General features: G+C 73.1%; 58 protein-coding genes (1 of these 58 only partly in view). 33 read left to right on the forward strand and 25 right to left on the reverse strand.

What is annotated here, in order from left to right:
• Nucleotides 1-311: 311 nt before the first annotated feature.
• From ASF38_RS09950 to ASF38_RS09975, 6 genes are all read left to right on the forward strand, one after another.
• Nucleotides 312-1,670, forward strand: a complete 1,359-nt coding sequence (locus tag ASF38_RS09950) for a PhoH family protein (RefSeq protein ID WP_056575611.1) — start codon at nt 312-314, stop codon at nt 1,668-1,670.
• 96 nt (nt 1,671-1,766) lie between these two features.
• Complete coding sequence (locus tag ASF38_RS09955) at nt 1,767-2,996, forward strand: extracellular solute-binding protein (protein ID WP_156366895.1); 1,230 nt, start codon at nt 1,767-1,769, stop codon at nt 2,994-2,996.
• On the forward strand, nt 2,993-4,030 hold the full coding sequence (locus tag ASF38_RS09960; protein ID WP_056575616.1) for a carbohydrate ABC transporter permease: 1,038 nt from the start codon (nt 2,993-2,995) through the stop codon (nt 4,028-4,030). Before ASF38_RS09955 ends, ASF38_RS09960 begins: the two co-directional genes overlap by 4 nt.
• On the forward strand, nt 4,027-4,995 hold the full coding sequence (locus tag ASF38_RS09965; protein ID WP_056575619.1) for a hypothetical protein: 969 nt from the start codon (nt 4,027-4,029) through the stop codon (nt 4,993-4,995). The genes ASF38_RS09960 and ASF38_RS09965 overlap by 4 nt, the downstream gene beginning before the upstream one ends.
• On the forward strand, nt 4,992-6,209 hold the full coding sequence (locus ASF38_RS09970; protein WP_082480679.1) for an ABC transporter ATP-binding protein: 1,218 nt from the start codon (nt 4,992-4,994) through the stop codon (nt 6,207-6,209). The genes ASF38_RS09965 and ASF38_RS09970 overlap by 4 nt, the downstream gene beginning before the upstream one ends.
• The gene (locus ASF38_RS09975; RefSeq protein WP_056575624.1) at nt 6,206-7,633 is read left to right on the forward strand and encodes a DUF2079 domain-containing protein; all 1,428 of its coding nucleotides are present in this window, start codon (nt 6,206-6,208) and stop codon (nt 7,631-7,633) included. Before ASF38_RS09970 ends, ASF38_RS09975 begins: the two co-directional genes overlap by 4 nt.
• A 60-nt stretch (nt 7,634-7,693) precedes the next feature.
• On the opposite strand, the gene ASF38_RS09980 is transcribed toward ASF38_RS09975, so the two are convergent.
• From ASF38_RS09980 to ASF38_RS09990, 3 genes are read right to left on the reverse strand one after another with little or no spacing between them, the layout of a single operon-like run.
• Entirely contained in the window at nt 7,694-9,091 is a 1,398-nt protein-coding gene (locus tag ASF38_RS09980) for an aspartate ammonia-lyase (protein ID WP_056575627.1), read from the reverse strand.
• A 31-nt stretch (nt 9,092-9,122) separates the two neighbouring features.
• On the reverse strand, nt 9,123-10,823 hold the full coding sequence (locus tag ASF38_RS09985) for a fumarate hydratase (protein WP_056575629.1): 1,701 nt from the start codon (nt 10,821-10,823) through the stop codon (nt 9,123-9,125).
• 22 nt (nt 10,824-10,845) lie between these two features.
• A complete protein-coding gene (locus ASF38_RS09990) occupies nt 10,846-11,475 on the reverse strand; it encodes a hypothetical protein (RefSeq protein WP_056575632.1) in 630 nt (209 codons plus the stop codon).
• A gap of 62 nt (nt 11,476-11,537) precedes the next feature.
• Between ASF38_RS09990 and ASF38_RS09995 the strand changes: the two genes are divergently transcribed.
• Complete coding sequence (locus ASF38_RS09995) at nt 11,538-11,906, forward strand: VOC family protein (protein WP_056575634.1); 369 nt, start codon at nt 11,538-11,540, stop codon at nt 11,904-11,906.
• 18 nt (nt 11,907-11,924) lie between these two features.
• Here ASF38_RS09995 and ASF38_RS10000 read toward each other — a convergent pair whose 3' ends face one another.
• Complete coding sequence (locus ASF38_RS10000) at nt 11,925-12,827, reverse strand: alpha/beta fold hydrolase (RefSeq protein ID WP_056575637.1); 903 nt, start codon at nt 12,825-12,827, stop codon at nt 11,925-11,927.
• 86 nt (nt 12,828-12,913) lie between these two features.
• On the opposite strand from ASF38_RS10000, the gene ASF38_RS10005 reads away from it, so the two are divergent.
• On the forward strand, nt 12,914-13,528 hold the full coding sequence (locus ASF38_RS10005; protein ID WP_056553237.1) for a GrpB family protein: 615 nt from the start codon (nt 12,914-12,916) through the stop codon (nt 13,526-13,528).
• Between the two features lie 7 nt (nt 13,529-13,535).
• Here the strand turns inward: ASF38_RS10005 and ASF38_RS10010 are convergent, their stop codons facing one another.
• From ASF38_RS10010 to ASF38_RS10035, 6 genes are all read right to left on the reverse strand, one after another.
• Nucleotides 13,536-14,300, reverse strand: coding sequence for a methyltransferase domain-containing protein (locus tag ASF38_RS10010; protein WP_056575640.1), 765 nt, complete (start codon nt 14,298-14,300; stop codon nt 13,536-13,538).
• A 41-nt stretch (nt 14,301-14,341) separates the two neighbouring features.
• Nucleotides 14,342-15,349 carry a class II fructose-bisphosphatase gene (gene glpX / locus ASF38_RS10015; protein WP_055964729.1) on the reverse strand — a complete coding sequence of 336 codons (1,008 nt, stop codon included), beginning with the start codon at nt 15,347-15,349 and terminating at the stop codon, nt 14,342-14,344.
• Between the two features lie 29 nt (nt 15,350-15,378).
• Nucleotides 15,379-16,434, reverse strand: coding sequence for a sulfate/molybdate ABC transporter ATP-binding protein (locus ASF38_RS10020; RefSeq protein WP_235497640.1), 1,056 nt, complete (start codon nt 16,432-16,434; stop codon nt 15,379-15,381).
• Nucleotides 16,431-17,195 (reverse strand): ABC transporter permease, encoded by a 765-nt coding sequence (locus tag ASF38_RS10025; protein WP_056553530.1) that lies wholly within the window; start codon nt 17,193-17,195, stop codon nt 16,431-16,433. Before ASF38_RS10025 ends, ASF38_RS10020 begins: the two co-directional genes overlap by 4 nt.
• Nucleotides 17,196-17,293: 98 nt before the next feature.
• A complete protein-coding gene (modA, locus tag ASF38_RS10030) occupies nt 17,294-18,058 on the reverse strand; it encodes a molybdate ABC transporter substrate-binding protein (protein WP_055964732.1) in 765 nt (254 codons plus the stop codon).
• Nucleotides 18,055-18,444, reverse strand: a complete 390-nt coding sequence (locus ASF38_RS10035; protein WP_055964735.1) for a molybdopterin-binding protein — start codon at nt 18,442-18,444, stop codon at nt 18,055-18,057. The genes modA and ASF38_RS10035 overlap by 4 nt, the downstream gene beginning before the upstream one ends.
• A 79-nt stretch (nt 18,445-18,523) precedes the next feature.
• On the opposite strand from ASF38_RS10035, the gene ASF38_RS10040 reads away from it, so the two are divergent.
• Nucleotides 18,524-19,054 (forward strand): DUF4245 domain-containing protein, encoded by a 531-nt coding sequence (locus ASF38_RS10040; protein ID WP_056553232.1) that lies wholly within the window; start codon nt 18,524-18,526, stop codon nt 19,052-19,054.
• A gap of 19 nt (nt 19,055-19,073) precedes the next feature.
• Here the strand turns inward: ASF38_RS10040 and ASF38_RS10045 are convergent, their stop codons facing one another.
• Nucleotides 19,074-19,319 (reverse strand): exodeoxyribonuclease VII small subunit, encoded by a 246-nt coding sequence (locus ASF38_RS10045; protein WP_056553229.1) that lies wholly within the window; start codon nt 19,317-19,319, stop codon nt 19,074-19,076.
• Nucleotides 19,309-20,523: an exodeoxyribonuclease VII large subunit gene (gene xseA, locus ASF38_RS10050; protein ID WP_056575642.1), complete on the reverse strand. Its 1,215-nt coding sequence runs from the start codon at nt 20,521-20,523 to the stop codon at nt 19,309-19,311. The genes ASF38_RS10045 and xseA overlap by 11 nt, the downstream gene beginning before the upstream one ends.
• 240 nt (nt 20,524-20,763) lie before the next feature.
• Between xseA and ASF38_RS10055 the strand changes: the two genes are divergently transcribed.
• Nucleotides 20,764-21,753 carry a 4-hydroxy-3-methylbut-2-enyl diphosphate reductase gene (locus ASF38_RS10055; RefSeq protein ID WP_055964747.1) on the forward strand — a complete coding sequence of 330 codons (990 nt, stop codon included), beginning with the start codon at nt 20,764-20,766 and terminating at the stop codon, nt 21,751-21,753.
• 136 nt (nt 21,754-21,889) lie between these two features.
• On the opposite strand, the gene ggt is transcribed toward ASF38_RS10055, so the two are convergent.
• Nucleotides 21,890-23,722 carry a gamma-glutamyltransferase gene (gene ggt / locus ASF38_RS10060; RefSeq protein WP_056575645.1) on the reverse strand — a complete coding sequence of 611 codons (1,833 nt, stop codon included), beginning with the start codon at nt 23,720-23,722 and terminating at the stop codon, nt 21,890-21,892.
• 128 nt (nt 23,723-23,850) lie between these two features.
• On the opposite strand from ggt, the gene ASF38_RS10065 reads away from it, so the two are divergent.
• Nucleotides 23,851-24,291, forward strand: a complete 441-nt coding sequence (locus ASF38_RS10065) for a YdeI/OmpD-associated family protein (protein ID WP_056575649.1) — start codon at nt 23,851-23,853, stop codon at nt 24,289-24,291.
• Here ASF38_RS10065 and ASF38_RS10070 read toward each other — a convergent pair.
• From ASF38_RS10070 to ASF38_RS10080, 3 genes are read right to left on the reverse strand one after another with little or no spacing between them, the layout of a single operon-like run.
• On the reverse strand, nt 24,281-25,111 hold the full coding sequence (locus ASF38_RS10070) for a bifunctional 2-polyprenyl-6-hydroxyphenol methylase/3-demethylubiquinol 3-O-methyltransferase UbiG (protein WP_056575652.1): 831 nt from the start codon (nt 25,109-25,111) through the stop codon (nt 24,281-24,283). The genes ASF38_RS10065 and ASF38_RS10070 overlap by 11 nt on opposite strands.
• 3 nt (nt 25,112-25,114) lie before the next feature.
• Nucleotides 25,115-25,582 (reverse strand): DUF6542 domain-containing protein, encoded by a 468-nt coding sequence (locus tag ASF38_RS10075; RefSeq protein WP_056575654.1) that lies wholly within the window; start codon nt 25,580-25,582, stop codon nt 25,115-25,117.
• A 60-nt stretch (nt 25,583-25,642) separates the two neighbouring features.
• Nucleotides 25,643-26,002: an antibiotic biosynthesis monooxygenase gene (locus ASF38_RS10080; RefSeq protein ID WP_056553214.1), complete on the reverse strand. Its 360-nt coding sequence runs from the start codon at nt 26,000-26,002 to the stop codon at nt 25,643-25,645.
• A 38-nt stretch (nt 26,003-26,040) separates the two neighbouring features.
• Here ASF38_RS10080 and ASF38_RS10085 point away from each other — a divergent pair, with 38 nt between their 5' ends.
• From ASF38_RS10085 to ASF38_RS10105, 5 genes are all read left to right on the forward strand, one after another.
• Nucleotides 26,041-26,625, forward strand: coding sequence for a GNAT family N-acetyltransferase (locus tag ASF38_RS10085; RefSeq protein ID WP_056575657.1), 585 nt, complete (start codon nt 26,041-26,043; stop codon nt 26,623-26,625).
• Nucleotides 26,626-26,634: 9 nt separating this feature from the next.
• On the forward strand, nt 26,635-26,916 hold the full coding sequence (locus ASF38_RS10090) for a hypothetical protein (protein ID WP_056575659.1): 282 nt from the start codon (nt 26,635-26,637) through the stop codon (nt 26,914-26,916).
• A 46-nt stretch (nt 26,917-26,962) separates the two neighbouring features.
• The gene (ychF, locus tag ASF38_RS10095) at nt 26,963-28,051 is read left to right on the forward strand and encodes a redox-regulated ATPase YchF (RefSeq protein ID WP_055964773.1); all 1,089 of its coding nucleotides are present in this window, start codon (nt 26,963-26,965) and stop codon (nt 28,049-28,051) included.
• Between the two features lie 220 nt (nt 28,052-28,271).
• Complete coding sequence (locus ASF38_RS10100; RefSeq protein ID WP_056575663.1) at nt 28,272-28,610, forward strand: glyoxalase superfamily protein; 339 nt, start codon at nt 28,272-28,274, stop codon at nt 28,608-28,610.
• Complete coding sequence (locus ASF38_RS10105; RefSeq protein ID WP_056575666.1) at nt 28,607-29,314, forward strand: MOSC domain-containing protein; 708 nt, start codon at nt 28,607-28,609, stop codon at nt 29,312-29,314. Before ASF38_RS10100 ends, ASF38_RS10105 begins: the two co-directional genes overlap by 4 nt.
• Before the next feature lie 99 nt (nt 29,315-29,413).
• On the opposite strand, the gene ASF38_RS10110 is transcribed toward ASF38_RS10105, so the two are convergent.
• Nucleotides 29,414-29,827, reverse strand: a complete 414-nt coding sequence (locus tag ASF38_RS10110) for a hypothetical protein (protein WP_056575669.1) — start codon at nt 29,825-29,827, stop codon at nt 29,414-29,416.
• A gap of 2 nt (nt 29,828-29,829) precedes the next feature.
• Complete coding sequence (locus tag ASF38_RS10115) at nt 29,830-30,315, reverse strand: DinB family protein (protein WP_056575672.1); 486 nt, start codon at nt 30,313-30,315, stop codon at nt 29,830-29,832.
• 71 nt (nt 30,316-30,386) lie between these two features.
• Here ASF38_RS10115 and rnhA point away from each other — a divergent pair, with 71 nt between their 5' ends.
• Nucleotides 30,387-30,860, forward strand: a complete 474-nt coding sequence (gene rnhA, locus ASF38_RS10120; protein WP_056575675.1) for a ribonuclease HI — start codon at nt 30,387-30,389, stop codon at nt 30,858-30,860.
• 212 nt (nt 30,861-31,072) lie between these two features.
• On the opposite strand, the gene ASF38_RS10125 is transcribed toward rnhA, so the two are convergent.
• Together ASF38_RS10125 and ASF38_RS10130 are read right to left on the reverse strand one after the other, a co-directional pair.
• The gene (locus ASF38_RS10125; RefSeq protein ID WP_056575676.1) at nt 31,073-31,393 is read right to left on the reverse strand and encodes a hypothetical protein; all 321 of its coding nucleotides are present in this window, start codon (nt 31,391-31,393) and stop codon (nt 31,073-31,075) included.
• Between the two features lie 111 nt (nt 31,394-31,504).
• The gene (locus ASF38_RS10130; protein WP_056553190.1) at nt 31,505-32,734 is read right to left on the reverse strand and encodes a YibE/F family protein; all 1,230 of its coding nucleotides are present in this window, start codon (nt 32,732-32,734) and stop codon (nt 31,505-31,507) included.
• Between the two features lie 27 nt (nt 32,735-32,761).
• On the opposite strand from ASF38_RS10130, the gene ASF38_RS10135 reads away from it, so the two are divergent.
• Both ASF38_RS10135 and ASF38_RS10140 read left to right on the forward strand, forming a co-directional pair.
• Nucleotides 32,762-33,559, forward strand: a complete 798-nt coding sequence (locus ASF38_RS10135; RefSeq protein ID WP_235497642.1) for a phosphotransferase — start codon at nt 32,762-32,764, stop codon at nt 33,557-33,559.
• A 69-nt stretch (nt 33,560-33,628) separates the two neighbouring features.
• Nucleotides 33,629-34,519 carry a bile acid:sodium symporter family protein gene (locus ASF38_RS10140; RefSeq protein ID WP_055964802.1) on the forward strand — a complete coding sequence of 297 codons (891 nt, stop codon included), beginning with the start codon at nt 33,629-33,631 and terminating at the stop codon, nt 34,517-34,519.
• On the opposite strand, the gene ASF38_RS10145 is transcribed toward ASF38_RS10140, so the two are convergent.
• Nucleotides 34,461-35,207 carry a YqjF family protein gene (locus tag ASF38_RS10145; RefSeq protein WP_235492902.1) on the reverse strand — a complete coding sequence of 249 codons (747 nt, stop codon included), beginning with the start codon at nt 35,205-35,207 and terminating at the stop codon, nt 34,461-34,463. The two genes, ASF38_RS10140 and ASF38_RS10145, sit on opposite strands and share 59 nt — an antisense overlap.
• 4 nt (nt 35,208-35,211) lie before the next feature.
• Nucleotides 35,212-36,822, reverse strand: a complete 1,611-nt coding sequence (locus ASF38_RS10150) for an ATP-binding cassette domain-containing protein (protein WP_056575682.1) — start codon at nt 36,820-36,822, stop codon at nt 35,212-35,214.
• Between the two features lie 243 nt (nt 36,823-37,065).
• Here ASF38_RS10150 and ASF38_RS10155 point away from each other — a divergent pair, with 243 nt between their 5' ends.
• Nucleotides 37,066-37,500, forward strand: coding sequence for a cupin domain-containing protein (locus ASF38_RS10155; RefSeq protein WP_055966307.1), 435 nt, complete (start codon nt 37,066-37,068; stop codon nt 37,498-37,500).
• Between the two features lie 37 nt (nt 37,501-37,537).
• A complete protein-coding gene (locus ASF38_RS10160; protein ID WP_056575686.1) occupies nt 37,538-37,816 on the forward strand; it encodes a hypothetical protein in 279 nt (92 codons plus the stop codon).
• A gap of 505 nt (nt 37,817-38,321) precedes the next feature.
• On the opposite strand, the gene ASF38_RS10165 is transcribed toward ASF38_RS10160, so the two are convergent.
• Entirely contained in the window at nt 38,322-40,424 is a 2,103-nt protein-coding gene (locus tag ASF38_RS10165) for a prolyl oligopeptidase family serine peptidase (RefSeq protein ID WP_055966312.1), read from the reverse strand.
• Nucleotides 40,425-40,506: 82 nt separating this feature from the next.
• Between ASF38_RS10165 and mshB the strand changes: the two genes are divergently transcribed.
• The 4 genes from mshB to ASF38_RS10185 are packed head-to-tail and all read left to right on the forward strand — an operon-like array spanning nt 40,507 to nt 44,694.
• Nucleotides 40,507-41,421 (forward strand): N-acetyl-1-D-myo-inositol-2-amino-2-deoxy-alpha-D-glucopyranoside deacetylase, encoded by a 915-nt coding sequence (mshB, locus tag ASF38_RS10170; protein ID WP_056575689.1) that lies wholly within the window; start codon nt 40,507-40,509, stop codon nt 41,419-41,421.
• Nucleotides 41,418-41,771, forward strand: coding sequence for a hypothetical protein (locus ASF38_RS10175; RefSeq protein WP_055964814.1), 354 nt, complete (start codon nt 41,418-41,420; stop codon nt 41,769-41,771). Before mshB ends, ASF38_RS10175 begins: the two co-directional genes overlap by 4 nt.
• On the forward strand, nt 41,768-42,298 hold the full coding sequence (locus ASF38_RS10180) for a flavin reductase family protein (protein WP_056575692.1): 531 nt from the start codon (nt 41,768-41,770) through the stop codon (nt 42,296-42,298). The genes ASF38_RS10175 and ASF38_RS10180 overlap by 4 nt, the downstream gene beginning before the upstream one ends.
• Nucleotides 42,295-44,694 carry a VanW family protein gene (locus ASF38_RS10185; RefSeq protein WP_056575695.1) on the forward strand — a complete coding sequence of 800 codons (2,400 nt, stop codon included), beginning with the start codon at nt 42,295-42,297 and terminating at the stop codon, nt 44,692-44,694. Before ASF38_RS10180 ends, ASF38_RS10185 begins: the two co-directional genes overlap by 4 nt.
• A 37-nt stretch (nt 44,695-44,731) precedes the next feature.
• Here the strand turns inward: ASF38_RS10185 and ASF38_RS10190 are convergent, their stop codons facing one another.
• Together ASF38_RS10190 and ASF38_RS10195 are read right to left on the reverse strand one after the other, a co-directional pair.
• Nucleotides 44,732-45,580 (reverse strand): intradiol ring-cleavage dioxygenase, encoded by an 849-nt coding sequence (locus tag ASF38_RS10190; RefSeq protein ID WP_056575699.1) that lies wholly within the window; start codon nt 45,578-45,580, stop codon nt 44,732-44,734.
• A gap of 9 nt (nt 45,581-45,589) precedes the next feature.
• Entirely contained in the window at nt 45,590-46,576 is a 987-nt protein-coding gene (locus ASF38_RS10195) for a GNAT family N-acetyltransferase (RefSeq protein WP_056553167.1), read from the reverse strand.
• A gap of 123 nt (nt 46,577-46,699) precedes the next feature.
• Here ASF38_RS10195 and fdxA point away from each other — a divergent pair, with 123 nt between their 5' ends.
• The 8 genes from fdxA to ASF38_RS10230 form a co-directional block, all read left to right on the forward strand.
• A complete protein-coding gene (fdxA, locus tag ASF38_RS10200) occupies nt 46,700-47,023 on the forward strand; it encodes a ferredoxin (RefSeq protein ID WP_055964831.1) in 324 nt (107 codons plus the stop codon).
• A 24-nt stretch (nt 47,024-47,047) separates the two neighbouring features.
• Nucleotides 47,048-48,151, forward strand: coding sequence for a succinyldiaminopimelate transaminase (dapC, locus tag ASF38_RS10205; RefSeq protein ID WP_055964833.1), 1,104 nt, complete (start codon nt 47,048-47,050; stop codon nt 48,149-48,151).
• Nucleotides 48,152-48,263: 112 nt separating this feature from the next.
• Complete coding sequence (gene kdpF / locus ASF38_RS17235) at nt 48,264-48,353, forward strand: K(+)-transporting ATPase subunit F (protein ID WP_082480680.1); 90 nt, start codon at nt 48,264-48,266, stop codon at nt 48,351-48,353.
• A 7-nt stretch (nt 48,354-48,360) separates the two neighbouring features.
• Nucleotides 48,361-50,031 (forward strand): potassium-transporting ATPase subunit KdpA, encoded by a 1,671-nt coding sequence (kdpA, locus tag ASF38_RS10210; protein ID WP_056575701.1) that lies wholly within the window; start codon nt 48,361-48,363, stop codon nt 50,029-50,031.
• On the forward strand, nt 50,028-52,064 hold the full coding sequence (kdpB, locus tag ASF38_RS10215) for a potassium-transporting ATPase subunit KdpB (protein WP_056575704.1): 2,037 nt from the start codon (nt 50,028-50,030) through the stop codon (nt 52,062-52,064). Before kdpA ends, kdpB begins: the two co-directional genes overlap by 4 nt.
• Entirely contained in the window at nt 52,064-52,642 is a 579-nt protein-coding gene (gene kdpC, locus ASF38_RS10220; protein ID WP_056576503.1) for a potassium-transporting ATPase subunit KdpC, read from the forward strand. The genes kdpB and kdpC overlap by 1 nt, the downstream gene beginning before the upstream one ends.
• Nucleotides 52,632-55,136: an ATP-binding protein gene (locus ASF38_RS10225; RefSeq protein WP_056575707.1), complete on the forward strand. Its 2,505-nt coding sequence runs from the start codon at nt 52,632-52,634 to the stop codon at nt 55,134-55,136. The genes kdpC and ASF38_RS10225 overlap by 11 nt, the downstream gene beginning before the upstream one ends.
• A gap of 27 nt (nt 55,137-55,163) precedes the next feature.
• Nucleotides 55,164-55,200, forward strand: the 5' end (the start) of a protein-coding gene (locus ASF38_RS10230; RefSeq protein ID WP_056575712.1) for a hypothetical protein. It continues 335 nt past the right edge of the window; only the first 37 of its 372 coding nucleotides appear in the window; the start codon lies at nt 55,164-55,166; the stop codon falls past the right edge of the window.

Below are 55,200 nucleotides of genomic sequence, written 5' to 3' on the forward strand. Positions count from 1 at the left end.
CACTCGCAGCCACAGCGACGCAGCCGCAAGGCACGACCCACCCGGAGCAGCGCAGCAGCAGGTCGAGGCCCAGCCGGAGCAGCACAGCACCACACGAGCCCCCGGCCGACGCAGCGCAGCGCTGCAGCGCGAGGGCCTCGCAGAGTTCATCTGGGCGTTACACGCACACCCGCGTGTCGCCACGCCCGGGGGCGGGGGCGGACGTACGTTGCGAGGGTGTTGATGCTCGCCCCGGAGCCCAGCCGCCCCACCCCCACCGAGTAGGGAAGGGCCGGCGCAGGGGCGCGCGGGTTCTTCGCAGGGAGTCAGACATGACTGTCAAGAAGAGCGTGTCCGCCGCGAACGAGTCGGCCGAGGTCGACGCCGACGTCCGCACCTACGTCCTCGACACCAGCGTCCTGCTGGCCGACCCCGGTGCGGTCACCCGCTTCCACGAGCACGAGGTCGTCATCCCCGTCGTGGTGATCACCGAGCTCGAGGGCAAGCGGCACCACCCCGAGCTCGGCTACTTCGCCCGGACGGCCCTGCGCTTCCTCGACGACCTGCGCGTCAAGCACGGCATGCTCGACGTCCCCCTGCCCATCGGCGACGAGGGCGGCAGCATCCGGGTGGAGCTCAACCACACCAACCCCGAGGCGCTGCCCGCCGGCTTCCGGCTCGGCGACAACGACACCCGCATCCTCGCCGTGGCGAAGAACCTGGCCGACGAGGGGCGCGACGTCACCCTCGTGTCCAAGGACCTGCCGATGCGCGTCAAGGCGTCGGCCGTGGGGCTGGCGGCCGAGGAGTACCGCGCCGAGCTGGCCCTGGAGTCCGGGTGGACCGGCATGTGCGAGGTCGAGGTCGACGCCGTCGACCTCGACACGCTCTACGAGGACGGCAGCCTCGACGTGGCGCTCCTCGACGACGAGACCGTCCGGGACCTGCCCTGCCACACCGGCCTGGTCCTGCTCTCGGACAAGGGCAGCGGACTCGGCCGGGTGACGGCGGACAAGCGCGTGCAGCTGGTCCGGGGCGACCGCGACGCCTTCGGCCTGCACGGCCGCTCGGCCGAGCAGCGGATCGCGCTCGACCTGCTCCTCGACCCCGACATCGGCATCGTCTCGCTCGGTGGCCGCGCCGGCACCGGCAAGTCCGCCCTCGCGATCTGCGCCGGCCTCGAGGCCACGATGGAGCGTCGCCAGCACAAGAAGGTCGTCGTCTTCCGTCCGCTCTACGCCGTCGGCGGCCAGGAGCTCGGCTACCTGCCCGGCAGCTCCGACGAGAAGATGGGCCCCTGGGCGCAGGCGGTCTTCGACACCCTGGGCGCGGTGGCGTCGCCGCACGTCGTCGACGAGATCGTCGATCGCGGCATGCTCGAGGTGCTGCCCCTGACCCACATCCGCGGACGCTCGCTGCACGACGCGTTCGTGATCGTCGACGAGGCGCAGTCGCTCGAGCGCAACGTGCTGCTCACGGTGCTCTCGCGCATCGGCGCCAACTCCAAGGTGGTGCTCACCCACGACGTCGCCCAGCGCGACAACCTGCGGGTCGGCCGGCACGACGGCGTGGTGGCCGTCGTCGAGAAGCTCAAGGGGCACCCCCTGTTCGCGCACATCACGCTCACTCGTTCGGAGCGGTCGCCGGTCGCGGCGCTCGTCACCGAGATGCTGGAGGACGTGGGCGTCTGAGCGACGCCGACCGGGTCGTCCGACGGCCCGGTCGCGAGGGGCGTGCCGCGCGGCGAACACCGTCCGGCACGCCCCCTGCTGTGGCAGAGTGACCCCGTGACGAGGAGGGGAGTGTCCGCGGCGTTCGTCGCTGCCGTGATGCTGCTCGTCGCCGCCTGCGCCGGTCCCGCGGAGGAGCCCGGGCCGACGACGCTGAGCTGGTACGTCGGGCCCGAGCGCGCCGACGTCGAGTCCCTCGCGGAGTCGTGCTCCGACGCCTCGGGCGGGCGGTACCGCATCGAGGTCGAGCGACTTCCCGACGACGTCGAGGACCGGCACGCCGAGCTGGTGCGGCGGCTGCTGGCCCGTGACGACTCGATCGACCTGTTCAGCATGGACATGGCCTGGAGTGCCGAGCTGGCCGCCGCGCAGGTGCTCGCCCCGGTGCCCGAGGACCTCAAGCAGCCCTTCGCCCAGGACGTGGTGCCCGCCGCGCTCGAGGCCACCACGGTCGACGGCCTGCTGGTGGCCGCACCATGGACGTTCGACCCGTGGCTGCTGTGGTGGCGGGGCAACGCCGCCGAGCGGGCCGGGCTCGACACGACCAAGCCGATCACGTGGGACGACCTGCTGGCGGGCGCGGAGCTGAGCGGCCGTCAGGTGCTCGTGGACGACCCCGACGGCGACGGTCTCGCCGCGTGGGTCAACGCCCTCGTCGTCGGCGCCGGCGGCACGCTGCTAGAGGGTGAGGGCCGCTCGCCCGACGTCGGACTCGACTCCGCCGCGGGCGAGGAGGCCGCCGGCATCGTCGAGTACCTCGCGGAGGCCCGCCTCGGCGGAGACCCGACCGCCGAGGCCGGTGCGGGCCTGGCCCGACGCGGCGGGTTCGTCGTGGCGCCCAGCTCGTTCGTCTCCGACCCCGACGTCGCCACCGTGGCGGGCGACCTGCAGTGGGCGCCGTACCCGCAGGTGGCCGACACCCCCGCGGCCCCCGCCACGGGGGCGGCGCTCGCCGTGCCGCTCTACGCGCCGAGCACGTCGCTCTCGTACGAGGCGGTCTCCTGCCTGACGTCGGCCGACTCGCTCGCGGCCCTCATGACCGGCTCAGGGCACAGCGCGGCGCGCGCCACGACCTACGACGCGCAGGACGTGGTGGCCGGCTACCCGCTGGCCGACGTCACCCGACCCGCCCTCGAGACGGCGCTGGCGCTGCCCCGGACGCCGTACTGGATGCGGGTCAGGGCGGCGCTCGAGAAGACCTGGACCCCGTTGTCGGCGGTCGGGTCCTCCACCCCGGACCTCTCGCAGAAGGCCGTGCGGTCCGCCGTAGCGGGAGGTCTGCCGTGAGCACCGACCGTCCCGGCCCCGACGTGCCCGACGCCGAGCAGCCCGTCGACACCGACCCCGTCGACACCGACCCCGACACCGCCGCCGACGATGCGGTCGGTGACGTGGTGCAGGACGACGCGGAGGAGCCCGAGGGCCACGACCTCGAGCCGATCGGAGCGCCGCCCAGTCGCCGTCGCCGTCGTCGACGTCAGGGCGCCGTGCCGCCCGGCCGTCGACGCTCGGGCTGGCCGATGCTCGCGCCGTCGCTCGTGGTGCTGCTGGGCCTGACGCTGTGGCCGCTGGGACTCGCGGTCTGGTCGTCGTTGCGGCGCTCCTCCCTGACGGTCCAGGACGACACGTTCGTGGGGCTCGACAACCTGACCGGACTCCTCGGCGATCGCCAGTGGTGGGTCGCCGTCTCGGTCACCCTGCTGCTCGTGGCGTCCGCGGTCCTGCTGCAGCTGCTGCTCGGCTCGATCGTCGCCGCCGCCGTCCGACGGCTCGCCGTCCCGGCTGCGGTCGTGGCCGTCCTCCTGCTCGTCCCGTTCGCGGTGCTGCCGGTGCTCTCGGCGACGATCTGGCGTGACGCGCTGACCACCGGTGTCGGACCGGCCTGGTTCGGCTACGACGGCGGCGCCACCGCGGCGTCGGCGCTGGCCGTCGTGGGCTCGGAGGTGTGGCGGGGGACCGGCATCACGGCGCTCATCCTGCTGGTCGGCCTCTCGCGCGTCGACCGCGTGCTGCTCGACTCCGCGATCGCCGACGGGGCGACGTGGTGGCAGCGGCTGCGTCGGGTCACCTGGCCCGCGGCCGGTCCTGCCGTGGCCGTCGCCGTGCTCTACCGCTCCCTCGACGCCCTGCGCGCACTCGAGGGCCCGCTGCTGGCCGACCCGCGGGACGGGCTGCGCACCGTGCCCGTGCTGCTGTGGGACACCACGTTCGGGGCGTTCGAGGTCGGGCTCGCGTCGGCCGTCGCCGTCCTGCTCCTGCTGCTGGCCGCTCTCGTGGCCGGCGCTCTCGTCGCCGTCCTCCGGCCCGGGAGGAACGCATGAGACCCACCGTCCGCTCGCGCCTCTGGGCCGCCGGCACCGCCTTCGTGTCCGGCTTCGTCATCGCCAACGTCGGGATCCTGCTCATCTCCGGGGCGGACCGCTGGCTGTGGCTCGCGACCGCCGTGGTGCTGATGATCACCGGCGCCGTCGGCGTGCTCGTGGCCGACACCGGACGGCGACTCTCGCTCTGGGCGGTCCTCGGCTTCGAGCTGTTCGTCGTGGCCACCCTTGCGCCGCTGTGGTGGACGTTCGCCGTCGCGCTCACCCCCGCCGACACGACGGCCGACTCGCTCCTGCCGGCCGACCCCCGGTGGTCGGTGTTCGGCGACGTGCTGGGGGCCGGGGTCCTGCGTGACGCCGCGCTCACCAGCGTCGCCGCCGCCACCGTCGCCACCGCGGTGGCCATGCTGCTCGCCGTCCCGGCCGCCTACGCCCTCACCCGACGTCGGGTGCGGGGAGGTCGGGTCGTGGTGGTCTCCTTCGTGGCCGTGCTGCTTGCGCCGCTGGTCGCCCTCGCCGGACCGTGGTCCGTGACGGCGGCCGACCTGGGTGTGCTCGGCTCGCGCTGGAGCGTGGCGCCCGTCCTGCTGCTCGTGGCGCTGCCGCTGGCGGTCTGGCTGAGCATCCCCGTGCTGCGCGATGCGCCGTGGTCGCTGCGCGACTCGATCCGCAGCGACGGCGCCACCCGGCGCCAGGAGCTGCGTGCCTTCGTGGTGCCCGTGCTGGCGCCCGACCTGCTCGTCGTCGCGGCCCTCGTGTGGGTGGTCGCTGCGCAGGACGCCGTCCTGGGCGCGGCGCTCGGGCCCACCGACGACTCCCGCACGTTGCCGGCGACACTGCTGCTCGGCTCGGTCGAGCCGTCCCAGGCTGCCGCCATCGGGCTGCTGTGGCTGCTGCCCGTGCTCGCCCTCATCGCGATCGCACCCCGTCGCGTCCGTCGCCTGATCGGAAGGGACCACCGATGACCTCCATGGAGCTGCGAGGCGTCCACCTGGACGCCCCCGACGGGACGACCGTGCTCGACGGGCTCGACCTCGTCGTCCCCGAGGGCAGCACGACGGTGCTGTGCGGACCGGCGGGTGCCGGCAAGTCGGCCGTCCTGCGGGTCCTGGTGGGCCTGGAGGAGCACACGGAGGGCGACGTGCTCCTCGACGACATCGTCGTCAACGCGGTCGGCCCCCGGGCCCGCGACCTCGCCCTGGTGCTGCAGGACTACGTGCTGCACCCCCACCTCGACGTGCACGACAACCTGGCCTTCGCGACCCGTCTGCGCCGCGGTCACGACAAGGTCGAGCTGGCCGAGCGGATCGACGAGGTGGCGGCCTTCCTGGCGCTGGACTCCATGCTCGACGCGAAGCCGGCCGACCTGGAGCCGGCCCAGCGCCAGCGGGTGGCGATCGGCCGGGCGCTCGTGCGCGACGCCCTCGGCTACCTGTTCGACGACCCGTTCAGCGCCCAGGCCGACCGCGTGCGCACGCACGTGCGGTCGGTGACCACCCAGTGGCAGCGCGACGAGCGGCGCACGTCGCTGTTCACCACCTCGCGCGCCGACGAGGCCCTCACCATGGCCGACCGCGTGGCCGTCATGCACCGCGGCACCGTCCACCAGACCGGCACGCCCGACGAGGTCTACGCCGATCCCGACGACCTCTTCGTGGCCGCGTTCCTCGGGCAGCCGCCCATGAACCTGCTGCCGGCCACGGTCGGCGACACGCACGTGGAGACGCCCGTGGCCTCCGTGCCGCTCGACGACGCCCTGCGGGCCGCGATCGGCGAGCGCGCCACCGTCATCGTCGGCATCCGACCCGAGCACTGCCAGGAGCCCTCGACCGATCCCGCCCCCGCTGCGGCGTCGGCGGGCGAGCCCCTCACGGCCGGCGCCATCGCCGCGCAGGCCGAGGCGGGTCTACAGGTGACGGTGGCCGGTCGCGTCGACGACGCGGAGTGGCGCGGCGGCACCCAGCTCGTGTACGTGGGCTACGACCTCGACGAGGAGGTCGAGGTGATGCTCGAGGAGATCGAGGACCGGCTCGACTTCGACCTGTTCCAGAACTTCTTCGTGGCCGAGCTGCCCTCGACCGACCGCCGTTCCGCCGGCCAGGACGTGCGGTTCGTGGTGCCGCGCGAGCGCGTGCTGCTGTTCGACGTCGAGACCGGCGCCCGGCTCCGTACGTCGTGACCGACCACGACGTCAACCGTCGGGAGCCGGCGCTCGACGGACCGGAGGCCTCGGCGGCGCCGGGGGGTGGGGGTGCCTCGGTGCGTGGCCTGTCGCCGGGCGGCTGGGTGCTGCCCGTCCTGTGGGCCCTCGGGTGCACCGCGGCCTACGCTGCCCTCTCCCTGCTGCGGTTCCGCCGGTTCGAGCCGACGTCGTGGGACAACGCGATCTTCGAGCAGGCGGTGCGGGGCTACGCCGGCCTGGGCTGGCCGATCGTCGACATCAAGGGGCCGGGCTTCAACGTCCTGGGCGACCACTTCTCGCCGATCACCGCGCTGTTGGCGCCCTTCTACGCCGTGTTCCCGTCGGCGCAGACGCTGCTCGTGGGGCAGGCGCTGCTGCTCGGCGTCTCGGTGCTGGTGGTCGGCAGGCTGGCGTCGCGCCACGTCGGGCCGTGGGCGGCAGGGGCCCTCACCGTGGCCTACGGGCTGTCCTTCGGCGTGTCCGCGGCGGTCAGGTCGGACTTCCACGAGGTCGCGTTCGGGGCTCCGCTCCTGGCGCTCGCGGGAGCCGCCTACGTGGACCGTCGGTGGCGGGCCGTGGTCGGGTGGTCGCTGCCGCTCCTGCTCGTCAAGGAGGACATGGGGGCCACCGTCCTCATGATCGGCCTCGTGCTGATGCTGGCGGGGGAGCGCCGCCGAGGCACGCTCCTCGCGGCCGTCGGCGTGGTGGGTGCGGCCCTCGTGGTGCTCGTGGTGCTGCCGTCGGTGAACCCCGGCGGCGTGTACGACTACGCGTCCAGCGTCGGCGGCGACCGTGGCGTGCTCGCCACGCTGCTCGACGAGCCGGGCAGGAAGGCCTGGACCGTGGTGCTCACGCTCGCGGTCACCGGCTTCGCGGCGCTCGGGTCGCCGTGGGTGCTGCTGGTGCTGCCCACGTTCGCGTGGCGCTTCGTCGGCGACAACCCGTTCTACTGGGGCACCGACTGGCACTACTCGCTGCTGCTCATGACCATCGTCGTCGTCGCGGCGATCGACACCATGCGTCGGATCCCCGTCACGCGTTGGCTCGCCCTGCCGGCCCTCGCGTTCACGGCGGTGATGCTGCCGTCGACGGCCCTGTGGGCGCTCACCGAGCCGCAGACCTACGAGGTCCCGCCTCGGGCCGAGGTGGCCCAGCAGGTCGTCGACCTGGTGCCCGACGGCGCCTCGGTGGTGACCGACATCGGTCTCATCACCCACCTCGCGACCGACCGCGACGTGTACTGGCTGGGCACGGTCGGGAACGGCCCGATGCCCGCCGGCGACCCGCAGTACGTGCTGCTCGACCAGCTGGCCGGCGTCGGCTCGCCGCCGGACGCCCGCACCTACGCCGAGGAGACCTTCGGCGGCTCCTGGGTCACCGTCTGGGACGCCGACGGCTACCAGCTGGCCCGACGCGACTGACCTGCCGTCGCTCGACGCCGAGAAGACGAGGGCTCACTGGACGACCCGAGATGACCGCCGTCAGGGGTGGGTCATGCTCATGACGTCGAGGGCGGCGTCGAGGTCGGCCTCGGAGAGGTCGCCACGCTCGACGTAGCCCTCCTCCAGCACGACCTCGCGGATCGTCTTGCGCTCCTTGACCGCCTTCTTGGCCACGGCCGCAGCGTTCTCGTAGCCGATGTGGCGGTTGAGGGGCGTGACCACCGAGGGGCTCGACTCGGCGAGCTCGAGGCACCGCTCGACGTTGGCCGTGATGCTGTCGACGCAGCGGTCGGCAAGGACGCGCGAGGTGTTGCCCAGCAGCCGGATCGACTCCAGGACGTTGCGGCCGATGACCGGCAGCTGAACGTTCAGCTCGAACGACCCCGACGCGCCCGCGTACGTGATCGTCGCGTCGTTGCCGATGACCTGCGCGCACACCATGAGCGTGGCCTCGGGCAGCACCGGGTTGACCTTGCCGGGCATGATGCTCGACCCGGGCTGCAGGTCCGGCAGGTTGATCTCGCCGAGACCCGTGCGGGGTCCGGAGCCCATCCAGCGCAGGTCGTTGCAGATCTTGGTGAGGCTGACGGCGACGGTGCGCAACGCCCCGGACAGCTCGACGATCCCGTCGCGGGCGCCCTGGGCCTCGAAGTGGTCGGTGGCCTCGGTGATCGGCAGGCCCGTGTCGGCCGCGAGCAGCTCGATGACCCGCTGCGGGAACCCGCCCGGGGTGTTGATGCCCGTGCCGACGGCGGTGCCGCCCAGTGGGACCTCGGCGGCCGACGGCAGGGCGCGCTCGATGCGGGCGATGCCCTTGCGCACCTGGGCCGCGTACCCGGCGAACTCCTGGCCGAGGGTCACGGGGGTGGCGTCCATCAGGTGCGTGCGGCCGGACTTCACGACCTCGGCGAACTCGTCGGCCTTGCGCTCCAGGGCCTGTGCGAGGTGGTCGAGGTCGGGCAGCAGCTCGTTGACCGTGGAGGCCGTGGCCGCCACGTGGATCGACGTCGGGAACACGTCGTTGCTCGACTGCGACGCGTTGACGTGGTCGTTCGGGTGCACGTCCTTGCCGAGCGAGCGCGTGGCGAGGGTGGCGATGACCTCGTTGGTGTTCATGTTGCTCGACGTGCCCGACCCGGTCTGGAACACGTCGATGGGGAACTGGGTGTCGTGGGCGCCGGTGGCGACCTCGGCCGCGGCGGCGACGATCGCCTCGGCGACGTCGGCGTCGAGGATGCCCAGCTCGGCGTTGGCCTTCGCGCAGGCACCCTTGATCTGGGCCAGGGCCTTGATCTGGGCCGGCTCGATCGGGGTGCCGGAGATCGGGAAGTTCTCGACGGCGCGCTGGGTCTGCGCACGCCAGAGGGCGTCGGCGGGCACCTTCACCTCGCCCATGGTGTCGTGCTCGATGCGCCAGGTCGTGTCGGTCTCGGTCATGCGACCACGCTAGCGCGGGCCCGTCGGACGGCTACTCGGCGGAGCGGACGCGCAACCCGCTGACCGGCACGGTGACGGCACCGGACGGGTCGGTGAAGAAGTCGTTGCCCTTGTCGTCGACCACGATGAACGCCGGGAAGTCCTCGACCTCGATCTTCCAGACCGCCTCCATGCCCAGCTCGGGGTACTCCAGCACCTCCTGGCTGCGGATGCAGTCCTGGGCCAGACGGGCGGCCGGGCCACCGATGGAGCCCAGGTAGAAGCCGCCGAACGCGTCGCACGCCTCGGTGACCTGCTTGCTGCGGTTGCCCTTGGCGAGCATGACCAGGGAGCCACCGGCCTCCTGGAAGCGGCGCACGTAGGAGTCCATGCGGCCGGCCGTCGTCGGTCCGAACGACCCGGACGCCATGCCCTCGGGCGTCTTGGCCGGTCCGGCGTAGTAGACGGGGTGGTCCTTCATGTACTGCGGCATCGGCTTCCCGGCGTCGAGCAGCTCGGCGATCTTGGCGTGCGCGATGTCGCGGGCCACGACGAGCGGACCGGTGAGCGACAGCCGCGTCTTGACGGGGTACTGCGACAGCTGGGCGCGGATCTCGTCCATCGGTCGCGTGAGGTCGACTTGCACGACCTCGCCGCCGCTGATGTCCTCGGCCACGCCGGCGTCGGGCATGTACTGCGCCGGGTCGGTCTCGAGCTGCTCGAGGAAGACGCCCTCGGGGGTGATCTTGGCGCGGGCCTGGCGGTCGGCCGAGCAGGAGACGGCGATGGCCACGGGGCAGGAGGCGCCGTGGCGGGGCAGGCGCACGACGCGGACGTCGTGGCAGAAGTACTTGCCGCCGAACTGGGCGCCGATGCCGAACGACTGCGTCAGCTCGAAGACCTGCTGCTCCAGCTCGACGTCGCGGAAGCCGTGCGCGCTCATCGAGCCCTCGGTGGGCAGCTCGTCGAGGTAGTGCGCCGAGGCGTACTTGGCGGTCTTGAGCGCGAACTCCGCCGACGTGCCGCCGATGACGACCGCCAGGTGGTACGGCGGGCAGGCGGCGGTGCCGAGGCTCTTGATCTTCTCGTCGAGGAACTCCAGCAGCCGCGTGGGGTTCAGGATCGCCTTCGTCTCCTGGTACAGGAACGACTTGTTGGCCGACCCGCCGCCCTTGGCCATGAACAGGAACGAGTACTCGGGGGTGGGCTTGGTGCCGGGCGTGGAGTACAGCTCGATCTGCGCCGGCAGGTTGGTGCCGGTGTTCTTCTCCTCGTACGTGGTGAGGGGAGCGAGCTGGCTGTACCGCAGGTTGAGCGTCGTGTAGGCGTCGTGCACGCCCCGGCTGATGGCCTCGGCGTCGTCGGCGCCGGTGAGGACGCCCTCGGACTTCTTGCCCATGACGATCGCGGTGCCGGTGTCCTGGCACATGGGCAGCACGCCGCCGGCGGAGATGTTGACGTTCTTCAGCAGGTCGAGCGCCACGAACCGGTCGTTGCCGGAGGCCTCCGGGTCGTCGATGATGCGCCGCAGCTGGGCGAGGTGCGCGGGCCGCAGGTAGTGGCTGATGTCGTGCATCGCCTCCGCGGTGAGCCGGCGGATCGCCTCGGGCTCCACGTGCAGGAAGGTGCGGGTGCTGCCGTCCGGCAGGGTGACCTCGGACGTCGAGACGCCCTCGGTGGTGACGAGACGGTAGGGAGTCTCGTCGGGCCCGGTCGGGAGCAGGTCGGAGTAGAGGAAGTCTGCGGCTGCCACGGGGCGACCATAGCGTTCCGGGTCAGCGGGCGTGGCCGGTGAGGACCCAGTAGTGCTCGGCGCGGCCCTGCAGGTCGACGGGCACGGCGAGGGCGCGGACGTCGTCCAGCACCTCGCCGAGCCGCTCGCGCAGGGTCTCGGAGTCGGCCATCGACCACACGGCCAGCGTCCCGCCCGGCCTCAGCGCACGGGCGCACGCGCGCACCCCGGTGGAGTCGTAGACGGCCGCGTTGGCGTCGTGCACGAGGAAGTCCGGTCCGTTGTCGACGTCGAGGAGCACGGCGTCGAGCGACGCCGCGGGCTGGGTCGCGACGACGTCGAGCACGTCGCCGACGACCACGGTGCTGCGCGGGTCGTCGAGGACCTCGGGACCGGCGCCGGCTCCTTCGCGCACCGCCCGGAGCACGGCATCGTGCAGCTCCGCCACCACCAGCCGCTCGACGCGTCGACCACCGTCGGCCTCGAGCAGCGCACGGGCGGTGAACCCGAGTCCGAGGCCTCCGACGAGCACCTCGCGGGCTCCGGCGGCGAGCGCGTGCTCCGCGAGCACCCGCTCGGAGGAGGTCTCGACGTCGTCCATCACGAAGACGCCGTTGACGCGCAGCTCCGTGGCGCCGTCGGCACGCGTCCGCACCACCACCTCGTCGTCCACTCGGCCAGCCTAGGACGGTCGTCGTGGGCGGGGGTGTCGGTGGTCGGGGCTAGCGTCGCGCCATGACGCACACCCACCACGGCATCGACTACGTCGAGCTCCCGGCACCGGACCTGCAGGCCGCGAAGGCCTTCTACGGCGCGGCCTTCGGCTGGTCCTTCACCGACTACGGCCCGGCAGACGACCCCGCCTACGTCGGAATCCAGGCGCTCGACGGCGAGGGTGAGGTCGGCGGCCTCGACCCGGCCGGGACGCCGGGGACGAGCGGCCCGCTCGTGCAGCTGTGGTCGGCCGACCTCGAGGCCACGCGCCGGGCGGTCCTCGACGCCGGCGGCTCGGTGGTCGACGACATCTTCACCTTCCCCGGTGGGCGGCGGTTCCACTTCACCGATCCCGCGGGCAATCGGCTCGGGGTGTGGGCCGAGTCCTGATCCCCGACCCTGGGACGACTAGTGCCGCGCGGAGGCGCGCTCGGTGGTGCGCACGACCGCGTCGATGATCGTGTCGTAGAGCTGGCTGGGCAGGTCGTGGGCCATGCCGGCGATCTCGAGGTGCTCCGAGCCCCTGAGCGCGGCGGCCGTCGCGCGGCCGCCCGAGCGGTGCACGAGCGGGTCCTTCAGGCCGTGGATCACGGTGGAGGGCACGTCGAGCGCCTCGAGGTCCGTGGTGCGGTCCGGCTGCGTGAGGATCGCCATGAGCTGGCGCGTGACGCCGCCGGCCGACCAGCCGCGGTCGTACGTCTCGTAGGCGCGGTTGCGGGCGAACTCCTCGTCGGTCGGGAAGTCCGGGGACGAGATCATCGACGTGCCGCGCAGCGAGCGGGCCACGTACTCGTCGCGGGTGTGCCCGGCCTTGCTCAGCAGGGCCGGCAGGATCTTGGGGTTCTGGTACCCGACGGTGCGCTTGCCGGTGGTCGACATGATCGACGTCAGCGACAGCACGCGGTCGGGCTCGGCCACGGCCATGGTCTGCACGATCATCCCGCCCATCGACACGCCCACGACGTGCGCGGCGTCGATGCCGAGGTGGTCGAGCAGGCCGAAGGCGTCGGCGGCCAGGTCGCCGATGGAGTACGGCGCCTTCGCCAGGCCTGCCACCGCCTTGAGGATGTCGATCCGGCTGACCCGGTGCTGGCGCAGCTTGGTGGAGCGGCCGGTGTCGCGGTTGTCGTAGCGGACGACGAAGTAGCCACGGGCCACCAGACGCTCGCAGAACTCGCTGTCCCACCAGCCCATCGGCCCGCCCAGCCCCATGACGAGCAGGACGGGTGGATCACTCGGGTCACCGAACGTCTCGAAGCAGAGGTCGATGCCCGAGGGCAGGTGCGCGAACTGTTCTCCAGAACCGGCCATGGACCCGATCGTACGGTTTCGGGACCAGCCGGGCCCGTGGAACGGACGGTCGCCCGGTCGTCCGTCCGGCGGTCTAGGGTCGGACGATGGCCACCTCCGAGGAGATCGTCCGGTTCGACGACGCCGAGCCGCCGCCGGGATCGAGCCCCTGGGTCGGTGGTGCGGGACCGGGCCGCGAGGTGGCGGTCGTCGACCCGGACCCGACCTGGCCGGAGCAGGCGGCCGGCCTCGTCGCGACCGTGCGCGCCGCGCTCGGGCCGAACGTCGTGAGCCTCGAGCACGTGGGGTCCACGTCGGTGCCCGGGCTCCCGGCCAAGCCGATCATCGACCTTCTCCTGGTGGTGCCCGATCCCGCTGACGAGGACGCCTACGTCCCGGCGCTGGAGCAGCAGGGCTTCGTCCTGACGGTGCGCGAGCCCTGGTGGCACGGGCACCGGCTGCTGCGCCACGGCCGGCCGCGCACCAACCTGCACGTCCTCGAGCGCGACTCGGCCGAGGCAGAGCGGATGCTGATGTTCCGCGACTGGCTGCGCAACCACCCCGACGATCGAGAGCTGTACGCGGAGGCCAAGCGAGCGGCGGCGGCAGCCGCGGCCGAGGCGGGAGAGCACGTGATGCAGTACAACGCACGCAAGCAGACGGTGGTGCGGGAGATCTACGCGCGGATCTTCGCCGCCGCGGGCCTGCCCCGACCGCGCTGACGGCACCTCACGGGCGGCGGAAGAGCGCGGTGAGGAGGAACTCCTCGCCGAAGAGCGTCGCCTCCGGGTCCTGGGCCAGCATCGGCCGGGACCCGACGGGCTCGAGGTCCTGGAAGATCCAGCGCAGCGACTCCGGCGTGAACGCCAGCCCGCCCTCCAGCCCGCCGCGCAGGTACAGCTCGGCGTCCGGGACGCTCGTGCCCATCTGCCCGTCGGCGAAGCAGACGATGCCGAGGACGCCGCCCGGGGCGAGGACGCGGTCGATCAGGCGCAGGTAGGCGATGCGTCGGTGCGGCGGCAGGTGGTGCAGGCAGCCCGAGTCGTACACCAGGTCGTACGGTCCCGTCAGGGTCGCGCCGGCCTCGCCGAGTGCGTCGCCGACGTGGAAGCGCGGTGCCGGCTCCTGGGCTGGCTCCTGAGCGGGTGCGTGCTCGCGGGCCCACGCGACGGCGGTCTGCGACAGGTCGATGCCGTCGACCTGGAACCCGCGCGACGCCAGGTGACGGGCATTGCGCCCTGCGCCGCAGCCCAGGTCGAGCGCGCGTCCCGGAGGCACCAGCCCGGCGTCGAGCCACGCGACGAGGTTCTCGTCGGGCTTGTCGACGAAGAACGGCACCGGGCGCGACCGGTCGGTGTAGAAGTCGTCCCACCAGGACCGGCCCGCCCCGTCGGACCACCGGTCGGCGGTCGAGTCGAAGAGGGTGTCCATGAGGGCCAGCACGTCGTCGACGCTGCGCACGTGACGGGCGCGTCCCTCGTCAGACGTCTCCATGGATCCCCCGATCGTCGGCCATGCGGCGGTTCAGGGCAGGCTCAGTGCTCGTAGTCGATCGACGAGTACGCCTTGAGCTTCGTGAGCTGGTGCTCGCTGGTGATCTTGCGGATCGTGCCGCTGCGCGAGCGCATGACGATCGACTCGGTGAACGCCTTGCCGGCCGAGTAGCGCACCCCGGACAGCAGCTCGCCGTCGGTGATGCCGGTGGCCACGAAGAAGCAGTCGTCGGCGACCACGAGGTCGTCGGTGAGCAGCACGCGGTCGAGGTCGTGGCCGGCGTCGATCGCACGCTGACGCTCGTCGTCGTCGGTGGGGGCGAGGCGGCCCTGGATCACGCCGCCGATCGCCTTGATGGCGCAGGCGGTGATGATGCCCTCGGGCGTGCCGCCGGTGCCGACGAGCAGGTCCACCCCGGAGTCGGGCTGCACCGCCACGATGGCCCCGGCGACGTCGCCGTCGCTGATGAACTTGATGCGCGCGCCCGCGTCACGGATCTGCTGCGTGAGGTCGGCGTGGCGGGGTCGGTCGAGCACGCAGACCGTGACGTCGCTGTTGCTGATGCCCTTGGCCCTGGCCACGCGGGCGATGTTCTCGGCCACGGGGAGCCGGATGTCGACGGCATCGGCGGCCTCGGGGCCGGCCACGAGCTTCTCCATGTAGAAGACGGCCGACGGGTCGTACATGGAGCCGCGGGGCGCGACGGCCATGACCGCGATGGCGTTGGGCATGCCCTTGGCGCAGAGCGTCGTGCCGTCGATCGGGTCGACCGCCACGTCGCACTCCGGGCCCGTGCCGTCGCCGACGTGCTCGCCGTTGAACAGCATCGGGGCCTCGTCCTTCTCGCCCTCGCCGATGACGACGACGCCGTCCATCGCGACGGTGTTGATGAGGCTCCGCATCGCGTTGACGGCCACGCCGTCGGCGCCGTTCTTGTCCCCGCGTCCGACCCAGCGGCCGGCGGCCATGGCGCCGGCCTCCGTGACTCGGACGAGGTCCAGGGCGAGGTTGCGGTCCGGGGCTTGGGCGGCGGGCTGCAGGCTGTCCACGAGTGCACCCTACCGGCGACGGGCGTCGCTCAGAGCCCGTGCACCTGGACCTCGCTCGCCTTGACCACCAGGTGGACGCGTCGGCCGGGCTCCAGCCGCAGCTCGGCGACGGCGTCGACGGTCACGTCGGCGCTCACGACGTCGGTCCGCACGAGCGCGCGCCGGCCGCGCGGCTCGACCGACGTGACGGTGGCGGGCCACACGTTGCGCGGGCTCCCGACGGGGGCGTCGAGGTGCACCGCGACCGCCGCCGGGTCCAGGACGGCCACGGCCGGGCTGCCGTCGGGGAGCGCGGCCGTGGCGGCGTGCACCACCAGTCCGTCGTCACCGTGCAGGCCCGGGCCGGTCGCGGTGCCGCGCACCAGGTTGAGTCCGGCGAGGTCGGCGGCGAACCTGCTCCGTGGCTGCTCCAGGACGCGCGCGGTGGGGCCGACGTCGACCAGGCGGCCGTCCTCGACGACCGCGAGCCGGTCCGTCAGCAGCAGGGCGTCGAGCACGTCGTGGGTGACCAGGACGGCCGTCCCGCCGTCCTGCCGACGTCGGCGCAGCACCTGCGCGAGCGCCGAGCGCAGCAGGGGGACGGTGCCCGCGTCGAGGGCGGCCATCGGCTCGTCGAGCAGCAGCAGACGTGGGTCGGGGGCCAGCGCCCTGGCCAGGGCGACCCGAGCCGCCTGACCGCCCGACAGGGTGCCGGGCCGACGGTCCGCCAGGTCCGCGCAGCCCAGCTCGTCGAGATGGTCGCGGGCGGTCTCCCGTGCCGCGGCCCTCGAGGCGCCCGCGCTGCGTGGGCCGAAGGCCACGTTGTCGAGGACGCCGAGGTGCGGGAACAGCAGCGGTTCCTGCGCGAGCAGGCCGACGCCGCGCTCGTGCGGGGCGCACCACGTGCCGGAGGCCGTGTCGAGCAGGACCTCGCCGTCGACGACCACGCGACCGTGCTGCGGACGCAGCGTGCCGGCGAGCGTGGCGAGCACGGTCGACTTCCCGGCACCGTTGGGCCCCACGAGGCCCAGGGTGGTGCCCGGCGCGACGTCGAGCTCGAGCATGACGCCGCGGTCGGGGGCGTCGACGACCAGCTGCACGCTCACAGGGATGACCCCCGTCCGCGGACCAGCGCGATCACGGCGACCGCCGCGACGACGAGCAGCAGCGACAGCGCGACGGCGGCGTCGGGATCGGTCTCGCGCTGCAGGTAGATCTCGAGCGGCAGCGTGCGCGTGACCCCCTGCAGGCTGCCGGCGAAGGTGATCGTGGCGCCGAACTCGCCCAGCGCGCGGGCGAACGCCAGCACGGCGCCGGAGAGCAGACCCGGGAGCACGAGGGGGATGCTGACCCGGCGCAGGACCGTGGTGGGGCGGGCCCCGAGCGTCGCGGCCACCACCTCGTAGCGCCGGCCCGCCGTGCGAAGGCTGCCCTCCAGGCTGATCACCAGGAACGGCAGAGCGACGAACGTCTGCGCCAGCACCACCGCGGTCGTGGAGAACGCCACCTGGACGCCCAGCACGTCCAGCGACTCGCCCAGCAGCCCCCGCCGACCGAACGTGGCCAGCAGCGCGATGCCTCCCACGACCGGTGGCAGCACCAGCGGGAGCAGGACGAGCGCGCGCAGGAGCGCCTGGCCGGGGAACCGGGCGCGCGCCAGCACGAAGGCCATGGGCACGCCCAGCACGATGCACAGCACCGTGGACACCGCCGCCGTCCGCAGGCTCAGCCAGAGGGCCGACCGCGCCGACTCCGACGTCAGCAGCGACGGCAGGTCGGTCCACTCGACGCGGGCCAGCAGGGCCACGAGCGGCAGTACCACCAGGGCGGCGCCGGCCGCAGCGGGCACCCAGATCCAGCCGGGCAGGTCGCCGGAGGTGGGGGAGCGGTCCCCGCGGGGCCAGCCCGCCCCCCGCCCCCCTGCCCCGCGCCGCCCAGCGGGGGCCTGCGCGGGAGTCGGCGTGGTCACGGCGGGCCGAAGCCGGCGTCGTCCAGCACCTTCTGACCCTCGTCGCTCGTGACCCACTCGACCCAGTCCTGTGCGAGCCCGGGCTGGCGGGCGTCCGCGAGCGCTGCGATCGGGTAGGTGTTGACCACGTCCTCGGCGCCGGGGACCTCGACGGTCTCGACGTCGTCGCCCGCGGCCTCGGCGTCCGTCACGTACACGAGGCCTGCGTCGGCCTCGCCGGCCGCGACCTTGGCCAGCACGTCGGTCACCGACTGCTCCTCGCTGTCGGGAGCCAGCGTGACGCCGTCCTTCTTCGCGAGCTTCTCGGAGGCGGCACCGCACGGCACCTGGGGCGCGCAGACCACCACGTCGAGGTCGGGGTTGCCAAGGTCGGCCAGCGACGTGACGTCGCCCGGGTCGTCCGGTGGGGTGACGATGACGAGCGTGTTGGTGGCGAAGTCCTGCGGCTCGCCCTCCACGAGGTCCTCGTCGACGAGCGTCGTCATGTTCTTCTCGTCGGCCGAGGCGAACACGTCGGCCGGGGCGCCCTCGGCGATCTGCGCGGCGAGGTCGGACGACCCGGCGAAGCTCAGCTCCACGGTCACGCCCTCGTTCTGCTCCTCGAAGCGGTCGGCGAGCTCGGTGAACGAACCCTTCAACGAGGCCGCCGCGAACACGGTGAGCGTGCTGTCGACGTCGGCCCGGGGGTCTACGGCGTCGCTGTTGCCGCAGCCGGACAGGACCAGGGGGAGGGTCAGGACGAGCAGGGCGAGACGCTTCACGGGGTGACCTCCAGCGAGACGTTGGTGGACTTGACGGTGGCCCAGGCGATGGCGCCGGGCTCGAGGCCGAGGGCGTCGACGGACTCGCGACTGACGAGGGAGACCACGCGGTAGGGCCCGCAGACGAGCTCGACCTGGGCCATCACGGTGTCGGCCGTGACCCGCGTGACGATGCCGCGCAGCCGGTTGCGCGCGCTCGTGTGCTCGGGTCCGTGGTCGGGGGTCGCCGCGTGGTCGGCGGCGAGCCTCGCGAGGTCGACCCCCTCGATGCCGGCCCGGCCGTCGGCGTCGACCGGGTTGAACCGGCCCTGCTGCTGCCAGCGTCGTAGGGTGTCATCGCTGACGCCGACGAGCGCGGCGGCGTCGGAGAGCCTGTGCACGACCATGACCGGAGCCTAGCCGCACTCGCGGCGGAACACCGACGAACCAGCCGCAGGTGCGGCACGACAGAGCAGCGGAGGACGCATGGCCGGTTCCAGTCGAGGCAATCCCAAGCTGGGGGACATCCTCCGCTCCGTCGGGGTCCTCGGCGCAGCCCTGCTGCTGGTCTGGGCCGCGACGCAGTTCCTGTTCGGCAGCACGCCCGAGACGCCTGACGTGCCCGCGGTCGACTACTCCGCCGTGCTGCCGGGCGCCGAGCGCGAGACCGGGGCCGACCTGCTGGCGCCCACGTCGCTGCCGGAGGGCTGGAAGGTCACGTCGTCGCGGGTGCGCGACGGCGTGTGGAGCCTGGGGACGTTGACGTCCGACACCGACTTCATCGGGCTCACGCAGGCACCCGAGGGCGAGGACGCCGCCGTCGACGAGTACGCCGAGGGCAGCGAGCGGGTGGACGACGTGCAGGTCGGTGGCGAGACCTGGACCCGCTGGACCTCACCGGACGGCGAGAGCACCTACTCGCGCGAGGTGGAGGGTCCCGAGCAGCGCACCACCGCCGTCGTGACGAGCGACGTGGACCGCGCGACGCTCGAGCAGTACCTCGCGTCCCTCGCCTGAGCCGGGCGGTCGATCCCGGTCAGGCCTCGTCGTCCTCGTCGCCGTCGTGGCCGGCGGCACGGTCGAGCCGCGCTCGGGCGCCGTCGAGCCACCGCTGGCAGACGGCGGCCAGGTGCTCGCCGCGCTCCCACAGGGCGAGCGACTCCTCCAGGCCGACGCCACCGTTCTCGAGCCGCTGGACGACGCTGACCAGCTCGTCGCGGGCCTGCTCGTAGGAGAGCTCCTGCCCGTCGGGCTCCGTCTCGGGGGCGGGGTCAGTCGTCATGGCGGGTCTCCTCGGTGCGGTCGGTGGTGACGTGGGCGCTGCCGTCGGGCAGGCGCACGACGAAGGCGTCGGGGACGTCGTGGACCGACGTGAGCACGTGCCCGTCGGCGGTCTGGGCCACGGCGTAGCCGCGCTCGAGCGTGGCCAGTGGCGACAGGGCCCGCACTCGCGCGAGGTGGTGGCCGACGGCGTCGTGCTCGCGGTCGAGCCGGTGCCCGAGCGCCCGGTGGGTGCGTTCGCGCAGGTGCGCCAGGGCGTCCTCCTGGGCGTCGACGAGCGTGAGTGGCGCGGCGAGCACCGGCCGGGAGCGCAGCTGGGCCAGCGCGTGCGCCTCGTGCGCGACGAAGCCCGAGACGGCCCGGCGCAGGCGGGTGCGGGCACCGGCGAGCCGGTCGTTCTCCTCGGCGGCGTCGGGGACCACCCGCTTGGCGGCGTCGGTGGGTGTGGACGCGCGGACGTCGGCCACGAGGTCGAGCAGCGGTGTGTCCTGCTCGTGGCCGATGGCGCTGACCACCGGCACGCGGCAGGCGTGGACGGTGCGCACCAGGGCCTCGTCGGAGAACGGCAGGAGGTCCTCGAGCGACCCGCCGCCGCGCGCGACCACGATGACGTCGACCTGCGACGCGAGCTCCTCGACGGCGGCGGCCACGGCGCGGGCCGAGCCGCTGCCCTGCATGAGGGCGTGCCGGACCTCGAACCGCACCCCGGGCCAGCGCAGCCGGGCGTTCTCGAGCACGTCGCGCTCGGCCGCCGAGGCGCGGCCGGTGACCAGGCCGACGGTGCCGGGCAGGAACGGCAGCGGCTTCTTGAGCCGGGCGTCGAACAGGCCCTCGGCGGCCAGCAGCTGCTTGCGGCGCTCGAGCTGGGCGAGCAGCTCTCCCTCGCCGGCGGGCCGGATCTCGCGGATCTGCAGGGTCAGCGACCCGTTGGGCTCGTAGAACTCCGGCTTGGCGTGCACGACCACCCGCGCGCCCTCGGTGACCGGGGCGGGGGACGCGTCGAGCACCGAGGCGTGGCACGTGGCGCGCACCGAGAGAGTGGCGCGCAGGTCGCGCAGGACGAGGAAGCAGATGCCGGGACGACGGGTCAGCTGGGCGACCTCGGCCTCGACCCACACCGGCCCGAGCCGGCCGACCCACTGCCCGATGAGCGTGGAGACCTGGCGCAGCGGCGCGGGGGAGTCCGCGCTCGTGTCCAGGGCCATGGCCCACACCCTAGGAGGTGGCCCCGACGCTCCGCGCCGCCCACGGCCCTCCCCGTCCCGGCCCGTCGGAGGCAGGTGACGCACCGAACGAGCCCTCAGAGGTAGGTGACGCACCGAACGGCTCGCCCGGAGGTAGGTCTCGCACCTCGTCGACGGCCGATGAGGTGCGAGACCTACCTCCGAGGCCGGAGGCGGCGGCGGACGTCCTCGACGTCTGCCCCCGGTCGTTACGATGAGGTCATGACGACCAACGTGCACCTCGGCATGCCCCCCGTCGGCGGGAGCGTCCTCCTCGCCGACCCGCGCGGCTACTGCGCAGGCGTCGACCGCGCCGTCATCACGGTCGAGAAGGCGCTCGACCTCTACGGCGCCCCCGTGTACGTGCGCAAGCAGATCGTGCACAACAAGCACGTCGTCAACACGCTGGCCGACCGTGGCGCGATCTTCGTGGAGGAGCTCGACGAGGTGCCCGAGGGCGCCACGGTCGTGTTCTCCGCCCACGGCGTGTCGCCGATGGTGCACGCCGAGGCGGCCGAGCGGAGCCTCAAGACGATCGACGCCACCTGTCCGCTGGTCACCAAGGTGCACCACGAGGCGCGTCGGTTCGCCGCCGACGACTACCGCATCCTGCTCATCGGTCACGAGGGCCACGAGGAGGTCGAGGGCACCGCGGGCGAGGCTCCCGAGCACATCACGCTCGTGCAGAGCCCGGCCGACGTCGACGACCTCGAGTTCCCCGAGGGCACCAAGCTGTCGTGGCTGTCGCAGACCACCCTGAGCGTCGACGAGACCATGGAGACGGTGCGCCGGCTGCGCGAGAAGTTCCCGCAGCTGGAGGACCCGCCGTCCGACGACATCTGCTACGCCACCCAGAACCGTCAGGTCGCGGTCAAGGAGATCGCGAAGGACGCCGACCTGGTCATCGTCGTCGGCTCGTCGAACTCCTCCAACTCGGTGCGCCTCGTCGAGGTCGCGCTCGAGGCCGGCGCCAAGGCGTCGTACCGGATCGACGACATCAGCGAGTTCGACGAGGCCTGGCTCGACGGCGTCGAGACCGTGGGCGTCACGTCCGGCGCCTCGGTGCCCGACGACCTCGTGCAGGACGTGCTGACGTACCTCTCGGAGCACGGCCACCCCGACGCCGCCGCCGTCCGCACCGCCGACGAGACCCTCACCTTCGCCCTCCCGCCCGAGCTGCGCAAGGACATGAAGGCCGCCGGCCTCGTCTGAGCAGTCCCACGATTCCCATCAGGTGATGGGAATCCCCCACTCACCTCGGTGTTCCCTCCAGGGTCAGCGAGGAAGAACCAGGGGGAGCTCGTGATTCCCATCAGGTGATGGGAATCGCCGACCCGGGTCGCGGCGCTCAGCGCCGCCGGTCGGGCTTGACGACCAGAGCGGTGCCGCCACCGCGGCGCTCGGGCTCGGCGACCGCGATGAGCCGACCGCGCCGGTCCTGCTCGATCGCGGCGGCTGCGCCGATCTCGGCCTGCGAGGTGAAGGCGTCGCCCGACGGCGTGAGCTGCTGGCCGAATGGGGCGAGCAGCGAGCCGTACTGCTCGATGAACGCGGGCTCGGCGGGCGTCACCGCGACGTTGCGCTGCGACGCGCGCGGTGCGGCCACGGCCTGCGGCAGGGTCATGCCGAGGTCGATGCGGTTCACCAGCACCTGCAGCACCGTGGTGATGATGGTGGCGCCGCCCGGCGAGCCGACGACGTACTTCACGCGGCCACGGTCGAGCACGATGGTGGGCGACATCGACGAACGCGGACGCTTGCCGGGCTCGATGCGGTTCGGGTCCTTCGGGTCGTAGACGGCCGTGAAGTCGGTCAGCTCGTTGTTGAGCAGGAAACCGCGGCCGGGGACGGTGATGCCCGACCCACCGGTCTGCTCGATCGTGAGCGTGTACGAGGCGGCGTTGCCCCACCGGTCGACGACGGACAGGTGGGTGGTGGAGATGTTCTCGGTGTCGGGCTTCTCCTCGTTGGCCACCGTGGCACAACCGGAGCCGTCCAGTGCGCCGGCGGCGACGGGGCGGCTCGACGCCTTGGTGGGGTCGATGGTGCAGGCCCGCGAGTCGGCGAAGCGCTGGCTGAGCAGCGTCGACGTCGGCACGCCCGGCACGTCGCCGACGTAGGCGGCGCGGTCGGCGAAGACCCGGGCGGAGGTCTCGAGGAACAGGTGCAACGACGTGCCGAGGCGCTGCCCCCCACCGAGCCGGAACCCCTCGAGGATGTTGAGCGCCTCGCCCACCGCGATGCCACCGGAGGACGACGGCGCCATGCCGAACACGTCGAGGCCGCGGTAGCGGGCCCGTGTCGGCGCCTGGCGGTCCACGCGGTACCCGGCGAGGTCGCGCTCGGTCATGGAGCCGGCGGGTGCGGGCAGGTCGGCGGCAGGGTCCTTGGGCGGTGCCTGCACGGTGCGGGCGACGTCGCGGGCGACCGCGCCGGTGTAGAAGGCGCGTGGTCCCTTCGCCGCGAGGAGCGAGAGCGTGCGGGCGAGATCGGGGTTGCGGAACGTGCTGCCGACCTTCGGTGCGTCGCCGCCCGGCAGGAACAGCTTCGCCGTGGCGGGGAAGGCCGCGAAGCGCTCGGCGTTGTCGAGCGTCTGGCTGCGGAACGTCTCGTCGACACGGAAGCCCCTCGAGGCCAGGGCGATGGACGGCGCCAGGGCCTTGCGCAGCGACCACCTGCCGTGGTCGCGCAGCGCCGCCTCCCAGGTGGCCGGGGTGCCGGGGACGCCGACGGCCACGCCGGACGAGACGAGGTCGGGCGTGAACGGGTAGGGCTCGCCGGTCGCGGGGTCGATGAACGCGTCACGGGTGATGCCGGCGGGCGCGGTCTCACGGCCGTCGATCGTCGACACCTTCTTGCGCTTCGCGTCGTAGTAGACGAAGTAGCCGCCACCGCCGATCCCGGCGCTGTAGGGCTCGGTGACGCCCAGCGCCGATGCGGTGGCCACGGCGGCGTCGGCCGCGTTGCCGCCACGCTTCAGCACCTCGAGTCCCACGCGGGACGCCTCGGCGTCGACGGACGACACGGCTCCACCCGAGCCGACGGCGGTCGACGAGCCTGAGGGTGGTCGCGGGGCCGGCGTGCCGGCCTCGGCGGCCGACGTCGTGGCGACGAGCGCGGTGGTGGCCAGCCCGACGGCGAGCAGGCCGGTGCTGAGGCGGACGGACGTGCGTGCGGTCATGGTGCGACCTGCTTCCCCCGAAGTCGGCCCTGGCTGGGCCGGGTCGTGTCCACGCTAGGCAGCCCCCGGACCCCTGGCAACCCCACGCGGACGAGACCTACGCTGACTCCCCGACCCCAGGAGGACCCATGACAGAGCTGCGCATGACCACGACGCTGGAGCCCCGCGGGCCGGCGGCGGCCGTCGTGCTCACCGACGAGCAGGTGGCCGGGCTGGGCGACGGGAAGGCGTTCCCCGTGGCCGTGACGATCGGTGGGACGACGGTGCCCTTGCGGCTGGCCCGGATGGGCGGCGAGAACCTGGTGGGACTCAGCAAGGCCGCCCGCGCCACGTTGGGCGTCGAGGTCGGGCAGACCGTCGACGTGGTGATCCGGCGCGACGACGCCCCGCGCGAGGTCGAGGTGCCACCGGCGCTGGCTGAGGCGCTGGGGTCCGCCGGTCTCCGCGCCGCCTTCGACGCGCTCGCCCCCTCGCGGCGCAAGGAGCACGCGCGCAGCGTGGCCGACGCGAAGGGCGACGACACCCGGGCCCGCCGGGTGCAGAAGGTGCTGGACGCCCTCAGCGGCTGAGGCTCGCGACGATCGTGAAGCTGGCGGCGAGCCGCTCGGGCCGCTCGGTCAGCCGGTACTCGCCGGGCGCCTCGGGGTGCGGCGTCATGTGGCCCGGCAGCGCGACCCACGGCACGCTGTCGTGCTCGAGCACCGTCTCGAGGACCATGCCGTGCTCCATGAGCGCGGTGAGGATCTCCGCGAGACCGTGCGCCCACTCCCGGGACGGCAGCCCGGGCAGCGTGTGGTCGGCCGGGTCGACGTAGGACGCGGTGTCCTCGAAGACGAGGGGCTCGACGTGCTCGGCGTACGGGTAGACCAGCTCGATGCGGTCGTCCACGACGTCGAGGGTGCCGAGCATGGGGTGGCAGTCGCGGAACACCAGCCGCCCGCCGGGGCGCAGGAGCGCAGCGACGGTGGCGGCCCACCGGTCGATGCTGGGCAGCCAGCAGATCGCACCGATGCCGGTGTAGACGAGGTCGAAGCGTTCGCGGCCCAGCGCCTCCGGTGCGTCGAACACGTCGGACTCGACGTAGCCGATGTCGGCGCCGACCTCGGCCGCGAGCGCGCGGGCCTCCGCGAGCGACGCGGGGGAGAGGTCGAGCCCGGTGACGGTGGCCCCGAGGCGGTGCAGGCTGAGGGTGTCGGTGCCGATGTGGCACTGCAGGTGCACCGTGTCGAGGCCGCTGAGGTCGCCGAGCCGTGGCAGGTCGAAGCGGACGACGTCGCTGATCGCGGCCGAGTCACGGCGGTAGCGGTCGAGGTCGTAGGACGCCGCGGCGGCGTGCCGTGCGGCACGGCTGTCCCACATGGCGCGGTTGAGCCGCAGGTACTCCTCCACGGGTCAGACCGTGCGACGGGCCGGACGGGCGACCCGCGCGCGACGCGGGTGGTGGGGGTCGGTCACGATCCGGGCCACGACCGCGACGAGGGCCAGTCCGTGGCCGACCATGAGCGTGACGCCGCGGTCGATGACGCCGGTGAGGGTGCGTCCGAACCAGCCGGTGCCGTCGGGCAGGCCGGAGACCTCGACCGCGTCGGGCGATGCGGCCGCCACGACGCCCACGAACACGAGGAGCAGCACGGGCGGCAGGACGCCGGCCGGCAGCAGCGAGCGGACGTCGACCGCGAGCGGCACCGTGACCACGACGAGCACGAAGCCCACGGAGAAGATCAGGCCGAGGCGACCGTCGGTGACGACGTCGAGCGTGGTGATGGCGGCGAGGGCCATCGTGGCGAACAGGATCGACTGCCGGGCCCCGAGATCGTGACGGGCCAGTCCGGCAGGCGAGGGTGCCACGGAGGCTGCCATGCCTGTGACGCTAGGGCATCGGACCGACAGAGTCGTGGCGGCGCGCTGGAACGGCGGGTCTCAGGCGGGTCCGGCCGTGGGGTCGGCTGCCGGGTTGCCGGGTGATCCGCCGGCGACCTGGTACGACCAGACCTCGCTGTGGGTCGACACCGGCTTGGGCGCGTCGCCGCCACCGCGCTCGGACTCCGACCGGTGGCCGTGCGCGAACGACGGCGAGGCCAGCCAGGCCTGGAACGCGTCCTCGTCGCGCCAGCGGGTGATGACGAGCCACTGGGTGCGCTCGTCGGTGGGCTGCAGCAGCTCGAAGCCCTCGAACCCGTCGGCGTCGTCCACGGCACCGGCGCGGGCGGCGAAGCGGTGGGCCAGCTCGTCGCCGGCGTCGTCGGGCACGGTGATGGCGTTGATCTTGATGACGGTCATGCGGCCATCGTGGCACCTGGGTCCGTACGCTCGGGCCCATGCTCACCGGGTCGGACTTCCCCGAGCGCGTGGAGACGCCGCGGCTCGCGGTGCGCCGCTTCGTCGACGCGGACGCCCCGAGGGTGCTCTCGATCCTCTCCAGGCTCGACGTGATCCGCTGGCTCGACAACCCGCCGTTCGTGCCCATGGCCGACCTCGACGCCGCCCGCGCGTGGGTCGTGCGGGTCAACGCTCGCGAGGCCGAGGACCCGCTGCAGGCGTGGCGCGCGTTGGAGGTGCGCGAGACCGGGGTGATGGCGGGGACGGTGCTGGTGTCGCGGATGGAGCGCATCGACGGCGGGTTCGTGGGGGAGTACGAGCTGGGCTGGCACCTGCACCCCGACAGCGCCGGGCACGGGTACGCCACCGAGGGCGCGGCGGCCCACGCCCGCAGCGCCTTCGCCGCCGGACACGCCTCGCTCGTCATCGGCATGTACCCCGACAACGCGCCGTCGGCGGCGGTGGCTCGGCGGCTCGGCGCGGAGGACCTCGGCGAGGTGCCCGACGACCCCTGGTACGGCGGGGTCAGCCGGCACTTCACGCTGCGTCCCGAGCACCTCGACGCCACCGAGAAGCGGGAGTAGGTTCGCCGCATGAGCACCTGCACGCAGTGCGGCAGGCGTCCCGGCGCCCACGAGACCGTGTCGGGGCGGCTGCTGTGCGGCGACTGCTACCGCCGGCTCGCCGAGTTCTCGGGCGCGGGCTCGGCCATGGTCGGCGGCGCGTCGCCCGAGCAGGCCGTGGGCACCGGGCTGGCCACCGGCGGCTGGGCCGGCGCTGCGGACGGGGAGACCGCGGCCCTGCGCCGACGTCGGGCCAAGCTGGCCGCGACCGAGGGCTTCTGGCGTCGCCTGTGGGTGCGGGTCTGGGGCTGATGCGCGCCGTCGGGCCGCGTGAGCCGGACCAGTAGGCTGGTTCCTCGTGGCACTCAGCATCGGCATCGTCGGACTCCCCAACGCGGGCAAGTCGACCCTCTTCAACGCCCTGACCAAGAACGACGTCCTCGCGGCGAACTACCCGTTCGCGACGATCGAGCCGAACGTCGGCGTGGTCGGCGTGCCGGACTCGCGGCTCGAGAAGCTCGCGGAGATCCACGGCTCGGCCAAGATCCTCCCGGCGACGGTCCAGTTCGTCGACATCGCCGGCATCGTCCGCGGCGCGTCCGAGGGCGAGGGCATGGGGAACGCGTTCCTCTCGCACATCCGCGAGTCCGACGCGATCTGCCAGGTCACCCGCGTGTTCCGCGACGAGGACGTCACGCACGTCGACGGCAAGGTCGACCCGAGCAGCGACATCGAGACCATCTCGACCGAGCTGATCCTCGCGGACCTGCAGACCGTCGAGAAGGCGGTCCCGCGGCTCGAGAAGGAGTCGCGCAAGGACAAGTCGCTCGCGGCCCAGCTGGCCGAGGTGCAGAAGGCCCAGACTGCGCTCGAGGCCGGCACCGGAGTGCTCAACGCCGGGCTCGACCTCGCGCTCCTGCGCGACCTGCACCTGATGACCGCCAAGCGGTTCCTCTTCGTCTTCAACTGCGACGCCGACGAGCTGGCCGACGAGGCCCTCAAGCAGAAGATGCGCGACATCGTGGCCCCCGCCGAGGCCGTGTTCCTCGACGCCAAGAGCGAGGCCGAGCTGGTCGAGCTGGGTGACGACGAGGAGGCCGAGGTCATGCGGGCGGAGATGCTCGCCGAGATGGGCGTCGAGGAGCCGGGCCTCGACGCGCTGGCCCGCGTCGGCTTCGACACCCTCGGCCTGCAGACCTACCTGACCGCCGGGCCCAAGGAGACGCGCGCCTGGACGATCCCGAAGGGCGCCACCGCCCCCGAGGCCGCCGGCGTGATCCACACCGACTTCCAGAAGGGCTTCATCAAGGCCGAGATCGTCTCCTTCGACGACCTCGTCGAGGCCGGGTCCATGGCCGCAGCGAAGTCGGCCGGCAAGGTCCGCATGGAGGGCAAGGAGTACGTCATGGCCGACGGCGACGTGGTGGAGTTCCGCTTCAACGTGTAGGTCGCAGCCCATCCAGCCCATCCGGCCGAGTCGGACGTGGTCGCGCGGCCCGTCGTTCGCGGGAAGGTCCTCCCGTGGAGGACGCCTCGGATCCGGTCGCAGCGATCCCCAGGTAGGCAAGCCATCGAGCCCGTGACGCGGAACGTCGAGGTCGTCGCCGGGGCGGCGTCGGGTCGTCGTCCTGTGGACCGACTGATCTCCGTCGTGTGAGGGTGACGCCATGAGCCGTCAGAAGGTCTCCGCCGTCCCGATCCTGCGTGTCGCCGACGTCGATGCGTCGCTGCCGTGGTGGGCGCGGCTCGGGTTCGTCGAGGAGTTCCGCCACGTGTTCGAGCCGGGGTTCCCGCGGTTCGTGGGCGTGGTGCGCGACGGCTGCCGGGTGTACCTGTCAGAGCACACGGGCGACGCTCCCGGACCGTCGCTCGTCTACCTGTGGGTGCCCGACGTCGATGCGATCGCGGCCGACCTCGGCGCCGAGGTGGAGGACAACCCGTGGGCGCGTGACTGCGAGGTGGTCGACCCCGACGGCAACCGGGTGCGGGTGGCGACGGCTCCGTGACCGCCTCCGACGCGGGACGCCCCACGGTGGTCGCCCTGCGTCGCTACCCGGTGAAGTCGATGGGTGGCGAGGCGCTGCGCAGCGTCGAGCTCGACGCCCGCGGGCTGGTGGGCGACCGCTGGTACGCCGTGGAGGACGAGGACGGTCGCTTCGCGTCGGGCAAGGACAGCCGCCGCTTCCGTCGGCGCGACGCGGTGTTCGAGCACGCGGCGCGCACCACGGACTCCGGTGAGGTGGTCGTGTCGAGCGGGGCGGGCACGTGGACCGTGGGCGACGCGGTCCTCGACGCCGAGCTGAGCACCGTCATGGAGGCTGCGGTGGGGGTGCTGCCGGAGGCGGGCGTCGGGCACCAGGACCAGGGGGCGGTGTCGCTGGTCGGCACGGCCACCCTCGCGTGGTGCGCCGAGCGGTGGAGCGTCGACGCGGACCCGCGTCGGCTGCGCGTCAACGTCGTCGTCGACACCGACGAGCCGTTCGTCGAGGAGACCTGGGTGGGTCGTTCGCTCACCCTCGGGAGCGTGGTCCTTCGCGTCGTCGAGCGGGTCCCGCGGTGCCGGATGGTCGACGTCGCGCAGGACGGGACTTCCGCGGAGGGGTCGTTGCTGAAGCACCTCGGCGCGGAGCGTGACCTCTGCCTGGCGGTGTACGCCGACGTCGAGACGCCCGGCGTCCTCGCGGTCGGAGACCCCCTGCACCTCGCCTGAGCGACACAGCCGCGGGCAAGGATGCTTCCTTCACGCGGCACGGTCCACGCGAAGGGAGAAGCCCTGATCGCGCAGAGGGAGAATCGTGCGTGGCCCGGGTCAGCCGAGGGCGAGGAGCGACAGGACGAGGCCGGTCCACGCCGCGGCCGTGCGGGCGAGGTCGGAGCGGGCCAGTCGGCGCAGCAGCGCCGGGGTGGGGCCGTCCGACCCGAGCCGTCCGTGGGTCGGAGCGGCGACCGAGGCCGTGAGCAGGAGGGCGACGCCGTGCGCCGCGACCGCCGCCAGCACGAGCGGGCGCGGATCGGCCAGCGCGGCCCACCCGCCCACGGCGAGGAGTGCGGCGTAGAGCGGGGCCACGAGCGCGACGATGCGCCTCGAGTGCGCCTCGTGCGCGGCGGCGAAGCCCTTGCGCCCGACCGCGGCGAGTGCTGGGTAGACGACCACCGACACCGTGGTCTGGAACGCCGCGTGCGCGGCGCCGACCACGGCCAGCGCCACGACCGGGTCGATCACGCTCAGTCCGTGCCGACGGGGCGCCGCGCGATGAGCTGCTCCACGAGGATGTCGCCGTGCCCGGCGTGCCGGGCCAGCTCGGCGATCATGTGGCCGTAGAGGTACCGCAGGGAGACCGGGCCGTCGTGCCACGGCCAGGTCTCGTCGAGGTCGTGCTGGGCGGCCACGACGCGCGAGCGGTCACAGGCGTCGTCGTAGTCGGCTCGCACCGACTCGATGGTGTCGTCCTCGACCAGCTCGAAGCTCTCGGCCGGCGTGCGGGGCAGGCGCAGGTCCTCGCGCGGGACGCCGGCCACGCGCGAGTGGAACCAGACCTTCTCCACGAACGTCGCGTGCTTCACGAGGCCCAGGACGGTGGTCATCGACGACACGAGCCGGGTGCGCGCCTCGGCGTCGTCGAGCTCGTCGAGCAGCAGGGCGATCTCGGTCCGCTGCGCGTCGAGCAGACCTTCCAGGACGGTCCGCTCGTCGGCGGTGTGCAGGCTCATGACCGCCACGCTACGCGCCCCGGCGGTGCGCACCCCCGCGCGCGGCCGTCGGGTGCGAGGATGGGCCCGCCATGTCGACCGAAGCCCTGCAGACCGCTGTCGTGACCATCCACACCGACGGGGGATGCACGCCGAACCCGGGTCCGGGCGGCTGGGGCGCGGTGCTGCGCTACGGCGCGCACGTGCGCGAGCTGTGCGGCGGCGAGCCGGGCTCGACGACCAACAACCGGATGGAGCTGACGGCGCCGATCATGGCGCTGGAGATGCTGAACCGGCCGAGCACGGTGCACCTGCACACCGACAGCACCTACGTGCGCAGCGGCATCACGTCCTGGCTCGCCGGGTGGGAGCGCAACGGCTGGCGCACGGCGGCGAAGCAGCCGGTCAAGAACGTCGACCTCTGGCAGCGGCTCAAGGCCGCGTGCGACCGGCACGAGGTGGAGTGGTTCTGGGTGAAGGGTCACTCCGGGGTCAGCGACAACGAGCTGGCCGACCAGCTGGCCACGCGGGGGATGCGCGAGGCGATGGGCGCGCGACGAGCCTGAGGCTCAGCGGCGGCGGGAGGAGCCGGTCCGCAGCGCGTCGAGGGCCTGTGCGCCCATGAACGCGTAGAAGCCGATCGTGCTCGCGAGGATCGTGCGGGCGGTCTGCATCCCTCGACGGTAGGGCCCTTCGTCCCGGGCCGCCTCCTGAGAACCGCGACTGGGGCGACCGTCCCAGGACGAGGTCGCCGAGGAGCCGGGTCGTCCGGGCGTCGTCAGTCGTGCGTCGGAGGGCGGGAGATCCGGATGGAACGCGGCGATCCGTCGGGGTTGCGCCGGACCTGGCCGTGGCGCTCGTCGTCGTCCTCGTCGGGCGACGGCATGACGTGGGCGGCACGCTTCTGCCGCTCGAGCTCCTCCTTGGCGTCGGCACGCGAGGGGCTGAAGAAGTTGTCCATGACGCCCATGCCGTTGCCCATCGTGCCCAGGCCCTCGCGGCCGCCGGGCTTGTCGAGTGAGCGTTGGAACAGGTACAGCGCTAGCACCAGCACGGCCAGCACGGCCACGGCGAACAGCACGATCCCGACCCACTCCATGTTCTGAGGGTACGCACGCCACCGCGCTCCGGCCCGCGTCCTGACGCGCTTGCGTCGGTTCGTCCGACGCAGACCCGAACGCGTCGAAACGCGGGGTGGGGGTGGGGAGAGTCAGGCGGGGGCGCGGCGGTGGCCGCCCGCGTGCTCGGGCTCGTCCTCGGCCGCGGGGGCCAGGGCGACGGCGATCGCGGTCGTCACGGGAACCGCGAGGACGAGTCCGATGGCACCCACGAGCGTGCGGACGATCTCCTGGCCCAGCTCCTCGGTCGACGCCATCTCGCCCAGGGGCCGGGAGTACGCCGTGATGAGCAGCAGCACCGTCATCGCCGAGCCCGCGTACGCGAACACGAGCGTGTACACGCTCGAGGCGATGTGGTCGCGGCCGATCCGCATGGCCGACGTGAACAGCTTGGCCGCATTGGCGGTCGGCTGGAGCGCGCGCATCTCCCACACCGCGCTCGCCTGGGTCACGGTCACGTCGTTCAGCACGCCGAGCCCCGCGATCACCATCGTCGCGGCCACGACCCCCGACATCGACAGGTCGGGCACGGTGGCCACCAGCGTCCGGTCGTCCTCGGAGCCGATGCCGGTCAGGCTCGACCAGTCGGTCGCCAGCGCGCCCATGAGCGCCGTGGCGACGATGCCGAAGTACGTGCCGAACAGGGCGCTGGTGGTGCGGATGCTCACCCCGTGCGCGAGGTACAGCACGAGCGTCATGATCACCGTCGAGCCCACGATCGCCACCGGGAGCGCGGACCTGCCGGCCAGCAGGGCCGGGAGGATGAACTGCATGAGCGCGAGCAGCGTGACGCCGATGCCGACGAGCGCGAACAGGCCACGCCAGCGGGCGACCGCCACGACCAGCACGGCGAACGCGATGGCGAGGGCCAGCAGCGGGAAGCTGCGCTGGAAGTCGTAGAACTCGAACGTCGCCTCCTGGCCCGCGGGCGCGATGCGGATGACCTCGATGTCGTCGCCGACGTCGATGCCGGCCTGGAAGCGCGCCGAGTCGAGCACGAACGAGGCGTCGCCGGCGTCGGTCTCGGCCGTCACGTTGGCGCAGTCGCCCGCCACGGTGGGCAGGTTGTCGGGACCGACGCCACCCGAGCCGCAGTCGAATGGCTTGACGGCGGTGACGGTGGCGTCGACCAGGCTGACACCCTCGCCGCTCAGCGGGTTGGCGTCGCGCGGGACCTCCGACGCCGACGGCCACAGCATGACCATGGCGACGACCGCCACGAGCGAGATGGCCCCCACCACGACGGCGAGGGTCGCGGCCAGGCCCCGGCGGGGCGGGCCGACGTCGAGGTCGTCGAGGGAGTGCGCGTGTCCGTGAGCCACGGGAGACAGCGTGCCACGATGGGCCACGTGAACGACGCACAGGACACGGGACCGGACGACGGAGGAAGCGCCGACGTCGAGTACCTGCCGGGTGCCGTCGGGGGAGCGATCCGCATCGGACGCACCGTCCGCCGCCCCACGGGGCCCTGGACGCCGGCCGTCCACGCCCTGCTCGACCACCTCGCCGCGGAGGGCCTCGGCGGTGTGCCACGGGTCGAGGGCCTCGACGAGGAGGGCCGCGAGGTGCTCAGCTACGTCGAGGGTCGCGGCGTGCCGGTCGACCAGGAGGTCGTGCTCGACACGGTGCTGGTCGAGGCGGTCACGTGGCTGCGTGAGTACCACGACCTGGTGGAGGACTTCCGCCCCGACGAGCCGCTGCGGTGGCGCGGCACCGGCGACGAGCCGGTGCTCCTGGAGGCCGACCAGATCATCTGCCACCACGACCCCGGCGCGTACAACTGGATCATCCAGAGCGGCCACTTCGTCGCGATGATCGACTGGGACATGGCGGGCCCCGGGCGTGCGATCGACGACCTCGCCTTCTTGGTCTGGACCGGCATCCCGCTCTACCGCGACATCGGCGCGCAGGAGACCGCCCGACGTCTGGACCTCGTCGTGGAGGCCTACGGGGAGTGGGGCCCGGTGACGCTCCTCGACGCCGTGGTGGCGCGGATGACGACGGCCAGCGAGCGGATCGCCGCGGGCATCGCCCGGGGAGATGCAGGCATCGCGAACCTGCAGAAGGTCGGCGAGCCGCAGCGCACGCGCGACCGCGTGGCGGCCTTCCGGGAGCGGATCCCCGCGATCCTCGACGCCCTTCCCTGACCGACAGGACCACTCCATCGACCGGAGCGCCGACCAGGATGTGACCCGCATCACTCCTAGGATTCGCCCATGGACTCCGCGCTCTCGACCGTCGGGCTGCCCATCGCGCTCGGGATCATCATGTTCGGGCTGGGCCTCTCGCTCACGCCCGACGACTTCCGGCGCGTGGCCCGCCACCCGAAGGCGGTCACGGTGGCCCTGGCCTGCCAGCTCGTCGTGCTGCCGGTCGTCTGCTTCGGCCTGGTCACCGCGTTCGACCTCGACCCGCTGCTCGCCGTCGGCATGCTGCTGCTCGCCGCGTCGCCGGGTGGCACGTCGGCCAACCTCTACAGCCACCTGTTCCGGGGCGACGTCGCCCTGAACGTGTCCCTGACGGCGATCAACTCGATCATCGCGATCGGGTCGTTGCCGCTCATCACCAACCTCGCGATCGCCCACTACGGGCTCGACGACGAGGTGTCGCTGCAGTTCCGCAAGGTCGTCGAGGTCTTCGTCGTCGTGCTCGCCCCCGTGCTCGTGGGCATGCTCGTGCGCGCGAAGAGCCCTGGCTTCGCCCAGCGCGCCGACAAGCCGGTGCGCATCGCGTCGGCCGTGATCCTGCTGGTCCTCGTGCTCGGGATCCTGGCCAGCACCGGCTCGGACGCAGGTGACTACCTGGCGCAGGTGGGCGCAGCCGCCACGCTGTTCTGCGTCGTGAGCCTCGTGGTCGGGTTCTTCGTGCCGCGGCTCGTCGGCCTCACGCCGGCGCAGGCGGTGGCCAGCTCGTTCGAGATCGGTGTGCACAACGCCACCCTGGCCATCTACGTGGCCGTCGAGGTGCTCGACGACACCGACATCTCGGTGCCGGCGGCGGTCTACGGTCTGCTGATGTTCCCGCTCGCAGCGGTGTGGGGCGTGGTGCTCACCCGAGTGCTGCTGCCCGGCGAGGGACGGCGCCGCGCGGCGTCCCGAACGTCGTGAAGGTGCCCTCGGACCACAGCACCGACGTCGGCTCCGTGGCCGCCAGCCCGGGAAGGCCGGCCGCCTCGACCAGGGTGTCGTCGATCGACACCAGCTCGGCGCGGTGCAGCGGCCACGCCCGGTGCGTGTTGGGGACCCACCAGGTCCGGCCGAGGACCCGGGTGTGCAGCCCGAACCGGGCGGTCACGAAGTGCTCCAGCTCGCTCGGCTCGTGGAGCGGCTCGACGGGGCGCACCTCGATCCGCCCGCCCGCCCCGCGCGGCCCCGGCCAGCGACGACGCGACGTGTAGCGGTGCCGGTCGTCGTGCTGGTCGACCCGCATCCGGGCCCAGGTGTACGGCGTGCCGAAGACGATCCGGGCCAGGGCCGACACGAGCAGCCGTGAGGACTCCAGCGACAGGAACACCACGCCGTGGCGGCCTGCGTCGTCGACCGAGTAGAGGCGCACGTTGGTCTCGTGGAACGTGCCCAGCCACGGCACCGCGGGCCCTGTCCCGAACCCGGCACGTTGCATCCGGAAGGGGATGAGGCCCACGTAGGTGCTGCCGTCGAGCACGTCGGGGCGCACCCCGGGCGGCATGAATCGCTCGACGGTCGACGGGTCGACCGCCCAGTGCACGAAGGCGATGTCGGCCCACGTCTGGCGCATGATGCTCGGCCCGTCCAGCGGGGGTCCGTCGGGGTTCACGCTCCTAGTCTCGTGCGGGTCGCACCGGTCCGCTGGGCGACGGGAGCGCCACCCGGCGGTCGAGCTCGAGCTCGTCGAGGAACCGCTCGTCGTGGCTGACCACCAGGAGTGCCCCCCGGTAGCCGCGCAGCGCCTCCACGAGGTGCCCGACGCTCACGAGGTCCAGGTCGTTCGTCGGCTCGTCCAGCAGCAGCAGCTGGGGCGCGGGGTCGGCCAGCAGCACGCACGCGAGTGCCGCCCGCAGCCGCTCGCCCCCGGACAGCGTCGCCACGATCCGCTCCGCCGCACGGCCACGGAACAGCAGCCGTGCCAGCTGGGCCCGCACGTGCTGGGGGTCGGCCCCCGGAGCCACCCGACGCACGTTCTCGAGGACGGAGGCGTCCTCGACCGGGAGCGTCGGCCGCTGGGCGAGCCTGCCGACGGGCACGCTCACGGTCGCGGACCCGGCGGCCGGGGCGAGCCGGCCGAGAGCCACCTCCAGGAAGGTGGTCTTGCCGCTGCCGTTGGGCCCGGTCAGCGCCACACGCTCCGGCCCCCTCAGGTGCAGGGCCACCTCGGTGCCGACGTGCGGGAGCACGAGCCCCTCGGTGACCAGCACGTCACGGGTGCGCGGAACGGCCGTGTCGGGCAGCTCCAGGCGGATCTCGCGGTCGTCGCGGACCAGCTCCTCGGCCGCGTCGAGGTCGGCTCGTGCGCGGGCCACGTGCTCCTCGTGCGCGCCGCGGAGCTTCCCGGCCGACACCTCGGCCGCCATGCGCCGGCCGTGGGCGACGATCTTCGGCACCCGCTTCTCGGCCTCGGCCTTGTGCGCCGTCCGCTTCCGCTGGGCGAGCTTGGCGCGGGCCTCGACCAGCTCACGTTCCTGGCGCCGCACGTCCGCCTTGGCGTCGCGGACGGCGCGCCCCGCCGCCTCCTGCTCGGCCGCCACGACCCGCTCGTAGACGGAGAACCCGCCCGTGACGGTGCGCACCCGTCCGGCGTGCACCTCCACGATCGTGTCCATGCGCTCGAGGAGCTCGCGGTCGTGGCTCGCGACGAGGGCGACCCCGCCGAACGCGCCGAGCGCCGACGTCAGGTGCGCGCGGGCGCGTCGGTCGAGGTTGTTCGTGGGCTCGTCGAGCAGCACCACGTCGGGCCTGCGCAGCAGGCGGGCGGCCAGGGCCAGCAGCACGAGCTCGCCGCCGGAGAGGCTCGACGCCTCGCGCGACAGGCCGAGCGAGCCGAGCCCGAGCCGAGCGAGCCAGGCCGCGGCTCGTTCCTCGACGTCCCAGTCGTCCCCGACCCGGTCGAAGTCGGCCTGGTCGGTGCTGCCCGCCTCGATGGCGCGCAGGGCGACGAGGGTGTCGGCGACGTCGAGGACGTCGGCCACGGTGAGCCCCTCGACGGTCCGCACCGGGTCCTGCGGCAGCAGCTCCAGCGACCCTGTGGTCAGGAGGGAGCCGCCCGTGGGGACGAGGTCGCCGTGAGCGAGGCGCAGCAGCGTGGACTTGCCGCTGCCGTTGCTGCCGACGAGCCCGTGCAGCCCGGGCCCGAGGTCGAGGTCGACGTCGGACAGGGCGGGTGCGCCGTCGGGCCAGGTGTGGGTGACGTGGTGGAAGGACAGGGATGCAGCCATGGGGGCCTCCTGAGGGTCGTGGCGGGCTGGAGCGGTGTGAGCCGCGCGAGCGCGCCGTCAGGAGGACACGACGTCAGGACGTCCCGAGAGTCCGGGCAGGCGCCCGGGGTCGCAGGAGCAACCGTGAACGAGGTCGACGAGGCGCGCAGCGTCGAGCGGACGCGCGCAGGGCTCGGACCTCAGAGCTTCACGGTGGCAGATCACCTCACGGATCGGGGACCCCCAGGCTACTACCGTGCGGCCATGAGCTCCACCCCCTCCGAGGCACCTGCCACCGCACGTCGGCTCGGTCTCGAGCCCCACCCCGAGGGCGGGTGGTACCGGCAGACCTGGCGCTCCCCGGTCGACGTCACGCTGCCCGACGGACGGGTCCGACCCACCGCGACCCTCATCTGGTTCCTGCTGCCCGCGGGCGAGTCGTCGGCGTGGCATCGCGTGGCGTCCGACGAGCTGTGGCTCGCGCACACCGGGACCGTCGTGCTGGAGCTCGGGGGCGACGGTCGGGCGCCCGCTGCCGGGCAGCGGCACCACGTCGGCGTCGGGGCGGGGGAGTCGAGCCAGGTGCTCGTCCCTGCAGGGCGGTGGCAGCGCACCGTCCCGACCGACGAGGAGGCGCTCGTCAGCTGCATGGTGTCGCCGGGCTTCGACTTCGACGACTTCACGCTGCACCACGGCTGAGTCCCGCCCCTCCGAACCCCGTCCTACCATCGTCGCCATGAGCGAGATCTGGTTCGACGAGCGCGACGACGCCGACGAGCTCGTCAAGGCGCTGGAGGCCGAGGGCTACACGGTGACCGCCCGACGCGAGGGCTTCGCGGGCGAGGACGACGCCGAGGACCATGCGTGGGCGGTCGTCGTCGAGCCCTTCGACGAGCGGGTCGTCGAGATGGTCGACGTGTACGGCGGCTGGCTGCCGGGCGACGAGCGGCTGTCCGAGGATGCTCCGGCCCTCGACCTGCCCGACGGCCCGAAGCGGCTGAAGCGGGAGGGGTAGGCGTCGTCCTCGTCCTGTCCTGCGGCTGCGCTGGCTCGGCGGGTGCTGGTCCTGCGGGTGCGCTGCCTCGGCTCTGCGCGGAGGTGGGCCCCGAAAAGGGCCTCGACCGGGGAGCTGGGTGCGTGGTGGCCCGGGTTCTCGGGCCTGCGTCCCGTCGCTCCCGGGAGGTAGGTGGCCCGCGCTACGGGCGAGGCTGGAGGTAGGTGGCCCGCGGATGGAGACCCGCTATCCGCGCGCCACCTACCTCTGACTTCCGCATTCGGCGTGTCATCTACCGCTGACCGCCCAGCCGCGGCCCGGGAGCTCGACCGACCCCTGGCCCACCGTCAGGTCGAGGCCCTTTCGGAGACCAGACCGACTCGGAGCGGAAGCAGCGCAGCCGCAGGTCGAGGAGGGACCGGCAGCGCAGCCGCGGGTCGACGAAGGACCGGCAGCGCAGCCGCAGGTTGACGAAGGACCGGCAGCGCGGCCGCAGGTCGAGGATGGTCCGAGCAGCGCGGAGAGCTCAGGCCCCGAGGTGGGTCCGCAGGAAGTCCACCTGCAGCACCTTGAGGTTCTCGGCCACGACCTCCTGGGGCGTCATGTGGGTGACGCCCGACAGGGGGAGCACGGTGTGCGCCTTGCCGGCCGCGAGCAGGGCCGACGACAGGCGCAGGGTGTGCGCGGCCACCACGTTGTCGTCGGCCAGGCCGTGGATGAGCATGAGCGGACGCTCCAGACGCGGGGCGAGCGGCAGCAGCGAGTTGCGGTCGTACACGTCGGGCCGCTCGTCGGGGTGCCCCAGGTAGCGCTCGGTGTAGCAGGTGTCGTACAGGCGCCACTCGGTCACGGGAGCGCCGGCCACCGCGGCGTGGAAGACGTCCGGTCGCGCCAGCACGGCCAGGGCGGACAGGTAGCCGCCGTAGGACCAGCCCGTGATGCCGACGCGCGAGGTGTCGACGTCGTCGGGGAAGCGCTCGGCCACGCCGGCGAGTGCGTCGACCTGGTCGGCCAGGGTGACCTCGGCGAACGCGTCGAGGATCTCCCGCTCCCACACCGCCCCGCGACCAGGCGTCCCGCGACCGTCGGCCACGATCACGCAGAAGCCCTGGTCGGCCAGCCACTGCGCCTCCAGGAACATGCGGGCCGACGCGAGCACGCGCTGGGCGTGCGGACCGCCGTAGGGGTCCATGAGCACCGGCAGGCGGCGTGAGCCCCGCACGTGGTCACGCGGGAAGAGGACGGCGGCGCGGAGCTCGCGCTCACCGACCGACACGACGGTCACGTCGGGCTCGAACGGCGCCGGCTCTGCGACGACCGACAGCTGCGTGGTCTCGGCCGTGCCCTCGCGGTGCACCGTCAAGGTGGTGCCGACCGCGTCGAGCGCGGAGCGGCTCACCACCGTGGTCCCGCCGCCGACGGCCGCACCGTGCACGGCCTGGCCCGACGTGAGCGGCTCGACGTCGGACGTCCCGCCCAGGCCGACGCGCAGCACCTGCACCTCGGTGGGCTCCGCCGACGCGGTCACGACCACCGCGTCGGGGTGGGTGCTGACGATGCCGCGCACCTGCCACTCCGACGACCCGACGGGCGTGCCGTCGACGACGAGCCGACGCGAGCCGTCCACGTCCTCCACGGTGACCAGACGGCCACCGGGCGCACGGCGCGGCGCGCTCGTGACCTCCACCCATGCCGCGTCGGAGAGCTCGCGCAGCGTCTCGGTGGAGCCGTCCGCGACGTCGACCGACAGCACGCGGGCGCTGCGCTGGTCGCGGCTCAGCACCTGCAGCACGGGGGCGCCGTGCTCGGTCCACGTGACGCTCGAGAGGTACTCGAACCGTTCGCGGTCCCACTGCACCTCGGTGCGGGTGCCGTCGAGCGCGACGTGCCAGAGCGTCACCTCGCTGTTGGGGGTGCCGGCGGCCGGGTAGCGCTGGGCGACCGGCTCGCGGTCGGGGTTCTCGGGGTCGGCCACGTGCCAGACCTGCACCGGGGCGTCGTCGTAGCGCTCCACGAGCAGCGAGGAGCCGTCGGGGGCCCACCAGAACCCGCGGTACCGACTCATCTCCTCCGCGGCGATGAACTCGGCCTGGCCCCAGACCTGCGTCGCCGTGTCCGGCGCCGCCAGCACCTGCTCGTCGCCGGCCCTCTCCTCGCCCTGCAGGTCCACGACCCGGAGGGCGCCGTCGGCAGCGGCGTAGGCCACCCGTCGTCCGGTGGGGTCGACCCGCGGGTCGATCACGCCGTCGACGGTGGGCAGCTCGTGCACGGCCCCGGCAGCCAGGTCCACCGCCCACGCCTTGCCCGAGAGGGCGAAGGAGGCCCACCGCCCCGCCGTGTCGACGGCGTAGTCGACGACACCGGCGCCGGTCTCCCGCGAGCGCTCCCGTCGCGCGCGCTCGGCCGCCGACAGCTGCTCGCCGTCGGCGAGGAGGGCGTCGGGGTCCACCAGCACCCGCTCCTGCCCGGTGGCCACGTCGTGGGCCCACAGGGCACCGGTGCGGCTGACGCCGTCGGCGGTGCGCACGAACCACACGGTGCCGCCGTCCGGCGAGACCGTCACGTTGCGCGGGATGCCGAGCGTGAAGCGTGCGGTGCGGGCGGCGAGGCGAGGGTAGGAGACCGTCATGGCACCCATCTCACCATCCGTGCCCCCGCGCCCCTCCTGCGCTCCCGTGCCCACGCTCGTGCCGCGTCGATACGCTGGCGCCATGGCCCTGCCCGCACGTCGTCTCCTGCTCGTCCACGCCCACCCCGACGACGAGACCATCAACAACGGCGCCACCATGGCGAAGTACGTGAGCGAGGGGGCCCACGTCACCCTCGTCACCTGCACCCTCGGCGAGATGGGCGAGATCCTCGTTCCCGAGCTCGAGCACCTGGCGGCCGACCAGGACGACGGGCTCGGCGCGCACCGGCTCACCGAGCTCACCGACGCGATGGGGATCCTGGGCGTCACCGACTTCCGCCGCCTCGGTGGCGACGGGCGCTTCCGCGACTCCGGCATGAAGTGGGACGAGAACGGCAACGCCACCGCCGCCGACGTGATCCATGCCAACGCGTTCTGGCACGCCGACCTGCTGGAGGCCACGAACGAGCTCGTCGCCGTCATCCGCGAGATCCGGCCGCAGGTCCTCGTGACCTACGACGAGTTCGGCAACTACGGCCACCCCGACCACGTGCAGGCCAACCGGGTGGCGCACTACGCCGTCGCCCTCGCGGCGGCCCGGTCCTACCGCCACGACCTCGGCGAGGCCTGGGACGTGGCGAAGGTCTACTGGACGGCGATGTCGGAGTCGGCCATGCGTCAGGGCATCAAGGAGATCCGCGAGGCCGGGGACCTGCAGTTCATGGAGGGCATGGACCCCGACAACCTGCCGCCGTTCGCGATCCGCGACGAGGACCTCGACGCCGTGGTCGACGGCAGCACCTGGGTCGACGCCAAGCTCGACGCCATGCGGGCCCACGCCACGCAGATCGCCGTCGACGGGCCGTTCTTCGCGCTGTCCAACGACGTCGCCCAGCGCGCGTGGGGCACCGAGCACTACCGCCTCGTCAAGGGTGTCGCGGCGCCGGCGCCGGGCACCACGTTCGAGGACGACCTCTTCGCCGGCACCGGGGTGTGAGCGCGGCGGCGGCCCTCGCCCGCCTGGTCGTGGTGCTGCTCGGCGTCTGGGTGGGGGTCCTGGGGTCCCTCGTGCACCGCACGACGTTCGAGGTGATGGGGGCCGACCGGCCCGGCGGCCTGGTGCTCAGCCTGGTCACCGTGGCCCTCGTGGCCGTGGCCTGCGGCTTCGCGGTGCGGGTGGGGGCCGCCTGGTTCGGGCTCGGCTGGACCCTGGTGCTGCTGCTCCAGCAGCTGCAGCCGTCGGGCTCCTACCTCGTGGCCGCCGACGCGATCGGCTGGACCTGGATGATCGGGGGCCTGGGGGTGTGCGCCGCCGCGGTCCTGCTCGCTCCTAGGCTGGAACGATGACCGCGTCCGTCGACCAGCGTGCCTTCCGCGACGCCCTCGGCAGGTTCGCGAGCGGTGTCACGGTGGTCACCACCGTCCTCGACGGCGTCGACCACGCCATGACGGCCAGCGCCTTCTGCTCGGTGTCGCTGGAGCCCCCGATGGTGCTGGTGTGCTCGCACAGGGCAAGCCGGTTCCACGACGCGGTGCTCACGACAGGCACGTGGGGCGTCTCGATCCTCACCGAGGAGGGGCGCGACGCCTCGGCATGGTTCGCCGACCGCGGCCGACCACTGGAGGACCAGCTCGCCGGTGTGCCGTTCCACCGCGGCGCCAACCGCGCGCCGCTGCTCGACGACGCCCTGGCCTGGCTGGAGTGCACCACGCACGCCGTGCACGACGGTGGCGACCACTCCGTCATCATGGGAGCAGTGACGGGCGCGGCCGTGCGCGACGGGGTGGACGACCCGTTGCTGTACTACCGGTCGCACTACGGGACGATCGTGCGGTCGCCCCTCAGCGAGAAGACCATCCAGGAGAAGGCATGAGCGACGAGCGACCTGAGCGGCCGGACGTCGAGGGACCCGACTCCGAGCACCCGCGCCCCGGCGAGGGGGAGACGGGAGCCGAGGGAGCCGACGACCGGCACCTCGACGACACCTTCACCGACGCCGAGCCCCTCGCCGAGCACGACGACGCCGAGCTCGACCTCGGTGACACGACACCCGCGGACGACACCGACGTCGAGGCGCAGGAGGACCCCGCCCTCGACGCAGCAGCGGACGAGGACCCCGCGGACGAGGACATCGCCCTCTCCGAGGACGCCGTCGAGCCGGACGTCGACGTCGACGAGACCGCGACCCCGGCCGAGGCCGTCGCTGAGGACGAGCCGTTCGAGGACGTGGACGACCCCGAGGAGGACGACCTCGACGAGGACGACGTCGACGACGACTCGGTCCCACCGCTGCACGCGATCGACGCCGACCCCGTCGAGGACGAGCACGACGACCTGCACGAGGCCCCGGACGACGACCGTCGCGACGAGACGCGCACGCGGTCGGCCGTCGCCGCGGCCCTCGCCGGCTCGGCGCTGAGCACCCCGCCGCCGGACGACGAGCTCCGGCACGAGCCCGAGGACGACGCGCTCCCGCTCCACGACGGCCCGCACGAGGAGTCCTCGACGGACCGCCACGACGGTGCCGCCGGCATCCCGCCCATCGGGGGAGAGGGGCCGTCGGAGAAGCGCCCGCGCCGCCGGGGCCGCTGGGCCCTGCTCGCCGCCGTCGTCGTCCTGGGCGGCCTGTACGTGGGCGGCTACGTCCTGACGGGCACCCGCATGCCCGCCGACGCGAGCATCGGCGGCGTCGACGTGGGCGGGCTGTCACCGGCCGCCGCCCGCGCCGCCGTCGACGAGGAGCTCACCCCGCGTGAGGGCGACCCCGTCACCCTCACCCACGCCGACGAGTCCTTCGAGATCGACCCGGCGGAGGCCGGGCTGGCTCTCGACGTCGACGCGTCGGTCGACCAGGCGGGCGGCGTCCGCAGCTGGGACCCGCGCGACATGGTCGCCCTGTTCTTCGGCAGCCACGAGCACGCGCCCGTCCTCGACGTCGACGACGCAGCCCTGAAGGCGGCTGTCGACGGTGTCGCCGAGGCGGTCGACGTGCCGGTCACCGAGGCCCTCATCACCTTCCCCGAGGCGAAGCCGAAGCCCCGCGCACCCAAGCCCGGGCTGGTGGTCCGCAAGGACGACACCGCCCAGCTCGTGCAGGACCAGTACCTCGTGCAGACCGACCCGGCGAAGGTCCCCACCGCCGCCGTCGAGCCCGCGGTCGACGAGGACGGTCTGCGGCGGGCGATGACCGAGGTCGCGGAGCCCGCGGTCGCCGCGCCCGTGACCATCGAGGTCGGCGACAAGGACGTGGACCTGCCGGTGACCGCCTACGCGCCCGCGCTCACCGTCGAGCCCGTGGACGGCGCGATGGCACCGGTCATCGACCCCGAGAAGCTGGCCGAGCCGCTCACCGACGCCACGACCGGCATCGGCAAGAAGGCCGTCGATGCCACGGTCGAGATCCGCGACGACAAGCCCGTCGTGGTGCCCGGCAAGGAGGGCGTCGGCCTGCAGCCGCAGGAGATGGCCGAGAAGCTCGTGCCGGTGCTCACCGAGACCGGCGACGAGCGCACCGTCCAGGTCGAGGCCAAGGTCGTCGAGCCGGCGTTCACCACCGAGGACGCCAAGGCGCTGAAGATCGTCGAGAAGATCGGCGAGTTCACCACCGAGTACCCGCACGCCGAGTACCGCAACGTCAACCAGGGCCGCGCGGCCGAGATCCTCAACGGCACGATCCTCAAGCCGGGCGACACGTTCTCCTTCAACGACACCGTCGGCGAGCGCACCGCGGCCAACGGGTTCACGACCGGCTCGGTCATCAACAACGGCCGCTTCCAGGACGAGCTGGGCGGAGGTGTGTCGCAGGTGGTCACCACCACCTACAACGCGGCGTTCTTCGCCGGCCTCGAGGACGTGGAGCACCACCCGCACGCCTTCTACATCGACCGCTACCCGGTGGGCCGCGAGGCGACCGTCTACTTCGGCTCGCTCGACCTGCGCTTCCGCAACAACCTCCAGAGCGGTGTGCTCATCCGCGCGTTCGTGCAGAAGAGCAGCCCGGGCGGCGTCGGCCGCACCACGGTCCAGATGTGGGGCACCAAGGAGTTCGAGGTGAAGGCCGGCAAGTCCGAGCGCCGCAACTTCCGCGCCCCCGCCACGCGCTACGACGACTCCGACGACTGCGTGCCCCAGGCTCCGCTGCAGGGGTTCGACATCGACATCTACCGCACCCTCAGCAAGGGCGGGAAGGTCGTCAAGCGCGAGACGGACACGGCCAACTACCAGGCAGCGGCCCGGATCGTCTGCGGCGAGGAGCCGAAGGACGACTGAGGGTCGGCCATCCCCGGTCCCGAACCACCTGCGGCCGTCAGATCGGGACCCGCAGGGACGCGGTGTAGCCGTCGGCGACGGAGCCGCTGACCTTCGCGAGCTGCAGGGAGTAGCCGTCGCTGAACACGTTGTCGGAGTCGAGCGAGACCTGGGCGAGGTTCGAGACGCTGCTCCCGTAGCCGTCGGTGGCGTACACGTCGGCGCAGACGTCCTCCGGGAAGGCCAGCTGGGACGTCCTCAGCCGGTTGCTCGCCGACGTCGCGTCGTCGAGGCTCGGGTACACCTCGAAGTGCACGTGCGGCCACCGCCCGGCGTAGCAGGCCGGGAAGATCGACGTGAACGTCACCGTGCCGTCGGCGTCGGCCTCCTGCACGCCACGCAGGTAGTTCTCGTCCGCCACGTCGTCGGAGTACATCGAGTAGCTCCCGTCGCGGTCGCAGTGCCATACGTACACCGCCGCCCCGGCTGCAGCGGTGCCGGCGTCGTCGGCGCTGCTCACGTCGACGACGGTGAGCGTCAGCGTCAGGGCGATGCCCTCGGCGACCCCGCTCGCACCACCGAAGCTCGAGCGGATGTCGCTGCGCACGATGCCCGACTCGGTGAGGACGTTCACGCCGTTGGTGCCGTCCGCGGGGTAGGGGCCGTTCGTCTCCTCGGGGATCTCGCCGTCCCCGACCTCGGCCGAGGTGCCGGGTCCGCCGCCCTCGGGAGGACCACTCGACGTGGCGGTCGCGGTTCCCGTGGAGTCGGTGGAGCAGGCGGCCAGGGCGACCGCTGCACCGGCGCCGCCGAAGAGGCCCAGCAGGCGGCGGCGGTGCCACAGGGTCGGGAGGTCGTGGGAGAGTCCGAGGTCGTGGTCCTCGACCTCGTCGTGGTGGGTGCTCATGCGGTCACGCTAGGCGCCGGCGCTGTGGCCCCCGCTGGATCGGCTGTGAGCCTCCTGTGAGGGCTCGAGGTAGCGGTACTCGTGGTGGGTGACGAAGCCGTGGGGGGCGTACAGCGCCAGAGCGCCCGTGTTGTCCGGCATGGTCTGCAGGTACACGCGGGTCGCGCCGCGCTCGTGCGCCCAGGCCAGGCACGTGCGCACGACGGCGTCCGCGAGGCCGCGACGCCGGTGGTCGGGGAGGGTCTCCACGGCGGCGACACCGGCCCACTCCCCGGTCACCACCACGCGTCCGACGGCCGCAGCAGGCACCCCGCCGTCCTCCAGCTCGGCGAACCCGACCGTGCGCGGTCCTTCGAGGACGGCTCGGGCGGCAGCGGCGTCGTCCACCCGTCCGTAGCGCGAGAGCCAGCGGTCGGACGCGGCCCCCACCACGTCCACATGGGGGTCGGCCTCTGGCGCGTCGACGAGGTCGGCGACCTGCACCACCGCACCGCCGCGGTAGCCCGCCCTCGGCACCCATCCCGCATCCAGGAACCGGCGCTCCCAGTCCGAGCCGACCACCACCTGGGCCTGCGGCGGCAGTCCGCGCGCGGCGTAGAACGCCAGGACCTGTGCCACGGCCTCCGCCGGGGGCAGCCCCGGCTCGCCCACGACGGCCACCGAGTTCGCGCGCCCGGTGAACGAGCCCGCGGCCCTCAGCTCCCAGTCGCCGAGCTGCTCCACGTCCGGCGCCGGCCACCCTCGCGACGTGACGCGGACGAGCTCGTCGACGCCCACGTCGAGCGCGCGACGGCTGCGCGTCGGACGCGGCGGGACGACCTTCAGCGCCACGACGCGGTCGGCAGCCACCACGACCTCGGACCCGTCACGACGCTCGACCGTCACGCCGTTCGGACCGGCCTCGACGACGCGCCCGACCACGTCGGTGGCACTGCCGTCGTCGAGCCGGTGGCGCACCGTCGCGCGCTGCCCGACCAGGATCTCCACGTCGCTCACGGCAGTACCGTCTCATGAGGCAGACCTGGGTGCGGACGCCCTTGGCCGAGGCGCGATACTGGTCCTCGGCCTGCCCGTGAGCCCTCGGGTCGTGCAGCCGTGCTCGTGTCGAAGGAGTCTCCCGTGACGTACGTGATCGCCCAGCCGTGTGTGGACCTCAAGGACCGCGCGTGCGTGGACGAGTGTCCCGTCGACTGCATCTACGAGGGCAAGCGGATGCTCTACATCCACCCCGACGAGTGCGTCGACTGCGGTGCCTGCGAGCCGGTGTGCCCGGTCGAGGCGATCTTCTACGAGGACGACACCCCGTCCGAGTGGAAGGAGTACTACGACGCCAACGTGAACTTCTTCGACGACCTCGGGTCTCCCGGTGGTGCGGCGCGCACGGGTGTCATCGACAAGGACCACCCGTTCATCGCTGCGCTCCCGCCGCAGAACCAGGAGTGATCCGCGGCCGATGAGCAGGCAGTGATGGACCGGCCCCGGCTGTCCGCGCGGTTCCCGGACTTCCCGTGGGACACGCTCGCCGACGCGAAGCAGCGCGCGAACGCCCACCCCGACGGCATCGTCGACCTGTCGATCGGCACCCCCGTGGACCCCACGCCCGCGGTCGCCCGTGAGGCGCTCGCCGCGGCGTCGGACGCTCCCGGCTACCCGACGGTGCTCGGACCCGACGCGGTCCGCCAGGCCGCGGTCGACTGGCTCCGCCGTCGGCTCGGTGTCACGGGGCTCGCCGCCGACCAGGTGCTGCTCACCGTCGGCTCCAAGGAGCTCATCGCCAACCTGCCGACCCAGCTCGCGCTGGGCCCGGCCGACACCGTCGTGCTGCCGTCGCTGGCGTACCCCACCTACGAGGTGGGTGCCCGCTTCGCCGGCGCCCGCGTGGTCCTCGGTGACCCGGTCGCCGACGGGCTCACCGACGTGCCGTCCCTGGTGTACGTGAACTCCCCGGCCAACCCGCACGGCGAGGTGCTCGGCGCCGAGCACCTGCGGGCCGTGGTGCGCTGGTGCCGCGAACGCGGCGCGCTGCTCGTGTCCGACGAGTGCTACGCCGACTTCGGCTGGGACGCGGAGCCGGTCTCGGTGCTGCACCCCGACGTGTGCGAGGGCAGCCACGAAGGACTGCTGGCGGTCCACTCGACGTCCAAGCGGTCCAACCTGGCGGGCTATCGCGCCGGGTTCGTGGCAGGCGACCGCGCAGTGGTGGCCGAGCTGCTGGCGGTGCGCAAGCACCTCGGCTTCATGGTGCCGACCCCGGTGCAGCACGCCTTCGCCGCAGCGATCGCCGACGACGAGCACGTGGAGCTGCAGCGTCGGCGCTACGCCGAGCGGCGAGACGCCCTGCGCCGCGCCCTGGAGTCGGCCGGCTTCACGATCACCCACTCCGAGGGGGCGCTCTACCTCTGGGCCACCCGCGGGGAGGGCTGCCGCGACACCGTGGCCTGGCTGGCCGAGCGCGGCATCCTGGTGGCACCCGGTGACTTCTACGGCGAGCGCGGTGCGCACCACGTGCGGGTCGCGTTCACCGCCACCGACGAGCGCATCGCCGCCGCCGTGGCCCGTCTGACCGCCTGAACCCTGCGCCGCGGGGCGCTGCGTCGAGAAGGCGCGTCAAGAAGGCGTCAAGACGCGTCAGGAGCCCGTCAGGACGGGCGTCGAGCGGCCGTGACGGGTGTGGGCTGGGGGCATGTCCCTCGTCACCGCCCTCCAGCTGCTCGGCGTCGTCGCGCTGCTGGTCTACCTCGTCGTGGCCCTCGTGCGGCCCGACCGGTTCTGAGCCGCCCATGTCCGACACCGTCTCCGGCCTCCTGACGATCGCGACGCTGCTCGCGCTCCTCGCCGTGATCTACGTCCCGCTGGGCGACCACATGGCCCGTGTCTTCACCTCCAGCCGTCACCTGCGCGTCGAGCGAGCCGTCTACCGCGTCGGCGGCATCGACCCCGACGCCGAGCAGAGCGCACGCGGCTACGCGCTGAGCGTGCTCGCGTTCTCCGCCGTGAGCCTCGCGCTGCTCCTCGCCATCCTGGTCGGCCAGTCGGCCCTCCCGTGGAGCCGCGGTCTGCCCGGCATGCCGTGGGACATGGCCGTCAACACGGCGGTCTCGTTCGTGACGAACACCAACTGGCAGTCCTACGCGGGGGAGTCCACCCTCGGGTTCAGCGCGCAGGCGCTCGGGCTGACGGTGCAGAACTTCGTGTCCGCCGCGGTCGGCCTCGCGGTGGCCGTGGCGCTCGTGAGGGGTCTCGTGCGGACCGAGACGACCACGCTCGGCAGCTTCTGGGTCGACCTCGTCCGTGGGGTCGTGCGGATCCTGCTGCCGCTCTCCGCGGTGGCCGCGGTCCTCCTGCTGCTGGCGGGTGTCGTGCAGAACCTCGGCGACGTCACGGTCCGCACCCTCGCCGGCGGCACCCAGGTGGTCCCCGGCGGCCTCGTGGCGAGCCAGGAGGCGATCAAGGAGCTCGGCACCAACGGTGGCGGCTTCTTCAACGCCAACTCGGCCCACCCGTTCGAGAACCCGACCGCGCTCACGAACCTGCTCGAGATCTTCCTGCTGCTGGTCGTGCCCGTCTGCCTCACCCGCACCTTCGGGACGCTGACCGGTCGCCGGCGCCAGGGCCTCGTCCTCCTCGGGGTCATGGGCGTCCTGTGGGCCGGTTCCCTGGCCGTGACGACGTGGGCCGAGGTCGGTGGGCAGGGCCAGGCCGCCACGGCCGCCGGGGCGGCGATGGAGGGCAAGGAGACCCGGTTCGGGGAGTGGGCCTCGGCCCTGTTCGCCGTCTCGACCACGGGCACGTCGACCGGTGCCGTCAACGCGGCCCACGACTCGTTCTCGCCCCTCGGTGGCGGCGCGGTGCTGACGAACATGATGCTGGGCGAGGTGTCGCCCGGCGGCGTGGGCGCCGGGCTCTACGGCATCCTCGTGGCCGCGATCCTGGCGGTCTTCGTCGCCGGACTGATGGTGGGCCGGACCCCCGAGCTGCTCGGCAAGAAGATCGGCACGAAGGAGATGACCTTCGTGGCGCTCTACACGCTCGCCTCGCCCGCCCTGGTGCTCGTGGGCGTCGGCACGGCCATCGCCCTGCCGTCCAGCGTGGCGGCGATGGGCAACCCGGGCGGTCACGGCTTCTCCGAGGTGGTCTACGCGTTCACCTCGGCGGCCAACAACAACGGCAGCGCGTTCGGCGGCCTCACGGTGACGTCGACGTTCTTCCAGCTGACGCTCGCGGCCGCCATGCTTCTCGGCCGGTTCGTGCCGATCGTGCTCGTGGTGCTGCTCGCGGGATCGCTGGCACGCCAGCGACGCGTGCCGACCACGGCGGGCACGCTGCCCACCGACACCCCGCTGTTCGGGGGGCTGGTCGTGGGCGTCGTGCTCCTCGTCTCCGCGCTCACCTTCTTCCCGACCCTCGCCCTCGGCCCGGTGGCCGAGGCCCTGACAGGAGCCTCCCGATGACCCGCACCTCGGCCACCACCCCGCTGTCGCGGCAGCTTCTCGCGCAGCTGCCGGCCGCGCTGCGCAAGCTCGACCCGCGCCACCTGTGGCGCAGCCCGGTCATGTTCGTCGTCTGGATCGGCTCGCTCGTCACGACGGTCGCGGCGGTGGTCGACCCGAGCGTGTTCACCCTCGCCATCGCCGTCTGGCTGTGGTTGACGGTCGTCTTCGGCAACCTCGCCGAGGCCGTCGCGGAGGGCCGCGGCAAGGCGCAGGCGGACTCGCTGCGTGCTGCCCGCACCGACGTGACCGCCCGGCGGATCGACGCCGACGGCGTCGAGCAGGTGGTGGCCGGGACCGAGCTGCGGGTCGGCGACCGGGTCCGCGTGGCCGCCGGCGAGGTGATCCCGGGCGACGGCGACGTCGTCGAGGGAGTCGCCACCGTCGACGAGTCCGCCATCACCGGGGAGTCCGCCCCCGTCGTCCGCGAGGCAGGCGGCGACCGCTCGGCCGTCACCGGCGGCACGCGCGTGCTCTCCGACGAGATCGTCGTGCGCGTCACGGCTGCGCCGGGGGAGACCTTCCTCGACCGCATGATCTCGCTCGTGGAGGGAGCCGAGCGGCGCAGGACCCCCAACGAGATCGCCTTGTCGATTCTGCTCGTCAGCCTGACCATCATCTTCCTGCTCGCCGTCGTGACCATCGCGCCGATGGCCGACTACGCCGGAGCGCCCCAGCCGACCGTCGTCCTCGTCGCGCTGCTGGTCTGCCTCATCCCGACCACCATCGGGGCGCTGCTGTCCGCGATCGGGATCGCCGGCATGGACCGGCTGGTGCGGGTGAACGTGCTCGCGATGTCCGGCCGCGCGGTGGAGGCCGCAGGAGACGTCAGCACCCTGCTGCTCGACAAGACCGGCACCATCACCTACGGCAACCGCCGGGCGTCGAGGTTCGTGCCGGCCGAGGGCGTGACCCTCGCCGAGCTGACCGAGGCGGCGCGGGTGGCCTCGCTGGCCGACCTGACGCCCGAGGGCCGGTCCATCGTCGACCTGGCGGTCGCCGAGACCGGCGGCAGCGGCACGGGTGCATCCCTGCCGAGCGGCGCCGAGGCCGTCGAGTTCACGGCGCAGACGCGCATGTCCGGTGTGGACCTGCCCGACGGCCGCTCGTTGCGCAAGGGAGCGGGCAGCGCGGTGACCGCGTGGGTCGAGACGCCGCTGTCGCCGACCGTGACCGAGGCGATCGACGAGATCTCCCGCTCCGGCGGCACGCCTCTCGTCGTGGCCGAGCGGCAGGGCGACGCCGGCCTGGCCCGGGCCCTCGGCGTCGTGCACCTCAAGGACGTGGTCAAGGAGGGCATGGTCGAGCGGTTCGCGGAGCTGCGACGCATGGGGATCCGGACGGTCATGGTGACGGGCGACAACGCCCTCACCGCCCGGGCGATCGCCGCGGAGGCAGGCGTCGACGACGTGCTGGCCGAGGCGACGCCCGAGGACAAGATGCGCCTCATCCGCGAGGAGCAGGCCGGCGGGCGTCTGGTGGCCATGACCGGTGACGGCACCAACGACGCGCCGGCCCTGGCCGCGGCCGACGTCGGCGTGGCGATGGCGTCGGGGACGTCGGCGGCCAAGGAGGCCGGCAACATGGTCGACCTCGACTCCGATCCCACGAAGCTCATCGACGTCGTGCGCATCGGCAAGCAGCTGCTCATCACCCGCGGTGCGCTCACGACGTTCTCGATCGCCAACGACCTCGCGAAGTACTTCGCGATCGTGCCGGCCATGTTCGTGGCGGCCTACCCGTCGCTCGACACGCTCAACGTGATGCGGCTGGCCACGCCGGAGTCGGCGATCCTCTCGGCCGTCGTGTTCAACGCACTGGTGATCGTCGCCCTCATCCCCATCGCCTTGAAGGGGGTGCGCAGCCGCGCGGTCGACGCCGCGAGCGTGCTGCGCCGCAACCTGCTGGTGTTCGGCCTCGGCGGCGTCGTCGTCCCCTTCGTCGGCATCAAGCTCATCGACCTGCTCGTCTCTCAGATCCCAGGAATCGGGTGATCGTCGTGCTTCGCGACCTCCTTCGTCAGTCCTTCGCCGCCGCACGGGTGCTCCTCGTGCTCACGGTCCTTCTCGGCGTGCTCTACCCGGCCGCGGTGTGGGCGGTCGGTCGCGCCGTCCCCGACCGCGCCGACGGCAGCCTGCTGCGCGTCGACGGCCAGGTCGTCGGCTCCCGGCTGCTGGGTCAGACCTTCGAGGGACCTTCGTGGTTCCACCCACGACCGTCGGCCGGCTCCTACGACGGCCTCGCGTCGGCCCCGTCCAACCTCGGCCCCTCGAACCCCGACCTCGTCGCCGCCATCGAGGAGCGTCGTGCCGCCGTGGCGGCCGAGGAGGGCGTCGAGCCCGCTGCCGTGCCGCCCGACGCGGTCACGGCCTCCGGCTCGGGCCTGGACCCGCACGTCAGTCCCGCGTACGCGGACCTGCAGGTGCCGCGGGTGGCGCGCGAGCGGGGCCTGCCCGTCGACCAGGTGCGCCGGCTGGTCGAGGAGGCGACGTCGGGGAGGGTCCTCGGCTACCTCGGGGAGCCCACCGTGAACGTCCTCGAGCTGAACGCGAGCCTGCCGGGTGCAGACTGAGTCCGTGCGCAGCAGCGGGTCGAGCGAGCCGGGACGCGGCTGCCTGCGCGTCTACCTGGGCGCTGCGCCGGGGGTGGGCAAGACCTACGCGATGCTCGACGAGGGCGCGAGGCGTGCGGCGCGGGGCACCGACGTCGTCGTCGGCGTCGTCGAGACGCACGGCCGACTGCGCACCGCGGAGCAGCTGGGCGACCTCGAGGTCGTGCCGCGACGCAGCGTCGAGCACGGTCGGACCACCCTCACCGAGCTCGACGTCGACGCCGTGCTCGCCCGCGCGCCGCAGGTGTGCCTGGTCGACGAGCTCGCCCACACCAACGCGCCCGGCTCCCGGAACACCAAGCGCTGGCAGGACGTGGAGGAGCTGCTCGAGGCCGGCATCGACGTCGTCACCACGGTGAACGTGCAGCACCTGGAGTCGCTCAACGACGTGACCGAGGCGATCACCGGTGTCCGGCAGCGCGAGACCGTGCCCGACTCGTTCGTCCGTGCGGCGGAGGCCATCGAGCTGGTCGACATGAGCCCGTCGGCCCTGCGACGCCGGCTCGCGCACGGCAACGTGTACCCCGCCGACCGCGTCGACGCGGCCCTGTCGCAGTTCTTCCGCGAGGGGAACCTGGCGGCGCTGCGCGAGCTGGCGCTGCTGTGGCTCGCGGAGCGGGTCGACGAGGGGCTGGAGCGCTACAGGGAGCGGCACGAGATCGACGCGACCTGGGCCACGCGCGAGCGGATCGTCGTCGGCGTCACGGGCGGGCCGGAGTCGGAGTCGCTCCTGCGCCGCGCCGCGCGTATCGCGTCGCGAGGGACCGCGGCCGAGGGCGGTGCGCCGTGGTCGGCGCTGTACGTCTCGCGTGGCGACGGGCTGCGCCAGACCGGACCGGCCCGGCTGGAGGAGCTGCGACGGACGGTGCAGGACCTCGGTGGGTCCTTCCACACCGCGGTCGGCGACGACGCCGCGACCGCGATCCTCGACTTCGCCCGCGGTCGCAACGCCACCCAGGTGCTGATCGGCGCGAGTCGTCGCGGTCGCCTCTCCACCCTGCTGCGGCCGGGCATCGGGGAGACGATCGTGACCGAGTCCGGCGACATCGACGTGCACATCGTCACGCACGACGAGGCGCGCCGCCGTGAGGCGCGGGTGCGCGAGCAGTCGGCCCTGGGGCACCGGCGCACGCTCGCCGGGTTCGTCGTCGGTGTGCTCGGGCCGTTCGCCCTGGCGGCGCTGCTCCTCGCCACGCCCGAGCTGCACGGCCTGCCCACGGAGGCCATGCTCTTCATGGTGCTCGTCGTCGGCACGGCGCTGCTCGGCGGGCTGCGTCCGGCCGTGGCCGCGTCGCTCGTCAGCGGCGGGGTGCTGAACTACTTCTTCACGCCTCCCGTCCGGACGCTGCGGATCGCCACGGGCGAGAACGCGGTCGCCGTGGTGCTCTTCGTCCTCGTCGGCATCTCGGTGGCCCTCGTCGTCGACCGGGCGGCGCGGCTCGCGCTGCTGGCGAGGCGAGCCCGTGAGGAGGCCGCCACGTTGAGCGTCCTGGCCCACCAGCTCGTCCATGCGGGCCAGGACCTGGACCGGCTGCTGCGCACGACGGTCGAGCTGGTCGACGTCGACGGCGTGGTCCTGCGCTCGGTCGACGGCACGGTCCTGGGGCGCCACGGCGAGCTCGTCGGCACGGAGACGGTGGTCCCGGTGGGGACCGACCACGAGCTGGTCCTCGTCGGGGACGGCGCGCCGGGCGGTGACGACGCCCTGCTGGCCGCCGTCGTCGCCCACGTCACCGTGCTGCTGGAGCGTCGCGCGGCCTCGGCCGTCAAGGCCGAGCAACGGGTGCTGGCCGAGGGGGAGCGGACCAGGACGGCGCTGCTGGCGGCGGTCTCGCACGACCTGCGCACGCCGCTGGCCGCCGTCAAGGCGGCGGTGAGCAGCCTGCGCGACCCCGGCGTCCCCTGGTCCGACCAGGACCGGGCGGACCTCCTGGAGACGATCGAGGACGGCGCGGACCGCCTCGACGCCCTCGTCGTCGACCTGCTCGACATGAGTCGGCTCCAGACCGGTGCCGTGGTGGCCCGCACCGACCCGGTCGACGTCGGCGCGGTCGTGCAGCGGGTCGTGACCGGTGCCGGGGTCGAGGTGGACGTCCCCGACGACCTCCCGGAGGCGCGGGCCGACGCCGCCCTGCTGGAGCGTGTGCTGGCCAACATCGTCGAGAACGCGCTCAAGCACGCGGACGGGGCGACGGTGCGGGTCGACGCCACCGCGGTCGGCGGTCGGGTGGTGGTGCGCGTCGTGGACCGTGGTCCCGGTGTGCCCGAGCAACGTCGCGACGAGATGTTCGCGCCGTTCCAGCGTCTCGGCGACGTGCCCCGCGGCTCGGGCGTCGGGCTCGGCCTCGCCGTCGCGCGGGGCCTCACCGAGGCCATGGCCGGCACCCTCACGGCCGAGGACACCCCCGGCGGCGGCCTCACGCTCGTCGTCGAGCTGCCGAGGGCGGCCTCGTGAGTCGCGTGACCCGTCCATACTGGGCGCATGCCGACCGACGTGGACCTCGACCGCACCGAGAAGG

Origin of the sequence: Aeromicrobium sp. Leaf272, assembly GCF_001422865.1 — a bacterium.
Lineage (GTDB): Bacteria > Actinomycetota > Actinomycetes > Propionibacteriales > Nocardioidaceae > Aeromicrobium.

Coding starts and splice junctions, on each gene's coding strand:
- ASF38_RS09950 (WP_056575611.1), top strand. CDS start 312: ATGACTGTCAAGAAGAGCGTGTCCGCCGCGAACGAGTCGGCCGAGGTC.
- ASF38_RS09965 (WP_056575619.1), top strand. CDS start 4,027: ATGAGACCCACCGTCCGCTCGCGCCTCTGGGCCGCCGGCACCGCCTTC.
- ASF38_RS09970 (WP_082480679.1), top strand. CDS start 4,992: ATGACCTCCATGGAGCTGCGAGGCGTCCACCTGGACGCCCCCGACGGG.
- ASF38_RS09980 (WP_056575627.1), bottom strand. CDS start 9,091: ATGACCGAGACCGACACGACCTGGCGCATCGAGCACGACACCATGGGC.
- ASF38_RS09995 (WP_056575634.1), top strand. CDS start 11,538: ATGACGCACACCCACCACGGCATCGACTACGTCGAGCTCCCGGCACCG.
- ASF38_RS10000 (WP_056575637.1), bottom strand. CDS start 12,827: ATGGCCGGTTCTGGAGAACAGTTCGCGCACCTGCCCTCGGGCATCGAC.
- ASF38_RS10005 (WP_056553237.1), top strand. CDS start 12,914: ATGGCCACCTCCGAGGAGATCGTCCGGTTCGACGACGCCGAGCCGCCG.
- ASF38_RS10010 (WP_056575640.1), bottom strand. CDS start 14,300: ATGGAGACGTCTGACGAGGGACGCGCCCGTCACGTGCGCAGCGTCGAC.
- ASF38_RS10035 (WP_055964735.1), bottom strand. CDS start 18,444: ATGGTCGTGCACAGGCTCTCCGACGCCGCCGCGCTCGTCGGCGTCAGC.
- ASF38_RS10040 (WP_056553232.1), top strand. CDS start 18,524: ATGGCCGGTTCCAGTCGAGGCAATCCCAAGCTGGGGGACATCCTCCGC.
- ASF38_RS10045 (WP_056553229.1), bottom strand. CDS start 19,319: ATGACGACTGACCCCGCCCCCGAGACGGAGCCCGACGGGCAGGAGCTC.
- xseA (WP_056575642.1), bottom strand. CDS start 20,523: ATGGCCCTGGACACGAGCGCGGACTCCCCCGCGCCGCTGCGCCAGGTC.
- ASF38_RS10055 (WP_055964747.1), top strand. CDS start 20,764: ATGACGACCAACGTGCACCTCGGCATGCCCCCCGTCGGCGGGAGCGTC.
- ggt (WP_056575645.1), bottom strand. CDS start 23,722: ATGACCGCACGCACGTCCGTCCGCCTCAGCACCGGCCTGCTCGCCGTC.
- ASF38_RS10065 (WP_056575649.1), top strand. CDS start 23,851: ATGACAGAGCTGCGCATGACCACGACGCTGGAGCCCCGCGGGCCGGCG.
- ASF38_RS10075 (WP_056575654.1), bottom strand. CDS start 25,582: ATGGCAGCCTCCGTGGCACCCTCGCCTGCCGGACTGGCCCGTCACGAT.
- ASF38_RS10080 (WP_056553214.1), bottom strand. CDS start 26,002: ATGACCGTCATCAAGATCAACGCCATCACCGTGCCCGACGACGCCGGC.
- ASF38_RS10085 (WP_056575657.1), top strand. CDS start 26,041: ATGCTCACCGGGTCGGACTTCCCCGAGCGCGTGGAGACGCCGCGGCTC.
- ASF38_RS10090 (WP_056575659.1), top strand. CDS start 26,635: ATGAGCACCTGCACGCAGTGCGGCAGGCGTCCCGGCGCCCACGAGACC.
- ASF38_RS10100 (WP_056575663.1), top strand. CDS start 28,272: ATGAGCCGTCAGAAGGTCTCCGCCGTCCCGATCCTGCGTGTCGCCGAC.
- ASF38_RS10115 (WP_056575672.1), bottom strand. CDS start 30,315: ATGAGCCTGCACACCGCCGACGAGCGGACCGTCCTGGAAGGTCTGCTC.
- rnhA (WP_056575675.1), top strand. CDS start 30,387: ATGTCGACCGAAGCCCTGCAGACCGCTGTCGTGACCATCCACACCGAC.
- ASF38_RS10125 (WP_056575676.1), bottom strand. CDS start 31,393: ATGGAGTGGGTCGGGATCGTGCTGTTCGCCGTGGCCGTGCTGGCCGTG.
- ASF38_RS10140 (WP_055964802.1), top strand. CDS start 33,629: ATGGACTCCGCGCTCTCGACCGTCGGGCTGCCCATCGCGCTCGGGATC.
- ASF38_RS10150 (WP_056575682.1), bottom strand. CDS start 36,822: ATGGCTGCATCCCTGTCCTTCCACCACGTCACCCACACCTGGCCCGAC.
- ASF38_RS10155 (WP_055966307.1), top strand. CDS start 37,066: ATGAGCTCCACCCCCTCCGAGGCACCTGCCACCGCACGTCGGCTCGGT.
- ASF38_RS10160 (WP_056575686.1), top strand. CDS start 37,538: ATGAGCGAGATCTGGTTCGACGAGCGCGACGACGCCGACGAGCTCGTC.
- ASF38_RS10165 (WP_055966312.1), bottom strand. CDS start 40,424: ATGACGGTCTCCTACCCTCGCCTCGCCGCCCGCACCGCACGCTTCACG.
- mshB (WP_056575689.1), top strand. CDS start 40,507: ATGGCCCTGCCCGCACGTCGTCTCCTGCTCGTCCACGCCCACCCCGAC.
- ASF38_RS10180 (WP_056575692.1), top strand. CDS start 41,768: ATGACCGCGTCCGTCGACCAGCGTGCCTTCCGCGACGCCCTCGGCAGG.
- ASF38_RS10185 (WP_056575695.1), top strand. CDS start 42,295: ATGAGCGACGAGCGACCTGAGCGGCCGGACGTCGAGGGACCCGACTCC.
- ASF38_RS10190 (WP_056575699.1), bottom strand. CDS start 45,580: ATGAGCACCCACCACGACGAGGTCGAGGACCACGACCTCGGACTCTCC.
- dapC (WP_055964833.1), top strand. CDS start 47,048: ATGGACCGGCCCCGGCTGTCCGCGCGGTTCCCGGACTTCCCGTGGGAC.
- kdpF (WP_082480680.1), top strand. CDS start 48,264: ATGTCCCTCGTCACCGCCCTCCAGCTGCTCGGCGTCGTCGCGCTGCTG.
- kdpA (WP_056575701.1), top strand. CDS start 48,361: ATGTCCGACACCGTCTCCGGCCTCCTGACGATCGCGACGCTGCTCGCG.
- kdpB (WP_056575704.1), top strand. CDS start 50,028: ATGACCCGCACCTCGGCCACCACCCCGCTGTCGCGGCAGCTTCTCGCG.